Origin of the sequence: Chthonobacter albigriseus (assembly GCF_013839445.1) — a bacterium.
Lineage (GTDB): Bacteria > Pseudomonadota > Alphaproteobacteria > Rhizobiales > Pleomorphomonadaceae > Chthonobacter > Chthonobacter albigriseus.
Genome location: NZ_JACDIT010000001.1, coordinates 1,501,703 through 1,559,373, shown reverse-complemented (window position 1 = coordinate 1,559,373; position 57,671 = coordinate 1,501,703). Strand labels below are relative to the sequence as shown.

47 protein-coding genes (2 of these 47 running past the window's edge) are annotated in these 57,671 nt (G+C 67.5%); 34 read left to right on the top strand and 13 right to left on the bottom strand.

Annotation, left to right across the window (positions count from 1 at the left end; translation table 11 throughout):
- The 4 genes in view from malQ to HZ321_RS07030 are tightly spaced (at most 4 nt apart) and all read left to right on the top strand, a layout consistent with a single transcriptional unit that may run on beyond the window.
- Positions 1-1,752, top strand: the 3' portion of a protein-coding gene (gene malQ, locus HZ321_RS07045) for a 4-alpha-glucanotransferase (protein ID WP_181701470.1). The gene continues 396 nt to the left of window position 1, outside the view; 1,752 of the gene's 2,148 nt are visible here — the last part of the coding sequence; the start codon falls outside the window, past its left edge; the stop codon is at positions 1,750-1,752.
- Positions 1,749-2,822: a type III polyketide synthase gene (locus tag HZ321_RS07040; protein ID WP_181701469.1), complete on the top strand. Its 1,074-nt coding sequence runs from the start codon at positions 1,749-1,751 to the stop codon at positions 2,820-2,822. The genes malQ and HZ321_RS07040 overlap by 4 nt, the downstream gene beginning before the upstream one ends.
- A 4-nt stretch (positions 2,823-2,826) precedes the next feature.
- On the top strand, positions 2,827-3,549 hold the full coding sequence (locus tag HZ321_RS07035; RefSeq protein WP_181701468.1) for a methyltransferase domain-containing protein: 723 nt from the start codon (positions 2,827-2,829) through the stop codon (positions 3,547-3,549).
- Positions 3,546-4,646, top strand: coding sequence for an NAD(P)/FAD-dependent oxidoreductase (locus HZ321_RS07030; protein ID WP_181701467.1), 1,101 nt, complete (start codon positions 3,546-3,548; stop codon positions 4,644-4,646). Before HZ321_RS07035 ends, HZ321_RS07030 begins: the two co-directional genes overlap by 4 nt.
- On the opposite strand, the gene HZ321_RS07025 is transcribed toward HZ321_RS07030, so the two are convergent.
- Positions 4,647-5,414 (bottom strand): SDR family NAD(P)-dependent oxidoreductase, encoded by a 768-nt coding sequence (locus HZ321_RS07025; RefSeq protein ID WP_206682731.1) that lies wholly within the window; start codon positions 5,412-5,414, stop codon positions 4,647-4,649.
- A gap of 212 nt (positions 5,415-5,626) precedes the next feature.
- Here HZ321_RS07025 and HZ321_RS07020 point away from each other — a divergent pair, with 212 nt between their 5' ends.
- The 5 genes from HZ321_RS07020 (at position 5,627) to pyc (ending at position 15,194) form a co-directional block, all read left to right on the top strand.
- Positions 5,627-6,412, top strand: coding sequence for a DeoR/GlpR family DNA-binding transcription regulator (locus tag HZ321_RS07020; RefSeq protein WP_181701466.1), 786 nt, complete (start codon positions 5,627-5,629; stop codon positions 6,410-6,412).
- Positions 6,413-6,964: 552 nt separating this feature from the next.
- The gene (locus HZ321_RS07015; protein ID WP_181701465.1) at positions 6,965-8,539 is read left to right on the top strand and encodes an OpgD/OpgG family glucan biosynthesis protein; all 1,575 of its coding nucleotides are present in this window, start codon (positions 6,965-6,967) and stop codon (positions 8,537-8,539) included.
- Entirely contained in the window at positions 8,527-10,707 is a 2,181-nt protein-coding gene (mdoH, locus tag HZ321_RS07010) for a glucans biosynthesis glucosyltransferase MdoH (RefSeq protein WP_181701464.1), read from the top strand. The genes HZ321_RS07015 and mdoH overlap by 13 nt, the downstream gene beginning before the upstream one ends.
- 203 nt (positions 10,708-10,910) lie before the next feature.
- Positions 10,911-11,552, top strand: a complete 642-nt coding sequence (locus tag HZ321_RS07005; protein ID WP_181701463.1) for an autoinducer binding domain-containing protein — start codon at positions 10,911-10,913, stop codon at positions 11,550-11,552.
- A 201-nt stretch (positions 11,553-11,753) separates the two neighbouring features.
- On the top strand, positions 11,754-15,194 hold the full coding sequence (gene pyc / locus HZ321_RS07000; RefSeq protein WP_181701462.1) for a pyruvate carboxylase: 3,441 nt from the start codon (positions 11,754-11,756) through the stop codon (positions 15,192-15,194).
- 22 nt (positions 15,195-15,216) lie between these two features.
- On the opposite strand, the gene HZ321_RS06995 is transcribed toward pyc, so the two are convergent.
- On the bottom strand, positions 15,217-15,717 hold the full coding sequence (locus HZ321_RS06995; protein ID WP_181701461.1) for an SRPBCC family protein: 501 nt from the start codon (positions 15,715-15,717) through the stop codon (positions 15,217-15,219).
- A 212-nt stretch (positions 15,718-15,929) separates the two neighbouring features.
- Between HZ321_RS06995 and HZ321_RS06990 the strand changes: the two genes are divergently transcribed.
- Both HZ321_RS06990 and HZ321_RS06985 read left to right on the top strand, forming a co-directional pair.
- A complete protein-coding gene (locus HZ321_RS06990) occupies positions 15,930-16,913 on the top strand; it encodes an NAD(P)/FAD-dependent oxidoreductase (protein ID WP_181701460.1) in 984 nt (327 codons plus the stop codon).
- Between the two features lie 64 nt (positions 16,914-16,977).
- Complete coding sequence (locus HZ321_RS06985; RefSeq protein WP_181701459.1) at positions 16,978-17,748, top strand: alpha/beta fold hydrolase; 771 nt, start codon at positions 16,978-16,980, stop codon at positions 17,746-17,748.
- Positions 17,749-17,860: 112 nt separating this feature from the next.
- Here HZ321_RS06985 and HZ321_RS06980 read toward each other — a convergent pair whose 3' ends face one another.
- Positions 17,861-21,418: an AsmA family protein gene (locus tag HZ321_RS06980; RefSeq protein WP_181701458.1), complete on the bottom strand. Its 3,558-nt coding sequence runs from the start codon at positions 21,416-21,418 to the stop codon at positions 17,861-17,863.
- 189 nt (positions 21,419-21,607) lie between these two features.
- Here HZ321_RS06980 and HZ321_RS06975 point away from each other — a divergent pair, with 189 nt between their 5' ends.
- Positions 21,608-22,105, top strand: coding sequence for a pyridoxamine 5'-phosphate oxidase family protein (locus HZ321_RS06975; RefSeq protein ID WP_181701457.1), 498 nt, complete (start codon positions 21,608-21,610; stop codon positions 22,103-22,105).
- Between the two features lie 144 nt (positions 22,106-22,249).
- On the opposite strand, the gene HZ321_RS06970 is transcribed toward HZ321_RS06975, so the two are convergent.
- Positions 22,250-24,256: a protein meaA gene (locus HZ321_RS06970; protein WP_206682730.1), complete on the bottom strand. Its 2,007-nt coding sequence runs from the start codon at positions 24,254-24,256 to the stop codon at positions 22,250-22,252.
- Positions 24,257-24,755: 499 nt separating this feature from the next.
- Here HZ321_RS06970 and ccrA point away from each other — a divergent pair, with 499 nt between their 5' ends.
- Positions 24,756-26,036 (top strand): crotonyl-CoA carboxylase/reductase, encoded by a 1,281-nt coding sequence (gene ccrA, locus HZ321_RS06965; protein ID WP_181701455.1) that lies wholly within the window; start codon positions 24,756-24,758, stop codon positions 26,034-26,036.
- Positions 26,037-26,096: 60 nt separating this feature from the next.
- Here the strand turns inward: ccrA and HZ321_RS06960 are convergent, their stop codons facing one another.
- The 3 genes from HZ321_RS06960 to HZ321_RS06950 all read right to left on the bottom strand — a co-directional run bounded on the left by HZ321_RS06960 (position 26,097) and on the right by HZ321_RS06950 (position 28,463).
- Positions 26,097-26,888, bottom strand: coding sequence for a M15 family metallopeptidase (locus HZ321_RS06960; RefSeq protein WP_181701454.1), 792 nt, complete (start codon positions 26,886-26,888; stop codon positions 26,097-26,099).
- A gap of 121 nt (positions 26,889-27,009) precedes the next feature.
- The gene (locus tag HZ321_RS06955) at positions 27,010-27,468 is read right to left on the bottom strand and encodes a hypothetical protein (protein ID WP_244635608.1); all 459 of its coding nucleotides are present in this window, start codon (positions 27,466-27,468) and stop codon (positions 27,010-27,012) included.
- The gene (locus HZ321_RS06950) at positions 27,465-28,463 is read right to left on the bottom strand and encodes a YihY/virulence factor BrkB family protein (protein ID WP_181701453.1); all 999 of its coding nucleotides are present in this window, start codon (positions 28,461-28,463) and stop codon (positions 27,465-27,467) included. The genes HZ321_RS06955 and HZ321_RS06950 overlap by 4 nt, the downstream gene beginning before the upstream one ends.
- 175 nt (positions 28,464-28,638) lie before the next feature.
- On the opposite strand from HZ321_RS06950, the gene HZ321_RS06945 reads away from it, so the two are divergent.
- The 3 genes from HZ321_RS06945 to HZ321_RS06935 all read left to right on the top strand — a co-directional run bounded on the left by HZ321_RS06945 (position 28,639) and on the right by HZ321_RS06935 (position 31,905).
- Positions 28,639-30,315: an acyl-CoA dehydrogenase family protein gene (locus tag HZ321_RS06945; RefSeq protein ID WP_181701452.1), complete on the top strand. Its 1,677-nt coding sequence runs from the start codon at positions 28,639-28,641 to the stop codon at positions 30,313-30,315.
- A 111-nt stretch (positions 30,316-30,426) separates the two neighbouring features.
- Positions 30,427-31,251 carry an inositol monophosphatase family protein gene (locus HZ321_RS06940; RefSeq protein ID WP_181701451.1) on the top strand — a complete coding sequence of 275 codons (825 nt, stop codon included), beginning with the start codon at positions 30,427-30,429 and terminating at the stop codon, positions 31,249-31,251.
- A gap of 102 nt (positions 31,252-31,353) precedes the next feature.
- Entirely contained in the window at positions 31,354-31,905 is a 552-nt protein-coding gene (locus tag HZ321_RS06935) for a TspO/MBR family protein (RefSeq protein ID WP_181701450.1), read from the top strand.
- Here the strand turns inward: HZ321_RS06935 and HZ321_RS06930 are convergent.
- The 4 genes from HZ321_RS06930 to HZ321_RS06915 form a co-directional block, all read right to left on the bottom strand.
- Positions 31,902-34,133, bottom strand: a complete 2,232-nt coding sequence (locus tag HZ321_RS06930) for a heavy metal translocating P-type ATPase (protein WP_181701449.1) — start codon at positions 34,131-34,133, stop codon at positions 31,902-31,904. The two genes, HZ321_RS06935 and HZ321_RS06930, sit on opposite strands and share 4 nt — an antisense overlap.
- Positions 34,134-34,426: 293 nt before the next feature.
- Positions 34,427-35,227: a creatininase family protein gene (locus tag HZ321_RS06925; RefSeq protein WP_181701448.1), complete on the bottom strand. Its 801-nt coding sequence runs from the start codon at positions 35,225-35,227 to the stop codon at positions 34,427-34,429.
- Positions 35,228-35,253: 26 nt separating this feature from the next.
- Positions 35,254-36,597 carry an 8-oxoguanine deaminase gene (locus HZ321_RS06920; RefSeq protein ID WP_181701447.1) on the bottom strand — a complete coding sequence of 448 codons (1,344 nt, stop codon included), beginning with the start codon at positions 36,595-36,597 and terminating at the stop codon, positions 35,254-35,256.
- A 35-nt stretch (positions 36,598-36,632) separates the two neighbouring features.
- Positions 36,633-37,025: a RidA family protein gene (locus HZ321_RS06915; protein ID WP_181701446.1), complete on the bottom strand. Its 393-nt coding sequence runs from the start codon at positions 37,023-37,025 to the stop codon at positions 36,633-36,635.
- Positions 37,026-37,305: 280 nt separating this feature from the next.
- Here HZ321_RS06915 and HZ321_RS06910 point away from each other — a divergent pair, with 280 nt between their 5' ends.
- From HZ321_RS06910 to HZ321_RS06880, 7 genes are all read left to right on the top strand, one after another.
- Entirely contained in the window at positions 37,306-38,322 is a 1,017-nt protein-coding gene (locus tag HZ321_RS06910; RefSeq protein WP_181701445.1) for an ABC transporter substrate-binding protein, read from the top strand.
- Positions 38,323-38,416: 94 nt separating this feature from the next.
- Complete coding sequence (locus HZ321_RS06905; protein WP_181701444.1) at positions 38,417-39,241, top strand: ABC transporter ATP-binding protein; 825 nt, start codon at positions 38,417-38,419, stop codon at positions 39,239-39,241.
- Positions 39,238-40,092 (top strand): ABC transporter permease, encoded by an 855-nt coding sequence (locus HZ321_RS06900; RefSeq protein WP_181701443.1) that lies wholly within the window; start codon positions 39,238-39,240, stop codon positions 40,090-40,092. The genes HZ321_RS06905 and HZ321_RS06900 overlap by 4 nt, the downstream gene beginning before the upstream one ends.
- Positions 40,093-40,096: 4 nt before the next feature.
- Entirely contained in the window at positions 40,097-41,461 is a 1,365-nt protein-coding gene (locus HZ321_RS06895; protein WP_181701442.1) for a cytosine deaminase, read from the top strand.
- Complete coding sequence (locus HZ321_RS06890; RefSeq protein WP_181701441.1) at positions 41,458-42,879, top strand: FAD-binding oxidoreductase; 1,422 nt, start codon at positions 41,458-41,460, stop codon at positions 42,877-42,879. Before HZ321_RS06895 ends, HZ321_RS06890 begins: the two co-directional genes overlap by 4 nt.
- A gap of 46 nt (positions 42,880-42,925) precedes the next feature.
- Positions 42,926-43,504: an NAD(P)H-dependent oxidoreductase gene (locus HZ321_RS06885; RefSeq protein ID WP_181701440.1), complete on the top strand. Its 579-nt coding sequence runs from the start codon at positions 42,926-42,928 to the stop codon at positions 43,502-43,504.
- 28 nt (positions 43,505-43,532) lie between these two features.
- On the top strand, positions 43,533-44,123 hold the full coding sequence (locus HZ321_RS06880; protein WP_181701439.1) for an NAD(P)H-dependent oxidoreductase: 591 nt from the start codon (positions 43,533-43,535) through the stop codon (positions 44,121-44,123).
- A gap of 10 nt (positions 44,124-44,133) precedes the next feature.
- On the opposite strand, the gene HZ321_RS06875 is transcribed toward HZ321_RS06880, so the two are convergent.
- Both HZ321_RS06875 and HZ321_RS06870 read right to left on the bottom strand, forming a co-directional pair.
- Positions 44,134-45,156 (bottom strand): ROK family protein, encoded by a 1,023-nt coding sequence (locus tag HZ321_RS06875; protein WP_181701438.1) that lies wholly within the window; start codon positions 45,154-45,156, stop codon positions 44,134-44,136.
- Between the two features lie 31 nt (positions 45,157-45,187).
- Positions 45,188-45,598 (bottom strand): methylglyoxal synthase, encoded by a 411-nt coding sequence (locus tag HZ321_RS06870; RefSeq protein ID WP_181701437.1) that lies wholly within the window; start codon positions 45,596-45,598, stop codon positions 45,188-45,190.
- A gap of 328 nt (positions 45,599-45,926) precedes the next feature.
- Here HZ321_RS06870 and HZ321_RS06865 point away from each other — a divergent pair, with 328 nt between their 5' ends.
- The 11 genes from HZ321_RS06865 to HZ321_RS06815 all read left to right on the top strand — a co-directional run.
- On the top strand, positions 45,927-46,922 hold the full coding sequence (locus HZ321_RS06865) for a BMP family lipoprotein (protein WP_425305376.1): 996 nt from the start codon (positions 45,927-45,929) through the stop codon (positions 46,920-46,922).
- A gap of 322 nt (positions 46,923-47,244) precedes the next feature.
- On the top strand, positions 47,245-48,762 hold the full coding sequence (locus tag HZ321_RS06860; protein ID WP_181701436.1) for an ABC transporter ATP-binding protein: 1,518 nt from the start codon (positions 47,245-47,247) through the stop codon (positions 48,760-48,762).
- Between the two features lie 7 nt (positions 48,763-48,769).
- Positions 48,770-49,897: an ABC transporter permease gene (locus HZ321_RS06855; RefSeq protein ID WP_181701435.1), complete on the top strand. Its 1,128-nt coding sequence runs from the start codon at positions 48,770-48,772 to the stop codon at positions 49,895-49,897.
- A 12-nt stretch (positions 49,898-49,909) separates the two neighbouring features.
- Positions 49,910-50,890, top strand: a complete 981-nt coding sequence (locus tag HZ321_RS06850; RefSeq protein WP_181701434.1) for an ABC transporter permease — start codon at positions 49,910-49,912, stop codon at positions 50,888-50,890.
- A gap of 11 nt (positions 50,891-50,901) precedes the next feature.
- Positions 50,902-51,324 carry a cytidine deaminase gene (gene cdd / locus HZ321_RS06845; protein WP_181701433.1) on the top strand — a complete coding sequence of 141 codons (423 nt, stop codon included), beginning with the start codon at positions 50,902-50,904 and terminating at the stop codon, positions 51,322-51,324.
- Complete coding sequence (locus HZ321_RS06840) at positions 51,321-52,121, top strand: purine-nucleoside phosphorylase (RefSeq protein WP_181701432.1); 801 nt, start codon at positions 51,321-51,323, stop codon at positions 52,119-52,121. The genes cdd and HZ321_RS06840 overlap by 4 nt, the downstream gene beginning before the upstream one ends.
- 38 nt (positions 52,122-52,159) lie before the next feature.
- Positions 52,160-53,473, top strand: a complete 1,314-nt coding sequence (gene deoA / locus HZ321_RS06835; protein WP_181701431.1) for a thymidine phosphorylase — start codon at positions 52,160-52,162, stop codon at positions 53,471-53,473.
- Positions 53,470-54,717 (top strand): phosphopentomutase, encoded by a 1,248-nt coding sequence (locus tag HZ321_RS06830; RefSeq protein ID WP_181701430.1) that lies wholly within the window; start codon positions 53,470-53,472, stop codon positions 54,715-54,717. Before deoA ends, HZ321_RS06830 begins: the two co-directional genes overlap by 4 nt.
- Positions 54,718-54,731: 14 nt before the next feature.
- On the top strand, positions 54,732-55,733 hold the full coding sequence (locus HZ321_RS06825; RefSeq protein ID WP_181701429.1) for an adenosine deaminase: 1,002 nt from the start codon (positions 54,732-54,734) through the stop codon (positions 55,731-55,733).
- Positions 55,734-55,794: 61 nt separating this feature from the next.
- Positions 55,795-57,057 (top strand): GTP cyclohydrolase II, encoded by a 1,263-nt coding sequence (locus tag HZ321_RS06820; RefSeq protein ID WP_181701428.1) that lies wholly within the window; start codon positions 55,795-55,797, stop codon positions 57,055-57,057.
- Positions 57,058-57,141: 84 nt separating this feature from the next.
- Positions 57,142-57,671, top strand: the start of a protein-coding gene (locus HZ321_RS06815; protein WP_181701427.1) for a URC4/urg3 family protein. Its footprint extends 703 nt past the window's final position; 530 of the gene's 1,233 nt are visible here — the first part of the coding sequence; its start codon is at positions 57,142-57,144; its stop codon lies off the right edge, out of view.

Here is a 57,671-nt window from a genome sequence, read left to right as displayed (position 1 = left end):
GAACTGCCGTTCGGCTATCATCGCCTGCGGCTGGAGGACCCGGCCGCGGAGACGGCCCTGATCGTCGCCCCGCGCGGCTGCTGGCTACCCGACGGCTTCCTCGACGGACGGCAGCTCTGGGGCGTGTCCGTCCAGCTCTACCTTCTCCAATCCGCGCGAAACTGGGGCATCGGCGACTTCGCCGACCTCGCCGTGCTGGCCGAGGCCTTCGGCGAAGCAGGCGCGGCCGTGATCGGCCTCAACCCGCTGCACGCGCTGTTTCCGGACACCCCGGAGGAGGCGAGCCCCTATTCGCCGGCGAGCCGGCTGCTCCTCAACGTGCTGTCGATCGCCGTCGACCTGGTGCCGGAGGCCCGGCGTATTCCGGAGCTGCAGGGCTACCTTTCGTCGGACGCCTTCCAGGAGTCGCTGTCGGCGGCGCGGGCCAGCCGGCTGGTCGACTACACCGCAGTCACCCGGCTGAAGATGCAGGCGCTTCGCGCGCTCTACGACGGCTTCCAGCCGGTGGCGAGCGAAGAGCGCCGCGCTGCGTTCCGCACCTTCCGGGAAAAACGGGGCAAGCGGTTCGAGACCTCGTGCCTGTTCCTGGCCCTGCGGGCGCATTTCGCCGACAGCCTCGGCACGAGCGACTGGCACCAGTGGCCGGACGCCTTCCGTCGGCCAGACAGCGACGCGGTGCACGACTTCGCCCGCAGTCACGCCGACGCGGTGGGCTTCCAGGTGTTTCTGCAATGGCTCGCCGACGAGCAGCTCGCCGAAGCCGCGCGCGCGGCACGGGAAGCGGGCATGGAGATCGGCCTCTACCGGGACCTTGCCGTGGGGGCCGACCTTTCCGGCGCGGAGACCTGGGCGAACGCCGGCGCGGTGCTTGACGGCGTGGAGGTTGGCGCGCCGCCGGACCTCTTCAATCCGGCCGGCCAGTCCTGGGGGCTGCCGCCGTTCGACCCGGGCAAACTGCGCGCGGAGGGGTACCGCAGCTTCATCGAGCTCGTCAGGGCCAACATGCGGCACGCGGGCGGGCTGCGGATCGACCATGTGATGGGGCTTTCGCGCCTCTACTGCATCCCGAAGGGCGGCGACGGAACCGGCGCCTACCTTGGCTATCCCATGGAGGACCTGATCGGGATCCTGGCGCTGGAAAGCCGGCGCAAGCGCTGCCTGGTGGTCGGCGAGGATCTCGGCACGGTGCCGCCCGGCTTCCGCGAGCGCATGCGGGAAGCCAACATCCTTTCCTATCGCGTGCTCTATTTCGAGAAGGACGAAGTCGGCAAAGGATTCGCTTCGCCGGATTCCTACCCGCGTCGCTCGCTGGCAGTCGCGTCCAGCCATGACTTGGCGACCTTGCGCGGCTGGTACGCGGACCGCGACGTCAGCCGCAAGCAGGAGCTCGGGCTCTATCCGGCGGAGGGCGAGGCGGAGCGCCAGCACGCTCTCCGTGACGACGACCGTGCCGCCCTGCTCGACGCCTTGCGCGCCAACGGGTTCCTGCCCGGGGAGGGCGAACCGACGGACCAGGCGTTTGTGGACGCCGCGCACGCCTTCCTCAACAACAGCGCGTCCGGCATCGCCGTCGCGCAGCTCGACGATCTGACCGGGGAGCTCGATCAAGTGAACGTGCCCGCCACGCGGCTGGAATATCCCAACTGGCGGCGCAAATACTCGAAGACGCTGGAGGCGTTCATCGCCGACGGTACCGTCAGCCGTGCGGGGCGGCTGTTTTCCGCCCGCAGCACGAGGACCAAGCGACCATGACGGATGCCTATGTCAACCGGATCGGGACCGCGGTTCCGGCCAACGACGTCCACGAAACCTTCGTTGCCTTTGCCGAGAGCCTGATCACCACCAACCGCGAGCGCGCACTGTTCCGGCGCATGGTGGAGCGCGGGCAGATCGATCACCGCTGGTCGGCGCTGACCCCCAACCCGAGGCCTCGTCCGGGCGCTTCCGTCGATGACGCCGGCTTCTACACGCCTGGCGCCTTCCCCTCGACCGGCGATCGGATGAAGACCTACGAGACCCACGCCCCCGCGCTGACGCTCGACGCGGTAGCCGCACTTGAACTGGATGCGGCGGACGTTGCCGCCGTCAGCCACCTCGTCGTCATCACCTGTACGGGATTCATGGCGCCGGGCCTCGACCTCATGCTGGTCGACAAGCTCGGCCTGCGGCCGGACGTGGAGCGGACGGTCGTCGGTTTCATGGGCTGCTACGCCGCCATGAACGGACTGAAGCTCGCCCGCCACATCGTCCGCTCGGAGCCGTCGGCCAAGGTGCTCGTCGTCTCGGTCGAGCTCTGCACGCTGCACCTGCAGGAGACCGGATCGCTGGAGCAGATCCTGTCTTTCCTGGTGTTCGGCGACGGGGCGGCGGCCGCGCTGGTCAGCGCCGAGCCTGTCGGCATGGCGCTCGACCGGTTCGAAACCGTTCTTGTCAGCGAGGATCCCGAGCTGATCACCTGGACCATCCGAGACCAGGGCTTCGACATGGTGCTCTCCGGCAAGGTTCCGGGCGCCCTCCGCGGTGCGCTGGAAGGCCGCCGCCAGGCCCTGTTTCAGGCCGCGGACGGCGAGCCGGTGTCGCTGTTCGCCATCCATCCGGGCGGGCGCTCGGTGCTCGACGCGGTGGAGGCGGCGCTGCAGCTGCCGGCGCAGGCCCTCTCGGCCTCTCGCGAGGTGCTGCGCGCCTTCGGCAACATGTCGTCGGCGACCATCCTCTTCGTGCTCGACCGGCTGATGCGCCGCGGCGACGCGGGCAAGGGCATGGCGATGGCTTTCGGGCCCGGGCTCACCGCCGAGACGCTGGCCTTCACGCTGAAGGCCTGACGTCATGGCCGCCTTCTCAGCCGACAGCCGCTCCACCGAAGCGGAATGGATGGACACCGAGGCGGTCCCCTTCGAGGACTTCCTCGCCTGCCTGGAGGACCTTGCCCGGGTGAACCGGCTGTCGCTCGGCTACCGCCCGACGCTCGGGTTCCTGGAGCGTCTCCGCCGGACCGGGCGGCTGCCCTCCGGCAGGCCGCTGCGGATCCTCGACGCCGGCAGCGGCTACGGCGACACGCTCCGGGCCGTCGCCGGCTGGGCCTCCCGTCGCAGCGTCGCGGTGGAGCTTTCCGGCGTCGACATCAATCCGTGGTCGACGCGAGCCGCCCGCGAGGCGACCCCGGCGGACTGGCCCGTCCGCTACCACACGGCAGACATCTTCAGCCACGTCCCGACCGATCCGCCGGACCTCGTCATCAGCGCGCTCTTCACCCACCACCTCTTCGGCGCGGATCTCGTTCGATTCATCGCCTGGAGCGAGGAGACGGCGCGGCTCGGCTGGTTCGTCAACGATCTTCACCGCGACCCGGTGTCGTTCCACGGGTTCCAGCTGATCACGTCCGTCGGCCGCTGGCACCGCTTCGTGCGCCACGACGGGCCGGTGTCGATCGCCCGCGGGTTCCGCAAGGCGGACTGGCTCGGCGTTCTCGCTGCCGCCGACATCGATCCACGGTCCGTCTCGCTGTCGTGGTGGCTGCCCTACCGTCTCTGCGTCGGACGGGTGAAATGAGCCCGGACGTCTTCATCGCCGGCGGCGGGCCGGCCGGCTCGGCCGCGGCCATCCTCCTCGCCCGGGCGGGGGTCCGCGTCACGTTGGCGGAAAAGCGGCGGGAGGCGCACCACAAGGTCTGCGGCGAGTTCGTCAGCGGCGAGGCGGTGGAGACGGCGCGCGATCTCGGTCTCGACCTTTCGGCTCTGGGTGCCGTTCCGATCCAGGTTGTCGCCTATGCGACCCCGTCCGGCGGCGTTGTCCGCCGGACATTGCCGTTTCCGGCCGTCAGCCTGTCGCGGCTGGTGCTCGACGAGGCCCTGCTCGGCGCGGCCGAGGCGGCGGGCGCGCGGGTGCTTCGCGGCGTGTCGGTCCAGGGCTTCGATCTCGATCCCGACGGCGGCACGACCGTCCGGCTCGACGGCGACGGCCCCGTCCAAGTCCCGGCCTTCTTCGCGGCGACCGGCAAGCACGACCTGCGTGGTCACGCACGGCCGGAGGGCCGCCAGGGCGATCTCGTCGGCCTCAAGATGCTCTATCGGCGGGCCGTCGCTCCAAGCGATCCGGTCGTCACCATCGTTCCTTTCCGCGACGGCTATGCCGGACTGCAGCCGGTTGGGCAGGATGCGGTGAACCTTTGCCTGCTCGTCTCCCGCCGCCGCTTCGCGGACCACGGCGGCCGCTTCGACGACCTGGTGCGCAGCCTCGTGGCGGAGGCGCCGGAGATCGCCCGCCAGCTCGACGGCGCCGAGCCTCTCCTGGACAAGGCGCTCGCCGTCACGCGCATCCCCTACGGCTACGTGCGCCGGGTTACGGAGGGGCCGTGGTGGCTCGGTGATCAGGCCGCCGTCATCCCGTCGTTTGCCGGCGACGGCATTGCGATCGCGCTGGAGAGCGCCCGGCAGGCGGTGGACACGCTTCTCTCCGGTGGAACCGCAGCAGGCTACCAGCGCCGCTTCGCCTCGACTGTGTCGCGTCAGGTCGGCGCTGCGACGGTCCTGTCGCAGCTGATGGTGCGGCCGTCGTGGCAGCGGCCCTCCGCGCTGCTGGCGGCCGTCCCGGGCGTGCTGGCGGGCATCGGCCTGCTCACGCGGGTGCGGCTTCCGACCGGCGCCTGATCAGCTCCAGCCGGCGTCGACGGTGAACTCCTGGGCGGTGCAGGCCACGGACGCGTCGGAAGCGAGGAAGAGCGCCATGTCGGCGATGGCGGTCGGCTGGATGTGGATCTTCAGGCACTGGCCGGCCAGCATCTCCTTCTCCGCTTCAGCCGTCAGCCAGAGCGCCTTCTGCCGTTCGGTCATCACCCAGCCGGGCAGGATCGTGTTGACCCGGATGCCGTGGATGCCGAAGTCGCGGGCGAGACCTCGCGTCAGGCCGTGCACTGCCGCCTTGGCCGTGGTGTAGGCCGGCATGCCGCCGTTGCCGAGCTTCCAGGAGATCGAGCCGAAGTTGACGATCGAGCCCTGGCCCAGGCGCTGCATCATCGGCAGCACGGCCTGGGCGGTGAAGAACATCGGCCGCTGGTTGATCGCCATGCGGTCGTCCCAGTAGTCCGGGGTGACGCTCTCAACCGTGTGGCGCTGGTCGTTGGCGGCGTTGTTGAGCAGCACGGAGATGTCGCCGAAGATCCGTCCGGCCTCCGCGACCGCGGCCTGCAGGGCGGCTACGTCGCGGATGTCGCAGGGAACGAACAGCGGCCGGCGGCCGTGCTCGATTTCCATCCGGTCGGCGAGGGCACGGCTTTCAGTCTCGGCAATGTCGACGAACGCCACGTTCGCGCCCTGCTTGACGAAAGCCTCCGTCAGCGCCGCGCCGATGCCGCTGCCGCCCCCGGTGACGAATACCGAACGTTCTTTAAGGTCGGGGTAGATGGCAGGCATATGCATGGGTCGTCATCCGCAGTCCGGCACGGGCCAGCTTCCCGCGCGCCATTCCCTGGATCGTTCAGACCGATGCGGAATGCAAGCGGCAACAGCAGGCGAGGCATCAACCGGCCGTGCCGGTCCGAAACGGTCGCCGGCGGGGCTGGCGTGACGGCGGGGCGGACGGGGTGCTATACCTCCGGTCTCGCCAACGTCCCCAGCCCGAATCGCTCTTCATGCTGCTCGCGCGTCAGCACTCCATTCTCGATCTCGCCAAACAGATCGGCCGCGTCACGGTGGAGGACCTTGCGGTCCGCTTCGACGTCACGCCGCAGACGATCCGCAAGGATCTGAACGAGCTCTGCGAGCAGCGGCTGCTGGCCCGTGTGCACGGCGGCGCGATCATCGCCTCCAGCGTGGAGAACGTCGGCTACGACGCGCGGCGGCAGATCGCCTCGCGGGAAAAGGCGGCGATCGGGCGGGCGGCGGCAGCGCTGATCCCGAACGACGCGTCGCTGTTCATCAACATCGGCACCACCACAGAGGCCGTCGCGCAGGCGCTCCTGCAGCACAGCGGGCTGATGGTGATCACCAACAACATCAACGTCGCCAACATCATGCGGCCCTACCCGCAGATCGAGGTGGTGATCGCCGGCGGCGTGGTGCGGCGCTCCGACGGAGGTATCGTGGGCGAGGCTGCCGCCGACTTCATCCGCCAGTTCAAGGTGGACTTCGCCATCGTCGGCACGTCGGCGATCGACGAGGACGGGTCGCTGCTCGACTACGACTTCCGCGAGGTGAAAGTGGCGCAGGCGATCATGGCCAACGCCCGGCAGGTGATCCTCGTGTCCGACAGCACCAAGTTCGACCGTACCGCGCCGGTGCGGATCGGCACCATCGACCAGGTCGACAGCTTCGTCACCGACCACTGCCCGAGCGAACGGGTGCGCGCGCTCTGCGCGGGAGCCGAGGTGCGGCTGATCGAGGCGCTGCCCGCCGAAGCGGAACCTGCGGAAGACTGACGCCGGCGGCGATGGGAAAACGCCGCGCCTCGGTGGCCGATCACGGAACCGGCCGGCGGTTCGCACGTTCAGCGATGGTGTTCAAGGAAAATCGTCCGGCCGGACGAACCGCCGGGACGCCGGCGGGGGTCTGCGTGCACCGCCGCGGTGCAGCAAAGAGTGGTCGCCAAAGCGGGGTCGGCTATTTCGTTCGGCCGCGGACTTCGATATGATTTCAAGCGGATACTGTCATCGTTTCGCCGCAACACGCCGCTTTCCTCGCGTAACCGAACAAGACTGCGCCGGACGTTCCGATCGCCAAGCCCAGGAGAACACAGTCTCTTGCGCCAGATCGGCCGGAAATCCGGGTCGCCGCAGCGCTTGGCCACGATCGCGCGGACAACAGGGTAAACGGTGGACGCGTGGCTTTCGCGGCGGAGGATTTATCCCGCGTCGCACAACTGTCGAGTGGCCGACGGTCGGCGAAGGGTCCTCTGCGGCGTCAGGCCCGAGGAGATTTCGCCGCCGCCGGACGTGGCGTACGAGTCGTCGAGTGGAGCCGCAGCAGACCCTATGTCCGGATCGATCGAGGCCAGCCGCCGAGACGTGCTGAAGACCGCAGCCAGCGCCCTTGCTTCCGTCCTCCTTGCGAGCGGGGTGGCCCCGGGCATCGCGGCCGCGGCCGTCCAGTCCTCGTTCGCCGTCAGCGGGCGGTTCACCCGCTCGAGCGTGGCGGAAATCGCGCGGGGGCTGGCCAAGCAGCCGTTCCAGCCGCTCGACACGTCGCTGCCGGAGGTGCTCGACCAACTCACCTACGACCAGTACCGCGATATCCGCTTCAACACGGACAAGTCGGTGTGGGCCAACACCGGGCTGCCGTTCCAGATGCAGATGTTCCACCGCGGGTTCTACTACAAGGACCCGGTGGAGGTGGCGATTGTGGAGAACGGCGAGGCGCGACACCTGGCCTACAGCCCCGAGATGTTCACGATGGGGCCGCTGGTGCCGCAGCCGGTGCCGACGGAGGACATCGGCTTCTCCGGCATCCGCCTGCACGGGCCGATCAACCGGCCGGACTACTTCGACGAGGTCGTCGTGTTCCAGGGGGCGAGCTACTTCCGCTCGCTGGGCAAGGGACAGATCTACGGCCTCTCGGCGCGGGGGCTCGCCATCAAGACCGGCGATCCGGAGGGCGAGGAGTTTCCGCTGTTCCGGGCGTTCTGGGTGGAGACGCCGGTCGCCGGGTCGGAGACCTGCGTGATCCACGCCCTACTGGACAGCCCGTCCGTCACCGGGGCCTACCGCTTCACCGTGCGGCCGGGCATGCCGACGCTGATGGACGTGGAGGCGCAGCTTTTCCCGCGCGTCGACCTGGAGAAGGTGGGCCTGGCGCCGGGCACCTCGATGTTCTTCTTTTCCTCCAACGACCGGGAGAACGTCGACGACTTCCGCCCGGAGGTGCACGATTCCGACGGGCTGCTGATGGTGACGGGGCGCGGCGAGCGCTTGTGGCGCCCGCTCGCCAACCCGACCGACCTGCAGATCTCGGCCTTCGTCGACCAGAGCCCGCGCGGGTTCGGCCTGATCCAGCGCGACCGCGACTTCAAGAGCTACGAGGATCTGGAAGCCGGCTACGAACGGCGGCCCAGCCTGTGGGTCGAGCCCGTCGGCGACTGGGGCGCCGGGGCAGTGACGCTGGTGGAGATCCCGACCAACTCGGAGATCCACGACAACATCGTCGTCTACTGGGCCCCGAAGGACAAGATCCCGGCCGGCTCGGAGTATTTCTTCGCCTACCGGCTGGCCTGGGGCAACGACCCGGCGATGGCGCTCGGCTCCAGCACGGTGGCGGCTACCCGTTCCGGCCGCGCCTCGATCGGCGGCCCGACGCCGGTGCGGCTGTTCGTGATCGACTACGTCTTCCCGGAGGGCGTCGACCGCTCGAAGATCGGCGCGCCCAAGGCCACCGTTAACGCCTCCAAGGGCGCGGTGCGCAACGTGATCATCCATGACAATCCCAGTATCGGCGGCCTGCGGATGTCCTTCGAACTCGACCCGCAGAACGAGACGCTGATCGAATTGCGCGCCACCCTCACCTTCGAGACCGGCGCCCCTGCCGAGACGTGGGTGTACCGATGGACCGCCTGATCGCCTTTCCGGCGGAGCAGGCGGAGACGCCGGTCCCGGTCGCCCCCGGCATGCCCCCGGAAAACCCGGGCGCGATGCCGGCGCAGCGGCTCGACGTGTTCGACCGTCGCGCCCGGCGCAAGCTGGTCGATCCGGCATCGCGGTCGAGCCGCCTGCGACGCTTCACGGTGATGGGCGGGTCGCTGGCGTTGATCGCCTATGCGGTCTACGAGATGTACAACGTGCTGGCGATCGGCGAACTGACGCCGATCGAGGCCGTCGTCCTGGTGCTGTTCACGGTCACCTTCTCCTGGATCGCGATCTCCTTCATCGCCTCGATCGCCGGCTTCGTGACGCTGGTCTCCCGGCGCCTGGGTCGGCCGGCCGAAGTCGCCACCGCCCCGCTCGCCCGCCGGACGGCGATGCTGATGCCGACCTACAACGAGGATCCGGACCGGATCTTCGCTGCGATCGAAGCGATGGCTGTCGCGGTGGAAGAGCGCGGGCAGGGCCACGCCTTCGACTGGTTCGTGCTCGCCGACACCACCGATCCGCACATCGCCCTGGCCGAGGAGACGGCGCTCCTGGCGGTGCGGCAGCGGCTGGGCGACCGGGCGCGCATCTTTTACCGGCGCCGGCGCAACAACGTCGCCAAGAAGGCCGGGAACGTCGCCGATTTCTGCCGCCGCTGGGGCAAGAGCTACGACCATCTGCTGGTGCTCGACGCCGACAGCCTGATGGACGCGGAAACCATCATCGAACTTGCGCGGCGGATGGAAGCCGATCCGGACGCCGGGCTGATCCAGACCATCCCGATGCTGGTCAACGGCACCACCGTGGTGGCGCGCCTGCAGCAGTTCGCCGGGCGGGTCTACGGACCGATCGTCGGCACGGGGCTCTCCTGGTGGGTGCAGCGGGAGGGCAACTTCTGGGGCCACAACGCGATTATCCGCACCGAGGCCTTCATGTCGGCGGCCGGCCTGCCGGACCTGCCGGGGAAACCGCCGTTCGGCGGGCACATTCTCAGCCATGATTTCGTCGAGGCGGCCCTGATCCGCCGTGCCGGCTGGACGGTGATCATCGCGGACGATCTCAACGGCTCCTTCGAGGAAAGCCCGCCGTCGCTGATCGACCTTGCCATCCGCGACCGGCGGTGGTGTCAGGGCAACCTGCAGCATTCCAAAGTGCTCGGCGGCAAGGGCCTGCACTGGGTCAGCCGGATGCACCTGCTCACGGGCATCATGTCCTATGCGGCCTCACCGCTGTGGCTGCTGCTGATCCTGTCCGGTCTGGCGCTTTCGCTGCAGGCGCACTTCATCCGGCCCGAGTATTTCAGCGACGAATTCCAGCTGTTTCCCAGCTGGCCGCGGATCGACGCGGAGCGCGCGCTCGCGCTGTTCGGGCTCACCATGGTCGTGCTGTTCGGGCCGAAGATCATGGGTCTGGTCGCCTTCATGCTGGATACCAAGGCGCGCAAGGCGTCCGGCGGCGTCGTCGGCCTGATCTTCAGCTTCCTGTTCGAAGTGGTGGTGTCCGCGCTGATCGCGCCGATCATGATGCTGATCCAGACCGGCGCGATCATGGAGATCCTGATGCGCCGCGACGCTGGTTGGAAGCCGCAGCGGCGCGATGACGGCGGCCTGCCGCTGCGCGATCTCGTCCATCGGCACCGCTGGCACGTGATCTCCGGCCTGGCGCTCGCCCTGGCTGCAACGGCCGACAGCTGGGTGCTGCTCGCCTGGCTGTCTCCGGCTGTCACCGGGCTGCTCCTCGCCGTGCCGATCTCGGCGCTGACCGGATCCGCGTCGGTCGGGCGCGCAGTCCGCCGGCTCGGTTTGCTCCGGACCCCGGAGGAGACCAACCCGCCTCCGATCCGGACCGCCATGTCGCCCATCCGCACGGCGCTGCAGGCGGCGCTCGACCGCACCCCGGATCTGGTTCGTGTCGCCACCGACCCGGCTTGGCGGCGGCAGCATCTCGCTTTGGTTGATCGCCTTTCGGATCGGCCGCGCGGCAAGGTCGACCCTGTTGCCGCGCTCGTCGCCGCCAAGATTTCCGAAGCGGAGACGGTGGAGGAGGCGATCTCCTTCCTGGACGTCAAGGAACGGTCGACGCTTGTCGCGACCCCGCGGCTCGTCGAGGCGATCGCCCGGCTGCCGATGCGGCGCGCCGATCAGGCGGCCGAATAGGCCGCTCCCTCCACGGTCGCCAGACTACCGGAATTAGGGCGCGAACCCGTTTGCAATCTTTCGGTCAATTATGTCATTTAAATTGTACTTAATACTGATGGTTAAAGGGAACCGCGACGGCCGCGCGGTGGGTCTGGATGGCTCGGACCTCTTCACTCCTGGACTGCATTCGCCGCCTTGAAGCCGCCTCCTGCAAAGAGGGGGTGAAACGGGCGCTGCGGCATGCCGCGCGCCATCTCGGCTTCACCGCCTACGCGCTCGCCGATTTCGCCGCTGAGCGGAAGGTGGTTTTCCTGCTCAACGAGTTTCCGCACAGCTACGTCGAAATCTACCGGCAACGCCGCTACATCGAGCACGATCCGATCGTGCAGCGGGCCCGTCGATGCTGGCGTCCGTTCACCTGGAGCGCCACCGCGGACGACCCGTCCAGTCCGCGCGCCGGCGAAGTGCTCGGCGAAGCGGCGCAGCATGGGCTGGCCGACGGTATCTGCGTGCCGGTGCAGTGCTTCAACGGAAGGCGCGCCTTTCTCACCCTGGCCGGGCCGTCCGCGGCGGTTTCCGAGCATGACCTTTGGCTGTTCCAACTGATCGCCCTGCACGCGCGCAACCGGCTCAGCGATGTCGAAGCGGAGCGGTTGCAGGCTGACGGGACCAAGCTGTCGGGGCGTGAAGCCGATTGCCTACGATGGGCGGCAGAAGGCAAGACCAGCTGGGAGATCGCCCAGATCCTTGCGATTTCGCAGCACACGGCCGACTGGTATCTCAACACGGCGGCCCGCAAGCTGAAAGCCACGAACCGCATCCAGGCGGTCGCCGAGGCCTTCCGGCGCGGCATCATCAATTGAGCTTCTTCAGGATGCCCCTGGCGCAATGCAGGCATGCATTTCCTGCATTCCGATGCCGGATTCCGGGGCCTTGGGCCGCTGCCGGCGCCAGCCGACCTGCGGATCTGTCGCGTTCCGCGCCATGCCGTCTTTCCGTGCAGGCGTCCGATCGTGTAAACGATCTAAACCGATCCAGACCGACATCCCAAAGGGGGCATCAGGGTGCCGATCACAAAGCTGCTCGTCGCAAACCGGTCGGAAATCGCCATTCGCGTTTTCCGGGCCGCCAACGAACTCGGACTGAAGACCGTCGCGGTCTTCGCCGAGGAGGACAAGCTGGCCCTGCACCGTTTCAAGGCCGACGAGGCCTACCAGATCGGTCGGGGGCTGGGCCCGATCGAGGCGTATCTCTCCATTCCGGAGGTTATCCGGGTTGCCAAGGAGAGCGGGGCCGACGCGATCCATCCGGGCTACGGCCTTCTGTCGGAGAGCCCCGAGTTCGCCGAGGCTTGCGCGGACGCCGGAATCATCTTCATCGGCCCCTCGCCGGAGACGATGCGCCAACTCGGCAACAAGGTGGCCGCCCGCAACCTGGCGATCTCCGCCGGTGTCCCGGTGATGCCGGCGACCGACCCGCTGCCGGACGACGTGGCGACGATCAAGGCCGAAGCCAAGCGGATCGGCTATCCGGTGATGCTGAAGGCATCCTGGGGCGGCGGCGGGCGCGGCATGCGCGTCATCCGTGACGAGGCGACGCTGCTGAAGGAGGTCACCACGGCCAAGCGCGAGGCCAAGGCGGCCTTCGGCAAGGACGAGGTCTATCTGGAGAAGCTGGTCGAGCGAGCCCGGCATGTCGAGGTGCAGATCCTCGGCGACCAGCACGGCACCATCGTGCACCTGTTCGAGCGGGACTGTTCGGTGCAGCGGCGGCACCAGAAGGTGGTGGAGCGGGCGCCCGCGCCCTATCTCAACGACGCCCAGCGGGCCGAACTCACCGACTATGCCGTCAAGATCGGCCACGCCACGCATTACTACGGCGCCGGCACTGTCGAGTTCCTGATGGATTCCGACACGGGCGCCTTCTACTTCATCGAGGTGAACCCGCGCATCCAGGTCGAGCATACCGTCACCGAGGAGGTGACCGGCATCGACATCGTCAAGGCGCAGATCCACATCCTGGAAGGCGCCAGGATCGGCACCCCCGCGTCGGGCGTCCCGCCGCAGGAAAGCATCAGCCTCAACGGCCATGCCCTGCAGTGCCGCATCACCACCGAAGATCCGGAACAGAACTTCATCCCGGACTACGGCCGCATCACCGCCTACCGCGGTGCGACCGGCTTCGGCATCCGGCTCGACGGCGGCACCGCCTACGCCGGCGCGGTGATCACGCGCTTCTACGATCCGCTGCTTGAGAAGCTGACGGCCTGGGCGCCGTCGCCGGAGGAGGCGATCCACCGGATGCAGCGGGCGCTCCGCGAGTTCCGCATCCGCGGCGTCGCCACCAACTTGACGTTCCTTGAGAACATCATCGGCCATCCGAAATTCCAGTCGAACCGCTACACCACGCGCTTCATCGACGAGACGCCGGAGCTGTTCGCCTCCGTGAAGCGGCGCGACCGGGCGACCAAGCTGCTCACCTACATCGCCGACGTCACCGTCAACGGCCATCCGGAGACGCGCAAGCGGGCGCGGCCGAAGGCCGACGTGCGTCCGGTGGTGCCGCCGTTCAAGGGCTCGATCCAGCCGGGCACGCGCGATCTCCTGAAGGCGCGGGGGCCGAAGGCGCTCGCCACCTGGATGCGCGAGCAGAGCCGGGTGCTGGTCACCGACACCACCATGCGCGACGGACACCAGTCGCTGCTCGCCACCCGGATGCGCACCTACGACGTGGCGGAGATCGCCGAGGCCTACGCGCGGGCGCTGCCGGGGCTGTTCTCGCTGGAGTGCTGGGGCGGCGCGACCTTCGACGTCGCCATGCGCTTCCTCACCGAGGATCCGTGGGAGCGGCTGGCGCTGATCCGGGACAAGGCGCCGAACATCCTGCTGCAGATGCTTTTGCGCGGCTCCAACGGCGTCGGCTACACCAACTATCCCGACAACGTCGTCCGCTACTTCGTCGCCCAGGCGGCGGCGAACGGCGTGGACGTGTTCCGCGTGTTCGACTGCCTGAATTGGGTGGAGAACATGCGCGTCGCCATGGACGCGGTGCTCGACGCGGACAAGGTCTGCGAGGCGGCGATCTGCTATACGGGCGACATCCTCGATCCTGCCCGGTCGAAGTACGACTTGAAGTACTACGTCGCGCTCGCCAAGGAGCTGGAGCGGGCCGGTGCGCATGTGATCGGCATCAAGGACATGGCGGGGCTCCTGAAGCCCAACGCCGCACGGGTGCTGTTCCGGGCGCTGCGGGACGCGACGGACCTCCCGCTTCACTTCCACACGCACGACACCTCCGGCATTGCAGCGGCCAGCGTGCTTGCCGCGGTGGAGGAAGGCGTCGACGCGATCGACGCGGCGATGGACGCCTTCTCCGGCAACACCTCTCAGCCCTGCCTCGGCTCGATCGTGGCGGCACTTGAGGGCGGCGCGCGCGACACCGGGCTGGACCAGGCAGCGATCCGGCGGATCTCGTTCTACTGGGAAGCCGTCCGGCAGAAGTACGCGGCCTTCGAGAGCGACCTCAAGGGCCCGGCGTCGGAGGTCTATCTCCACGAGATGCCCGGCGGGCAGTTCACCAACCTCAAGGAGCAGGCCCGCTCACTGGGGCTGGAGACGCGCTGGCACGAGGTCGCGCAGATGTATGCGGACGTGAACCGCATGTTCGGCGACATCGTCAAGGTCACCCCGTCGTCCAAGGTGGTGGGCGACATGGCGCTGGTGATGGTGTCGTCGGGTCTGACGCCGGAGGACGTGCTCGATCCGGCCAAGGACGTCGCCTTCCCGGAAAGCGTCGTGCAGATGTTCAAGGGCGACCTCGGCCAGCCGCCCGGCGGGTGGCCGTTCGACCTTCAGCGCAAGATCCTGAAGGGCGAGGACCCGATCACCGTACGGCCGGGCTCGCTGCTGCCGCCGGCGGACCTCGACGCGGTGCGGGCCGAACTCGCCGCCAAGCTCGGCGAAGCGCCGAGCGACCAGGATCTCGCCTCCTACCTGATGTACCCCAAGGTGTTCTCCGACTACGCCAAGGCGCGCGACACCTACGGCCCGACCTCGGCGCTGCCGACCTCGGTCTACTTCTACGGCATGGCGCAGGGCGACGACCTGTCGGTCGAGCTGGAAAAGGGCAAGGCGCTGATGATCGTCTGCCAGGCGATCGGCGAGGCCGACGAGGACGGCATGGTGCGCGTCTTCTTCGAGCTGAACGGCCAGCCGCGGATGGTCAAGGTGCCCGATCGCAGCCGCGCCGCGTCCGGCCGCACGACCCGCCGCAAGGCCGAGGAGGGCAACCCGAACCACGTGGCCGCGCCGATGCCGGGCGTCGTCTCCACCCTCGCGGTGAAGGCGGGCCAGACCGTCAAGGCCGGCGACGTGCTCCTTTCCATCGAGGCGATGAAGATGGAGACGTCGATCCACGCCGAGCGCGACGGCACGATCGCCGATGTGGCCGTCAGCGCCGGCGCGCAGATCGACGCCAAGGACCTCCTGGTGGTCTATGCTGCGTGAGCCGAGGCGGTGAAGCCGGGGGTCAGCCTTCGACCTTCGGCTCCACGCCGAGCTTGGAGAAGATGCCGTCGACGCCGCGCTTAAAGAAGGCCTCGACCGGGATCTTGGCGTCGGCATCCGTGGTGCCGGCCTTCGGCTCGAAGGTGCCGACCCACTTGACGCCGGCGCCGCCCTCGTCGTCTGGCTTGGTGGAGAGCTTGGCCATCATCCACTGGATCGGCCAGGGGCTTTCCACCGTGCTGATCACGTAGGTCAGCGTCGAGGGGTCGTAGGCATCGAGCTTGTCGACGATCACCCCGCCGTCCTTCAGGGTGACGGTGCGGGCCGGCTTGCCGTCGCGCTCGCCCATCACGCAGGTGGCGACATCCGGATGCCAGGTCGCGATGGCGCAGAAGTCGCCGATGACCTCCCAGGCCTTGAGCGCATCGGCGCTCTGGGATTCCGCGCGATACTTGGCCCCGGCCGCCGCCGCGGGGGCGGACATGGCAACAACGAGCATCCCCGACACAACGAGCCATTTCATGACCGGTCTTCCCTCCCACCCCTGTTGGTTTCACCAGGATGGCAGAACCACCGGGGGTGCGCCGAGTGAATTATTCTTCATGTCGCAGCGGGGCCGTGGGCCGCGCCCGATCCGGTCCGGAAAACACTCGCAACGGTTCTCCCGTCGCCTATAGTGCGCCGGAACCGGCGGAGCCCGTCCGTCGTTGTCGAGCGTTCTTGCGAGGAGCTTCCATGTCCGACACCGACCTGCATCCGCTCGATGGCCTCCGGGTCGCGGTGGTGGGCGCCGGCATCGCCGGGCTCACCGCGGCGCGCAAGCTGGCCAAGGCGGGCGCGGAGGTCAGCGTCTTCGACAAGAGCCGCGGCCTCGGCGGGCGGCTCGCCACCCGGCGCACCGAGGGCGGGCCGGCGGACCACGGGGCGCAGTACTTCACCGCCCGCGAACCAGCCTTCAAGGCGTGGGTGGCGCGGGCCAAGCTGATCGGCGCGGCGGCCCCCTGGGTGCCGCGCGGCAAGGACGGCGAGGAGGAGTGGCTGGTCGGCATGCCCGGCATGAGCGGCCTCGTCACCGCCCTCGTCGACGGCTTCACGGTGGCGCAGGAGCGCACGGTCACCGCCATCCACGAGATCGAGGGCCGCTTCACCCTCTCGTTCGCCGACGGCGCCGAGGCGGCCGGCTTCGACCGGGTGGTGGTGGCGGTCCCGGCGCCGCAGGCTGCAGGCCTGCTCGGCGCCTACGGGGCGCCATTCGATCGGATCGGGCTCGCCGCGATGGCGCCCTGCTGGACGCTGATCGCCGCCTTGTCCGCGCCGATCGATCCGGGCTTCGACGTGGTGCGCGACCAGGGCGCGCTGCAGTGGGTCGCCCGCAGCGCCTCCAAGCCCGGGCGCGAGGGCGAGACCTGGATCGCCCAGGCCAATCCGCAGTGGTCGGCCGAGCACCTGGAGGACGACCCGGAGAGTGTCCGCGCAGCCCTTGTCCCCATGCTGGAGGCCGCCGTCGGCCCGCTGCCCGCGCGCCTCTACGAAGCGGTTCACCGTTGGCGCTACGCCCTCGTCGACAAGGCCGTCGGCGAGACTTTCCTGCTCTCCCCGGACGGGCGGATCGGAGCCGCCGGCGACTGGCTGATCGCACCCCGCGTGGAGGCCGCCTGGACATCCGGCGACGGTCTCGCCGAGGCGATGGTCGCCAAGGCCGCAGCCTCCGCCGGCTGAGACCTCAACCGATGCGGCGGCCGGTCGGCACCGTCATGGCCGGCGCAAGGGGCGACTTCTCCACATGACCGACATCCTTCCCTACACCACCCGTGGCGAGGCGGACGGCCGCCCGCCGATCGTGCTGCTGCACGGCTTTGCCGGCGATGCGCTCGGCTGGACCAACGTGCAGCTGGCGCTGGCCCGCCGCCGTCGCTCGATCGCCTTCGACCTGCCGGGCCACGGCCGCGCCTTCGACTGGCCGGAAGCCGGTCACGCTGGGGTCGCCGCCAAGGCGGTGACGGAGAGCCTCGACGGGCTCGGCCTTCCCCGGATCCATCTGGTCGGGCACTCCATGGGCGGCGCGGTCGCCAGCCTGATCGCCTTGCGCACCCCGCAGCGGCTCGCCAGCCTGACGCTGGTCGCCCCAGGCGGCTTCGGCACCGAGATCAACCACCGGATCCTCCGCCGATTCGCAGTGGCGCGGTCGGAGGCGGAGATCGCCCCGCTGCTGGAGCAGTTCTTCGGCTTCGAGCACGCGCCGCCGCGCCGCATGGCCGCGCAGATCGCCGCGGACCGGCAAACGCCCGGCAAGGTGGAGCTGCTGGCCGCCATCGCGGAGGCGATCCTCGACGGCCCCAAGCAGCGCACCGTCGACCGCCGCGCACTCGGCGACCTCGACATCCCCGTCAAGGTGATCTGGGGCACCCAGGACCGGATCCTGCCCACCCGCCAGGCGCACGGCCTGCCCGGCCTGATCGCCACCCACGTCTTCGACGGCGTCGGTCACATGCCCCACCTGGAAATCCACCGCGAGGTCGCGCGCCTGATCGGCGATCAGATCGCTGCCGAGTAGCGGCGCGCCGACGTCGGAGACCGCATGTCCCCACGCACCCTCCCGCCGTCATGGTCCGCGCAGGCGGACCACCCACGATTTCGGCCCGTATCGGCCTTGGCTTTGCCCGCGGCTACTGCTGCGGCAGGAGCTGCTGGACGCCCTGTTGGATCAGGAGCTCCATCGGGTCCTGCGGTTCGACGGGCTCGCCAGGGAGCGGTTCGAGGCCCGGATCGGCCAGCGGACCCGGCTCGTCGGGGAGCGGTTCGAGGGAAGGCTCTGCCGGTGGTCCCAGCGCGTCGGGCAGGGGGCCAGCCGCGACGGGGGGCTCCTCCACCGGGTCCACGTCAGGCGGGGGCAAGGCGACGGGCGCGTCGTCCAGCGCGGGGCGCGCCATCGGCAGCGGGGCGGGATCCGGGAGCGCCGGGCCTGGTTCGTCGATCGGTCCGCCGATGCCGGGATCGACCGGCGTGCCGAGGCTCGGCTGGGCATCCGGCTCGGGCGCCTGCAGACCGGGCGCAACCGGTTCGCCTGGCAGGGCTTGCCCGGGAAGGTCCGAAAGCGGCTGCGGTTCGATACCGGGATCGTCCAGGCCGGGGGGCTGCCCGGCCGGCCGGCGGCCACCCAGGACACCCTCCAGGATCTGGTTCAGCGGGTCGGCTTCACCCTGGCCAGGGCCGGCTTCGCCAGCCCCGCCGCCGCCGATCGCAGCTCCGAGGCCGGGCGCGAGGCCCTCGAGCACGGCGCCGAGGTCGCCGCCTTCCCGCCCGATCCGGCCGAAGGCGCCGCCCAGCTTGCGCAGCTTGTCGTAGGCGGCCTTCGGATCCTCCAGGATGCCGGCGATGTCAGGGTAGATCCGCGGCGCGTCCCAGCTTCCCTCGATGATGACGGGCACCTCGAAGCTCACCTCCCCGGTCCCGTCCGGGGCGGCCAGCGTGGGCACCACGCGGTAGCCGATCTGCCGGTTCGGCACGTCGATGCGGCCGGCGCCGGTGGCACGCACATAGGGGCCGTCGAGCCGGAGGTCGTCGTTCGTCACCTGCCCGTTCTGGATCGCAAAGGTGGCGGTCAGTGCGTGGAAAGCCGTCTTGGCCTCCGGGTTCTGGCCGAAGCCGGTGACCACGTTGAGCGCGGCTGACTGGAGCAGGCTGGTGATGTCGATGCCGCGGAGCGCGCCGTCGCGGAAGGCGACCGAGGCCTTTCCGTTCAGCCCTTGCGCCAGCGCCCGTTCGGACCCGCCGGCTGCCGTCAGGTCGATCTCCATCGCTGCCTTGCCTTCGATGCGGGTGAAGCCCGCCGCGCCGGAAAGCAGCGGGAGGGCGGACACGTCCGCCAGCCGGAAGCTCGCGGCCAACGCCGGCACCTCGCCGGCTCCGTCCAAGGTCACGCGTCCGGCGCCCTCGCCGTCGTAGAGGCCCATCCGCGGCAGGTCCACGGTCAGCTTGCCTCCCTCGTTGACGACGGTAAGGCGCGCCGGTCCCGCCTCGACACCGCCGAAGAGCACGCGGTTTGCGCCGATCGCGACGTCGGCGTCGAAGCCGCGCAGGCCGGAAATGTCCAGCGGTTCCTCGCTCCAGCCACGCCGCGGGGCCGGTCCCCCGCCGGCGTTCCCGCCGCTGGACGGGGCGTCGGGTGCGCCGGCTCCGCTGGCGCCGCCGATCAGCGAGCCTAGGTCCACGGCGTCGCCCTCCAGGCGCGCGGTGATCTTCGGCCGGCCGGCGAGCGCGACCGCCACGTCACCGGCCAGATGCGTTTCGGCGAGGGTGAAGTCGGCGTTGGAGAAGCGGACCGCGTCCCGCGCCACGTCCAGGGTGCCGAAGATCGCGACCTTGCCGGGCGGCAGGTCGCCGGCCGAGCGGCCGAGCACCGCCAGCGCCGCGCCCAGCGACGGCGAGTCCAGGCCGAAGCCGCCGGAGACCATTCCCCGCGCAGGGTCGACCGTGCCGTCGAAGGAGAGCGCCAGCCGCTTGGAGGCGGCCTTGGCGGTAAGGGCGAAATCGCCGCCGGCGATCAGCCGGCGCGGATCCACAGTGACGTCCAGCGTGAAGGGCTCCTTGCGAAAGGCAGCCGATCCGGTCAGCCGCACCGGTGAGTTCAGCGACTTGAAGGCCGCCTCGACCTCCAGGTTCGTGAGCCGGTCGGCCGCCGGGTCGCCGAAGGCGTCGGAGAGACCGAGGCCGCTGACGACGCCCTTGCGGAGCGCCACCGAACCGGCCGCGCCCAGGCTCGCCCTCAGGGCGTCCGGGGTTTCGCCGACCGCTGCGAAGGCCACGTCGGCGGACAGGACGCCGGTCACCGGAAGCGCGGCGCCGCGGAGGGCGGCCAGCGCCTTCAGGTCGAAGCCGCCTGCCTTCACCCGACCGTCGACCCGGACGCCGGCCTTATCGGGCTTCACGCCGAGCCGCAGGTCGGCCGATCCGCCGACGACGGTCATCGGGCCGATCGCGGCATCGAGCGTTCCGTCCTTGACTACGGCTATCAGCGTCGCATTGGTCAGCGGGCCGATGTCCGCGAGCGCCGATCCGGTGATCTCGCCCACCTTCAGTTCGACGCCGCCGTCGAAGCGGGAGAGGGGCGAGAGGTCGATCGCGCGTTTCCCGCCGACGGCTTCTCCCGAGGCCGGTCCACCGGCCGGAGCATCCGGCGCCGGCTCCGCGCGCGCGGCGTTCAGCCGATCGAGGTCGAGGCGATCGACGGCGAGGCGGAGGTCGACCCGCGGCTTGGCGCCGGCGAAGGCGAGGGCCAGTTCGCCCTTGCCCGTCATTCCGTCGAGCGTGAGGTCCAGGCCTGTCGCCTCCAGGCGATCGGCCGCGGCATGCACGGCCGTCTGGAGCTTCAGGTCGGTAAAGGGCGGGCGGCCGCCTGCGCCAAACGCGGAGGCAAGGCCCCTCAGGTCCTTGCTGGCGATACCGGCAATCCCGTCGAAACTCTTCGCCGAGAGGTCGAGCGAACCTTCGAGGCTGAGGAAACTCAGGGCGGAGGTGAGGTCGAGCAGGATGTTCGCCCGACGGCTGTCGATCAGACTCGACGGGGAAGCGACCTCCAATGTCAGGGTCTGGGGCAAGCCGCGGGCTGTGAAGCCGCCTTCGATCCGAACCGGCGCGGACAGATCGGAAATCGCGGTTTCGAAGCTGATGTCTTCGACCCGTTCCTCGGCGCCCGTCCGGTCGTCCGCCCAGGAAAAGCTTCCCTCGCTGACGGTCAGGCGACGAACGGCGAGTGAAAACCCGGCGGCTTCGCCGGTGCCCGACGATGGGTCGACAGCAACCCCTTCAGCCGGCTCAGCATCGAGCGGAACGGTTTCTTCGCCGGATTCGGATCTGGTCCAGCTCGGCTGACCGTCCTGGTCGAGCGCGAGGTCGACGGTCGGGCCGATCACGTCCAGGCCGGTGATGTCGATCTGACGATTGAGGAGCGGGGTGAGCGCAAGGCCGAACCGGATCTCGCGGACTCGGGCGAACTCCGTCGCGTCTTTCAGAGCCAGCCCGACATCCTGGGCCTCCAGGGCGAGCGAGGGAAACAGCGCCAGCGAAACTGGGCCGTCGAGAGACACCGTGAGCCCGGTCGCGGCCTCCACTTCGCGGACGATGCGGTCGCGGATCCAGTCGGAGGCGATCAGCGACGGCAGTAGCAGGACGGCCCCGATCGCAGCCAGCAGTAGGAGCCCCAAGGCGGTCAGTAGCCGTCGCATGCCGTTCCCCCCGCGTCGCGGCGTCTGTCGCGATTCGCCCGGTGATTATGGCGTCGAAAGCGGCGGATTGTCGGCTCCGGTCGCGCTCGGGCAGAAAGCTCTCCCGCGGCCCGCTCGCCGCTCCGTGAAGGAACCTCCCGCCCTCTCCCGGCGTCTTCCCTTCGACGAAACGATGGAGGAGCACGTTCCATGGACGCCAAGACCGACGCGGAAGCCAAGGCCAAGATCTGGTCGATGATCAAGGAAGTGAAGGTGGCGATGATGGTCACCCACGCCGGTGCGGACCGGATGCACGCCCGTCCGATGGTGGCGACAAGCCAGGAGTTTGACGGGGCGTTGTGGTTCTTCACCGACAAGCGGTCGCACAAGACCGACGAGATCGAGGAGAACCCGCGCGTCCTGCTCGCCTACTCGGACTGGGACAGCCAGACCTATGTCGCCATCGACGGCACGGCCGAGATCTATGAGGACCGGGCCAAGATCGACGAGTACTGGCAGGAGAGCATGCGCACCTGGTTTCCGGAGGGCAAGGACGACCCCAACGTCGCCCTGCTCCGGGTGGAGGCGGACGGCGCCGCCTATTGGGATGCGCCCTCCAGCGCCATGATCCACGCCTATGGCTACGTCAAGGCGCTGGTCACCGGCGAACGACCGAAGGCGGGGGACGTCGGTCGCGTCACCTTCTGAAAGGGACGTGCTCCCCGTGTTCGGGGAGGGGGAGGCTGGCTCGCGCTGTGAGCCACCTCTCCGGGCGCTTGAAACGACTACGTAGCGGGGGCGACGCCCGAAAAAGGCGACTACACCGCACCGGAAAAGCTATCCGATAAATCGTCAGGCGGCCTTGCGGCTGCCGGCTTCGACGATCCGCACGATGTCGGCCATGATGTCGGTGAGCTGGAAGTCCTTCGGCGTATAAACGGCTGCGACGCCCATGGCGCGCAGGGTTTCCGCGTCGTCCGGCGGGATGATTCCGCCTACGACCACAGGAACATCGTCCAATCCATTGTCGCGCATCCGGGTCATGATTTCGCGAACGAGCGGAACATGGCTGCCGGAGAGAATGGACAGGCCGACTACGTGCACGGATTCTTCAAGCGCGGCGTTGACGATTTCGGCGGGCGTGAGGCGGATGCCTTCGTAGACGACTTCCATACCGCAGTCGCGGGCGCGGACCGCAATCTGCTCGGCGCCGTTGGAATGACCGTCCAGTCCGGGCTTGCCGACCAGGAATTTCACCCGTCTTCCCAACAGGTTAGACACTTCATCGACGCGCGCGCGGACGGTTTCGATCTCGCCGGCCGAGGCGGAAGCGGCGGCGCCGACCCCGGTCGGAGCGCGATATTCCCCGAACACCTCCCGCAGGGTCCGGCCCCATTCTCCGGTCGTTACTCCCGCCTTGGCAGCGGCGATCGAGGGCTCCATGATGTTGCGGCCCTCAGACGCCGCTTTCTTCAGTTCTTCCAATGCTTTAGCTACGACCTTGGCGTCGCGGGCGGAGCGCCAGGCCTGCACCGCCTCGACCGCTTCCGCCTCCACATGCTCGGGAACGGTGAGGATTCCGCCGTCTGCTCCAGCGGCCAGGGGGGACGGTTCGGTTTCGGTGAACTTGTTGACGCCGACGACGATCTGCTCGCCACTTTCGATGCCAGCCAGGCGGCGGGTGTTGCTCTCCACCAGGGCGCGCTTCATGTAGCCGGATTCCACGGCGGCGATCGCGCCGCCCATCGCGTGGATGCGCTCAAGCTCTTGTTTTGCTTCGGCTTTCAGCGCCTCGACCTTGGCCGTCATGACGGTCGAGCCGTCGAAGATGTCGCCGTATTCCAGGAGATCGGTTTCGAAGGCCATGATCTGCTGCATGCGCAGCGACCACTGCTGGTCCCACGGGCGGGGCAGGCCGAGCGCCTCGTTCCAGGCCGGCAGCTGGACCGCGCGGGCGCGGGCATTCTTTGAAAGAACGACGGCCAGCATCTCGATCAGGATGCGGGAAACGTTGTTCTCCGGCTGCGGCTCGGTCAGGCCGAGCGAATTGACCTGGACGCCGTAGCGGAAGCGGCGGAGCTTGGGGTCCTCCACGCCATAGCGGCTCTCCAGGATCTCGTCCCAGAGCTCGGTAAAGGCCCGCATCTTGGCGATCTCGGTGATGAAGCGCATCCCGGCGTTGACGAAAAACGAAATCCGGGCAACCGCTTGCGGGAACTCGGCGGGCGGGATTGCGCCGGAGGCCTTCATCCCGTCGAGGATGGTGCAGGCGGTGGCGAGCGCGAAGGCGAGCTCCTGGACGGGCGTCGCGCCGGCTTCCTGCAGGTGGTAGGAGCAGACGTTCATCGGGTTCCACTTCGGCATCGCCGTATAGGTCCAGGCGATGATGTCGGTGGTCAGCCGGATCGACGGCGCGGGAGCGAAAACATAGGTCCCGCGCGACAGGTATTCCTTGATGATGTCGTTCTGGGTGGTGCCGTTGAGCTTGGTCCGGTCGGCACCCTGCTCGTCGGCGACCGCCACATAAAGCGCCAGCAGCCAGGCCGCGGTGGCGTTGATCGTCATGGAGGTGTTCATCCGCTCCAGCGGGATGTCGCTGAAGAGGCGGCGCATGTCGCCGAGATGGGCGATCGGAACGCCGACCTTGCCGACCTCGCCGCGAGCCAGGACGTCGTCCGGGTCGTAGCCGGTCTGGGTCGGCAGGTCGAAGGCGACCGACAGGCCGGTCTGGCCCTTGGCCAGATTGGACCTGTAGAGCGCGTTGGAAGCGGCCGCGGTGGAATGGCCGGCGTAGGTGCGGATGATCCAGGGCTGGTCCCGCTTCACGCCCCCGGCGCTCTTGTCCGAAGTCTCGGCCATGTCAGGCGATCTCCACGCGTTTGGAGCGCGCCGGTCTCCTCCCCGAACGCGCGCACGAACCTCTCCCGCCATGACGCTGGCGCGAGACGCAGTTGCAGCGAACCTAAGCCTTTCCGGCCGGAGGCGGGAACCACGCCAAAAGTCGCGGCAGCGAAAGTCGAATGAGACAGGTACCGGCTGCCGGCCCGCGGAAATCCGCGCTTCCGGCCGTCACCGCAAGCTTGCCTGAAGGCTGTTTTCGAAAAAAGTGACGGGCGAATGCTGGGATTGTCGTTCATCACCTGACGACGATCGACCTTGGACGCGGCATGCGACGAATTGGTGGGGTCAACCGCCCGTGGAATACCAACAAAGTCCTATTGGTGAGACGGGAGCCCTCGCCGAATAATCGCCGCACTGCAGCATCAGGCGACCTGAACGAGTCAGGTCAATCGATTAGATGGGTCACGGCGGCCAAAAAGAAGCCGCCGGAAGAACCAGAGGAAAGGATGCCGAAGCGATGAGCGCGGTTCAGCAGACGACAAGCGGGCCGGTCCTCAAGGACCTTTACGACGTTGGAGAGATCCCGCCGCTCGGGCATGTGCCGGCGAAGATGTGGGCCTGGGCCATCCGCAAGGAAAGGCACGGCCCGCCGGACACGGCCATGCAGCTCGAGGTCGTTCCGACCTGGGAGATCGACAGCAACGAGGTGCTGGTGCTCGTGATGGCCGCGGGCGTCAACTACAACGGCGTCTGGGCGTCCCTCGGCAAGCCGATCTCGCCATTCGACGGGCACAAGCAGCCCTACCACATCGCCGGGTCCGACGCGTCGGGCATCGTCTGGGCGGTCGGCTCCAAGGTGACCCGCTGGAAGGTCGGCGACGAGGTCGTGGTGCACTGCAACCAGGACGAGGGCGACGACGAGGAGTGCAACGGCGGCGATCCGATGCTGTCGCCGACCCAACGGATCTGGGGCTACGAGACCCACGACGGGTCCTTCGCCCAGTTCTGCCGAGTGCAGAGCCGCCAGCTGCTGCCGCGTCCCAAGCACCTGACGTGGGAGGAGGCGGCGTCCTATACGCTGACGCTCGCCACCGCGTACCGGATGCTCTACGGCCATGCGCCGCACACGCTGAAGCCGGGGCAGAACGTGCTTGTCTGGGGCGCCTCCGGCGGCCTCGGGGTGTTCGCGGTGCAGATCTGCGCGGCGGCGGGCGCCAACGCGATCGGCGTCATCTCCGACGAGAGCAAGCGCGATTACGTGATGAGCCTCGGCGCCAAGGGCGTGATCAACCGCAAGGACTTCAAGTGCTGGGGCCAGCTGCCGAAGGTGGGCTCGCCGGAATACGACGAGTGGTTCTCCGAAGCGCGCAAGTTCGGCAAGGCGATCTGGGACATCACCGGCAAGGGCAACAACGTCGACATGGTGTTCGAGCACCCGGGCGAGGCGACCTTCCCGGTCTCGTGCTTCGTGGTGAAGCGCGGCGGCATGGTGGTGTTCTGCGCCGGCACCTCCGGCTTCAACATCACCTTCGACGCCCGCTACGTCTGGATGCACCAGAAGCGCATCCAGGGCTCTCACTTCGCTCACCTGAAGCAGGCCAGCGAGGCCAACCGCTTCGTGCTCGATCGCCGCGTCGACCCGTGCATGTCGGAGGTGTTCGCCTGGGACCAGATCCCGGCCGCGCACATGAAGATGTGGCGGAACGAGCATGCGCCCGGCAACATGGCCGTGCTGGTGAGCGCCCCGAAGACCGGGCTGGTGTCGTTCGAGGACGTGCTGGAAGCGAGCGCGCGCTAAACCGGCAATCGCGACGATCGTGACATCCGGCCCCGAGGACGGGGCCGGATCCGTCCGGTTTCAGAGATCAAGGCGGGCCAGCTCGAAGTGCATGCCGTCCTCGTAGGGCGGCGAGAAATAGCCACCCCAGGCGAAACCGTGGCGCTCCAAGATCGGCACGAGGTCTCGCACCGAGCCTTTGGCGCCGAGCGGCGCCGGCTGGACGCCGTAGCCGTTCCATTGGGCGTTGAGGTCGATGGCGATACCCCAGGAATGGGAACTCAGCCCGCGGTCCGGATCCCATCCCTTGTGGCGGGGCACGAAAGTTCCGGCACAGGAGAGGATCAGGTTTTCCAGCCCCGCGGCTTCAATGTCCTGAAACGCCGCCATCAACGAGGCGACGGCCTTGGCGTGGACTTGGACGGCAGGGAAACCGACAGGTTCCAGAATCGGGGTGCGGAGCTTGATGAGGTTGGCAGAGGCCCAACCGTCCAGGATCCGGATCGCGCCTCTGCGAGCGCCGGGTGCCCACCGGAAATCTCCGAAAACGCGCTTCAGGTCGTTATCCCCAAGCGGCAGAATGCTCCCGTCCGGACGGCGGCGGACCATCTTGCCGGGCGTCCCAGAGGCGGAAGACGGGTCCAACTCGTCCAGTCGGCAAGCACCGGACCAGAAGTAGCAGTCCGCTTCACCGGCATACCAAGTGTCGTTGCCGCCGACGCGCTGGCCCGGGCCGATGCCTAGCACGCGCAAGCGCGCTCCGCTCTCCACGGTGCGGCCAACAGGGGCGGTGGTCAGCGGCGCGCCGGTGCGGATGTTGAGGCGGGCCGTCGTCGTCGCCCAGCCCGTATGGGGCGTGAATCCCTGCTGCATGACGCTCCATCCGACGTCGCTCGTCCGTCAGGGCTGACGGATGAGCGACACGGTACGGCGGCCGCGGCGAGCGGGAATAAATCTCGGCCTGGATCGATCGGGCTCTTCAGGTTTCCGGCGATCAGACTTCTTCGGAGAGCTGGTCGATCTCGATCAGGAACAGGATCGAGCTGCCGTCGTCTTCGAACTCGCCGAATTCCGCGTCCTCGGCTGACGATTCGACCGGCTCTTCGCCATCCTCTTCATCCTCGAGGTCCTCGTCATCGAAGTCGTCGTCGTCGAGCGCCGCCTCTTCGAAGTAGTCGATCTCGTTCTCGTTAGCGGGTCGGACGGTGAAGGCGGAGGTTCCGTTCCAGACCGGATTGCCACCGCTGGTGAATTCCTTCAGGTCCTGCTTGAAACCGGCACTGGCAAACAGCTCGCGCGCCTCGTTCTCATCCGCATCGGTGACCGCGACGGGCGTGCCGTCGATTTCGAGTGTGAACATCGTGAGCTCCTGATCTTGCCTCTTGCCAAACGCGCGAGAGGCCGATCGGCTCCCCCGGTCGCCGTGGATCGACTGTCCGCCGTGCGTTGTCAACCGTTGTCGCCGGGGATGACGGGCAGGCCGTCCGCGGGCGGGCGGCGGCGGCGCACAGGAGCGTTCAGCCAACGATCGACGAAGCCGAGGCCTGTCGGGGGCAGTCCGTGGACCACTTCCCCCGGGGCGTCGGCCGCATCGGTCATCTGCTCGGCCATCGCCCGCTTGGCGCGCATCTCGATCCGAGCGGCGTTCAGCGAAGCGCCGAACAGGAGGATTGCTGCGATCAGGTAGAGAAAGACGAGCGCCGTCATGACGCCAGCCAAACCGGCGTAGGTGGAGGCGTAGTTGGCGAAATTGGAGAGGTAGGTGGCAAAGCCGATGGCGCCCAGGAGCCACGCGGACAGGGTGAGGCCGACGCCGGGGAGCACGTCCTTCAGCTGGCGGTGGCCGGAGGGGAGCCAGAGGTGGGCGATGAGAAGCGCGCCGCCGAGGATGGTGAGGGTCACGGAATAGCGCACGACGTCGAAGGAGCGTTCGAATTCGTGAAGGAGAGGCGCGTAGTTGGCGGCCGTCGACCAGATGACCGGCATCAGGACGACCAGGAACGCAAGGGTCAGCAGGACGATCGTCCCCACCACGACGAAAAGCATGCTTTCCAGGCGCAGGAGGATGGTCGAGCGGTTCTCCGTGCAGCCATAGGCGCGGTTGAGGCCGACGCGCAGCGCCTCGACGCCGCTGGAGGCGAACCAGATGGCCAGCGCGACGCCGATGGTGAGAAGGTCGCCGCGCGGAATGAGGAGGACGCTCTTGACCTCCCGGGCGATCGGGCCGGCGATGGTGGCCGGAACGGCGTTGAAGATGAGCTCGACGACGGTGTTGGACAGGTCGGTCAGGTCGAAGAAGGCGGCGACGGCGGTCAGGAAGATCAGGAACGGGAACATCGCCATCAGCGACGTCAAGGCGACATGGCTGGCAATCGCCCAGCCGTCGGTGCGATTGAACTGGTCGATCGCGTACCATAGGGTTGCGATGGACCGTCGCAGCCTCTTCATTTGGTGCGTTCCGCTCTATTTAGGTCCATTGCGTCGGCTCCGGGATTGCTTCGCGTTCAACTTTAGTCGCTTCAGTGTTTCTTTCGGTCACCCTTACGAAAGATGCATTGAGCCATCGCGGGTTTTCACGGAGTTTCTGCACCGCCGAAAAGCCTTCCAGGGAGACTTCCGTTCCATGAGCGCTGCCGCCGATATCAGCACGTCCATCGCCGAAGCGCACCTCCGGCTCGCCGATGCCATTCCCGCCGTCGACGATCTCATGAAGATTGCGACTTCCGCCGTCGCCGGCAAGGTGACCGTCGGCGGAAAGATCTCGGGCGAGGCGCTGGAGCGCGAGCAGCATGCGGCGCACGGCCTCGCCTGGCTCGCCACCTACGTGGAGAGCCTGCGCCAGCTGCACTCCTACGCGGAGCGGCTTTCGGGCGAAGGACGCTATGGGGCGACCGAGCGGCTGCTGGTGGAGATCGGTGCGGGCGAATACCTGGCGCAGATCTTCGGCGGCATCCCGATGAACCAGAGCGAGTTCGTGCGGCTGGCCGATCTCGGCGTCGATGCGCGGTCGATCGCCAAGGCCCGCACGGCGGCGGTGGAGAGCCTGATCGAGACCGGCACCCGGCCGGCGCTCCGGGCCGCGCTGGTGGAATCGATGAAGACGAAGACGCCGGCGGAGATCGTCGGCGACAGCGGGCTGGATGAGACGCTGGAGGCGTTCCGCTCGGAGATGCGCCGGTTCGCGGAGGAGGAGGTGCTTCCGCATGCGCACGAGTGGCACCTGAAAAACGACTACATCCCGCTGGAGGTGATCGGCAAGCTGGCCGAACTCGGCGTGTTCGGGCTGACCATTCCGGAGGACTTCGGCGGGCTCGGGCTCGGCAAGGAGAGCATGTGCGTGGTGTCGGAGGAGTTGTCGCGCGCCTACATCGGCGTCGGCTCTCTCGGCACGCGCTCGGAAATCGCGGCTGAGCTGATCATCTGCGGCGGCACCGACGAGCAAAAGGCGGAGTGGCTGCCGAAGATCGCGTCCGGCGAAGTGCTGCCGACGGCGGTGTTCACGGAACCGAACACCGGCTCGGACCTCGGCTCGCTGCGTACCCGAGCGGTGAAGGACGGCGATGTCTACAAGATCACCGGCAACAAGACCTGGATCACGCACCCGGTGCGCGCGGACGTGATGACGGTGCTTGCCCGCACCAACCCGGAGACGAGCGACTACCGCGGCCTTTCGATGTTCCTGGCGCCCAAGCCGCGCGGAACGGACGCCGAGCCCTTCCCGGCCAAGGGGATGTCGGGCGGCGAGATCGAGGTGCTCGGCTACCGCGGCATGAAGGAATACGAGATCGCCTTCGACGGCTTCGAGGTGCCGGCCGGCAATCTCTTGGGCGGCGTCGAAGGCCAGGGCTTCAAGCAGCTGATGCAGACCTTCGAGAGTGCCCGCATCCAGACGGCGGCGCGGGCCGTGGGCGTGGCGCAGTCGGCGTTCGACATCGGGCTGCAGTACGCGCAGGACCGTGTCCAGTTCGGCAAGGCGCTGATCAACTTCCCGCGCGTCGCCGACAAGCTGGCGATCATGGCGGTGGAGATCAACATCGCCCGCCAGCTGACCTATTTCTCCGCGCGCCAGAAGGACCAGGACAAGCGCTGCGATCTGGAAGCCGGCATGGCCAAGCTGCTGGGGGCGCGCGTCGCGTGGGCAGCGGCGGACAACGCGCTGCAGATCCACGGCGGCAATGGTTTCGCGCTGGAGTATGCCATCAGCCGCGTGCTCTGCGACGCCCGCATCCTCAACATCTTCGAGGGCGCTGCGGAGATCCAGGCGCAAGTAATCGCCCGGCGGCTGCTCGACGGGCGGTGAGCCTGCCACCCTTATCGCGATCGATCCAGTGGTGACGGCGGGGCGTGTGACGTCGCGCCGTCATCGGCTTCGTGGTAAGCCGGCCCGGACCTCTCCATCCGGGACCGCACCATGCCGTTTTCCTCCGAAGAACTTGCCGACCTGATCACGATCCTGCGCGACGCGGCCAAGGCCGAGGTGCTGCCGCGCTTCGCCCGGCTCGGCGCGGACGACGTCAAGGCGAAGAGCCATGCGTCGGACCTGGTGACGATCGCGGACGAGGCGGCGGAGCGCTTCATCGAGGCACGGGTGAAGGCGCGCTACGGCGACGTTCTGTTCGTAGGCGAGGAGATCTTCGAGCGGGACAAGTCGATCGTCGACCGGCTTGCGACGGCGGAACGGGCGATCGTGATCGATCCGATCGATGGCACGTTCAACTACGCCAACGGCATCCCGGCCTTCGCGATGATCGCGGCGGTGGTGGAGGGCGGCGAGACGGTCGCCGGCGTGCTCTACGATCCGATCCGGGACGACTGGACCTCGGCGATCCGGGGCGGCGGCTCCTTTCTGGAGGGGCCGAACCAGCCCCGGCGGGCGGTCCGCGTTGCCATGCCCGCTCCGCTCGGCGAGATGCACGGCGCCGTGTCCTGGTCCTACACGGAGGAGCCGGAGCGCAGCCGCATCCTCGCCGGAATGGGCCGGTTCTGGGGCACCTATCAGTATCGCTGCGGCGGCCAGGAGATGAAGATGATCGTGGAGGGCGGCGGGCACTTCGCGCTCTACGGCAAGCTGTCGCCCTGGGATTTTGCGGCGAGCGCGCTGATCCACCGGGAGGCGGGCGGCTATTCGGCACGGTTCGACGGCAGCCCCTATCGGCCGGAACATCGTACGGGCGGGCTGATCCTGGCGCCGGACGAGGCGAGCTGGCATCTCATCCGGGAGACGCTGCTCGGCTGACCGGCCCGTCGCGATCGAGCGCCGGACGGCGGCGTGAGCCGAGGGAGCTTTCAGCGAGCTTCAGCGTTGACTTGGAAAGGGATCAGAAAAGGAACCTTGCGCATGTCCGCAACCCAGTCCTCTCCGCGGGGCAGCCTCCCGAGCGAACCGCCGGCGATGCGGCCGCGGCCGTTTGCGCCGCTCGCGCTCGTTCTCTGCCTGGCACTCTGTTTCGCTGCCGCGGGGATCGGCGGGGCGGTGACGACGCCGGAGATCGACGGCTGGTACCGGACGTTGGCCAAGCCCTCGTTCAGTCCGCCCGACTGGGTGTTCGGGCCGGTCTGGACGGTGCTCTATGCGATCATGGGCGTCGTGCTCTGGCAGATCTGGCGCACGCGGGCTCCCACGCCTGACTCGCAGGCCGCCCGGTCGCGGGCGCTGCTCGCCTTCATCGTTCAGTTGATGCTGAACGTCTCGTGGTCGCTGGTGTTCTTCGGCCTCCATGCGCCGACGGCGGCGCTTGTCGTGATCGTCCTGCTCTGGGCGGCGATCGTCTGGACGATCCTCGCCGCGCGTCCGGTGATCGGCGGCTTTGCCTACGCCTTGCTCCCGTATCTGGCGTGGGTCAGCTTCGCCACGGCGCTCAACGCTGCGATTGTGATGCTCAACGGCTAATCAAGCGTCCGGAGTTGCGGTTTCCAACGGGTGAGGAGCCCGGCGTTTGTGACGACCGACACCGACGAGAGCGCCATGGCCGCACCGGCCAGCGCCGGCGTGAGCAGCCCGAAGGCGGCGAGCGGGATGCCGATCACGTTGTAGGCGAAGGCCCAGAAGAGGTTCTGGCGGATCTTGGCGCGGGTGGCCCGCGCGATGTCGAGCGCCGCCGCGACGAGGCGTGGATCCGGCCGCATCAGAGTCACGGAGGCGGTCTCCATCGCGACGTCCGTGCCGGTTCCCATCGCAATGCCCACATCCGCCGCAGCCAGCGCCGGTGCGTCATTGATGCCGTCTCCGACCATGGCGACGACCTTGCCCGCCTTCTGCAGCGCCTGCACCTCGGACGCCTTGTCCTCGGGGCGGACGGGGCCGCGCCAGCCGGACAGCGACAACTCGGAAGCGACCGCTGCGGCGACCCCGGCATTGTCGCCGGTCAGCATCCGGCTCTCGATGCCGCGTTCGCGGAGATCGGCCACGGCTTGCCGGGCTTCCGGACGCACGGGATCGGCAAGGCCGAGAACCCCGATCACGTGATCTCCCTGCGCGACGAAGACGGCGGTCCGGGCTGCGGCCTCGAACTGTCGATGCGCACCGGCCAAAGGACCGGGCTCGATGCCGAGTTCGGAGAGCAGGGCCGCGTTGCCGACGGCGACGCGTCGCCCTTCGACAGTGGCCAGAACACCGCGGGCGGTAAGGGAGCGGAACCCAGTTGCGCGCGGCATGTCGATCGCGCGCGCTGCGGCGGCCTCCGTCACGGCCTTGGCGAGAGGGTGCTCGCTGAAGTGCTGGACGGCGGCGGCGGCGGCCAGAACGGTTTCCTCGGTCTGCCCGGATGCCGCAGCGATGGAGACGAGTGCGGGGCGGCCTGCTGTCAACGTGCCGGTCTTGTCGAAGATCACCGCGTCGACCGCGACGGCGCGCTCCAGCGTATCGATGTCCTTGATTAGGATGCCGGCCCTGGCCGCCGCGCCTGTGCCGGCGACGAGGGCGGTCGGTGTCGCCAGCCCGAGCGCGCAGGGACAGGCGATCACCAGCACCGACACCGCCGCCACGAGTGCGGTTTCAAGGCCGGCGCCGGCAATCAGCCAGCCGACGAGAACGACGACGGCGATGCCGAGGACGACGGGGACGAAGATCGCGCTGATGCGGTCCACGAGCATCTGGATCGGCGCCTTGCCGCTCTGGGCGCTTTCCACCAGCCGCGTTATGCGGGCAAGGGCGGTATCCTCGCCGGTGGCCGATACGCGCAGCACCAGCGCTCCCTCGCCGTTGATCGAGCCGGCGATCACGGCGTCGCCGGGATGCTTGACCACCGGAACGCTTTCGCCAGTAACCAGGCTTTCGTCGGCATGGCCTTCGCCGGTCTCCACGCGGCCGTCGACCGGAATGCGCTCGCCCGGCCGAACGAGAACGAGATCGCCCGCTGCGACAGCCTCGATCGCAACGGTCTCCTCGACGCCGTCGCGAAGGCGCGTCGCCTTGTCGGGGCGCAGCGCCATCAGGGCGCGTACGGCGGCCGTGGTGCCGGCCTTGGCGCGTTCCTCCAGCAGCTTGCCGAGGAGGACCAGGGTCAAGACCGTGGCGGAAGCCTCGAAATAGAGGTGACCGGCCGCGTGGTGTCCGCGGGCGATCACCATCCAGGCCGAGAAGGCCCAAGCCGCCGTGGTGCCGAGGGCGACGAGCACGTCCATGTTGGCAGAACCGCCGCGGAGCGCCTTGGTCGCGCCCCTGTAGAAGCGCGCGCCGGCGACTGCCTGGACCACGGAGGCGAGGGCGAACTCCAACCAGGGCGACATCCAGTGACCGCCACCGGTTGCCATCGCCACCATCTGGCCAAGAAAGGGGGCGGTCAGCAGGGCGGATACCGTAAAGATCGCGAGCGTGCTTCGGTAGGCCGCCCGTCGCGCAACCTCTTCCGCCTCGCGCTGCCGGCGGCGTTCCGCCGGGTCGGAGGCCCGGGGCGTCGCCTCATATCCCGCCCGGTCCACGGCCTCGACAACGACGCTGTCATCCGTTCCGGGATCCAACAACACGTCGGCTCGCTCCAGGGCCAGGTTCACGGTTGCTCCTGCAACGCCAGGCGTCTTTGCAAGCACCGTTTCGATCCGCGCTGCGCAGGCGGCGCAGGTCATTCCACGCACGTCGAACACGTGGGGCCGTTGCTGCTGGAGGGGGAGAGAGTTCATGGTGTTTTTCCTTCGGGCCGATCCACGGACCTCTGAACGCGGAACGGTGATGGCGCTTCCAGCAGCTGGAAGGTCAAGCCATTCTTCTCACGTTTCCGTGATCCCTACGCCCATTCTTATGTTCTTCCTATGTTCCCATAGCTCTTGGACTAACGATTGGCGGGGCTTGTTCTTCCAACAGGGATTGGAAAAGCATTAAGTTTTCGAAATGTGTGAGCCGAACTCGTACGATCTTTGATCACTCGGTAAATTTACTAGCCGTCACGAGTTTCATTGATCGTATAATTTATGGCTCAGTCGGACAAGGAACTCATCCGGAAGCGTTCGACGTCGTGGAGAAGATCGACAAATCCCTGTGCGGCATGATCCAGGGATTGGCGCCCTTTCTCCGCAGTTGCGGCTGCAGCATTTCCGACCACCCCATGCGGGTTCAGGTCTCCCGCTTTCCAGCCGTACTGGATCGCTCCATGGACCCGCAGATGCTTCATCGTCTCGATCATGGTGTGCTGGGTAGAACGAAAATCCTCTGCGTGATCCATTCGCACGAGGTCAGGCCTCAGGTGGAGCATCAGCGAGGTTTCAACGTCGCCGCCGTGGATGCCGTAGACGAACTCCTCGGCCGGGAAGACGCCCTCCGGCTGGCCGAAACGGGCCCAGGACGTGGCGACGACGAGCATCCCGTATCGAATGCGGAGTTCGCGCGCGACGATGTCCATGATCGGCACGTTGCCGCCGTGGGAGGTGACGATCACCAGCTTGCGCACGCCGGCCCGGGCAATGGAGTCGCCGATCTCCAGCCAGACCTTCGTGACGGTCTCCCAATCCAGCGTGAGGGTGCCCGGTGCCGAAATGTGCTCGTTGGACTTGGCGACCGCCTGGACCGGCAGAACGGTGAACGGCAGGTCGGCCGGGGCCAGTTCGATGACCCGGCGGACCTGGCCCTCGGCCACGCAGGTATCGGTGAACACGGGCAGGTGAGGGCCGTGTTGCTCGATCGCAGCGACGGGCAGGACGGCAATCCAGGAGGACGTGTCGGCGTCGCGAAAATCGACGGTCGTCATCTCGTGCCAGTAGCGGCGGGGCAGGGCAGGCATGGTGTCCTTCTCGGTCGAGCCGCGGATCAGAGCGGCTCCAGGAATCGCCGCGCGGCCTGCCCATGTTCATAGCGCAGTCGGGCGACGTCGACACCTGTCGGCATGCCGTCGACGACCTTCCAGTCGCCCTTCACCATGACGCGGTCGGCCCGGTGGGCGCCGCAGAGAACCAGCGCGGCCAGCGGGTCACCGGCGCCGGAGAAGCGGAGTTCGTCGAGGGTGTAGAGGGCCAGGTCCGCCTGCTTGCCGACCGCAATGGTGCCGATGTCGGAGCGACGCAGACACTTGGCCGAGCCTTCGGTTGCCCAGCGGAAGACGTCGAAGTGGGTGACGGAGGCGGCGTCGTAGGTCAGACGGTTGATCATCAACGCGTGCCGGACACCCTCGATGAGGTTGGAATTATCGTTGGAGGCCGAGCCGTCCACGCCGAGGCCGACCTTGCCCCCGGCCGCTTCCAGTTCCTTGGTCCGGCACTGACCGGAGGCGAGGACCATGTTGGAGGTCGGGCAGTGACAGACCCCGACGCCGTGACGGCCGAGGCGACCGACCTCCTCGTCGTTGAAGTGGATGCCGTGGGCGAGCCAGGTGCGGTCGGTGAGCCAGCCGCAGTCCTCGATGTAGTCGACGGTGGTGCAGTTGAAGCGCTCGCGGCAGTAGGCCACCTCGTCGCGCGTCTCGGCGAGGTGGGTGTGGAGGGCGCAGTCGAAGCGTTCGGCGAGGGCGGCGGTCTCCACCATCAGCGCCTTGGTGACGTTGAAGGGCGCGCAGGGCGCGAGCGCCACCTGCAGCATCGAGCCTTCGGACGCGTCGTGGTAGCGGCCGAGGACGCGCTCGCAGTCGGCAAGGATGGTGTCCTTGTCCTGCACGGCGCCCGCGATGGCGTTGCCGCCGTCCTCCACGGTCATGTTCAGGGAGCCGCGGGTCAAGGTCATCCGCATGCCGAGAGCCGTGGCCTCCTCGGCCTGAATGTCCATGGCATCGTCGAGGCCGGGCGGGAACAGGTACTGGTGGTCCGACACCGTGGTGCAGCCGGACATCAGGAGCTCGGTCAGGCTGAGACGGGTGGCGAGCCTCAGGTTGTCCGGATTGACGTTCCTGGCCCAGATCGGAAACAGCGCTTCCAGCCAGGGAAACAGCTCCTTGTTGATCGCCTTGGGGTGAGCGCGCGTCAGTGTCTGGAACATGTGGTGATGGGTGTTCACCAGACCCGGGATGACCACGTGCCGGGAGGCATCGAAGACGGAGTCGACCGGCGACGTGGGGGCGGTTCCGGAGGCGAGGCATTCGACGATCCGGCCGTCCTCGACGACGATGCCGCCGCCGGCTCCGTCGGCGAGGATGGCGAGAGGGTCCTTGATCCAGAGACGCATGGTGGCTTTCTCGCTGGGAGGAGACGGGTCGACGGTCAGGCAGGAATGCGAGCGGCCGTGGCTTCGACCTCGACCAGGAATTCGGGGCGGGTGAAGCCGCCGACGATGACGAGCGTGGAGGCCGGAAGCGGGGCGCCGACATAGCGGTCGCGTACGGCCATGTAGGCTTGAAAATCCTCGCGCCGGGTGACGAAGGCGTTGAGGCGGATGACGTCGGCGAAGGTCATGCCGGCTTCAGCCAGGATGGCGCCGATCGAGCGGAAGCAGATCTCCGCCTGCGCCTCGACCCCGTCGGGGATTGTGTCGTTCGGATGGATGCCGAGCTGCCCCGAGGTCACGACGATCTCGGCTCCCGGCGGCACGCGCAGGCCGTGGCTGTAGCGGCCGAAGGGAGGCCTGATTCCGGTCGGGTTAAGGCTTTCGGCCATGCTTTCCGGCTGTTGGCGAAGAGGGTCAGATCGGCCCACCCTAGGGCAGCCTCGCCATTGGGCACAAGCTCAAGAAGATGTCAGGAAAAGTCGTGTCGCGGCATGCGATTGCCGCTTTTAGCGGCATGCGATCCAGACTAGCATCCCGGTCCGTAGAGAGGGCGTCGGGTTCGATACGTCGGCACCGACGTATGTCAGGTGGCATGCGTCTTGCCACCGGCTGCCGGACCTAAACCACAGCACCGCTTTCGCAATCGCGGGCACGTTCGCAGAGGGGCTCATGACCAAGACCGTTCCCATTCTTGCCGCAGCCGCGTTTGCCGCCATCGGCGTGCAGCCGGCCATCGCCCTTGATGAAGTCTCGTTCGGCACCAACTGGCTCGCCCAGGCGGAGCACGGCGGCTACTACCAGGCCGTCGCGGACGGCACCTACGAAAAGTTCGGCCTCAAGGTGACGATCCGCCAGGGTGGCCCGCAGGCCGCCAACCGCTCGCTGCTGGTGGCCGGCCAGATCGAGTTCTACATGGGCGGCAACATGCTGGAGTCCTTCGATGCGGTGAAGCAGCGCATCCCGACTGTTACTGTGGCCGCGATCTTCCAGAAGGATCCGCAGATCCTGATGGCGCATCCCGACCAGGGTATCGAAACCTTCGCGGATCTCGCCAAGCTGCCGACGATCTTCCTCGGCAAGGACCTGTTCATCAGCGGGTTCCAGTGGATGAAGTCGGCCTATCCCGGGTTCAAGGACGAGCAGTACAAGCCCTATACCTTCAACCCGGCGCCGTTCATCGCGGATCCGCAGTCGGCGCAGCAGGGCTACCTCACCTCGGAGCCGTTCGAAGTCGAGCGGCAGGCGGGCTGGAAGCCGAAGATCTTCCTGCTGGCCGACGAGGGCTTCGACACCTATTCGACCACGATCGAAGCGCAGCAGAAGCTCGTCGACGAGAACCCCGATCTCGTGCAGCGCTTCGTCGATGCGACCGCGATCGGCTGGTACACCTATCTCTACGGCGACAACAAGGCTGCCAACGACCTGATCAAGACCGACAATCCGGAGATGACCGACGAGCAGATCGCCTTCTCGATCGCCAAGATGAAGGAATACGGCATCGTGGAGTCCGGCGCGGCGCTGGAGAAGGGTATCGGCTGCATGACGGACGAGCAGCACAAGTCGTTCTTCGACAAGATGGTGGCGTCCAAGGTGGTGGAGGCCGGCGTGGATGTCTCGAAGGCCTACACGCTGAAGTTCGTCTGCAAGGGCGTCGGACTGGACGTAAAGAAGGCGCTGGGCGGCTGACGATCTGGCGAGACCAGCGGGGCGCGGCCTGGACGGCCGGGCCCCGTGTCCATGCGTAACGGAAGGGCGGCCAGGGCCGCCGAGGTAATCATCGATGTCGTCCAGTGCGAACACGGCCACGGCGGACACCCTCCCGACGTCGCCGACGGTGGTGCGCCTTGCGGGCGTGAACAAGACCTTCTCAAACGGGACCCTGGCGCTCTCCGGCCTGGATCTCGACGTGCACGAGGGCGAGTTCCTGAGCCTGCTCGGCCCATCCGGGTGCGGCAAGTCCACGGCGCTCAGGATCATCGCAGGGCTGGGTCAGCCGTCCTCCGGGTCGATCGAGTGGCCGCGGACGATGCATGATGCGACAGGCAGTCCGGAACGGTCGATCGGCTTCGTGTTCCAGGAGCCGACGCTCATGCCCTGGGCGGACGTGTTCCACAACGTCTGGCTGCCGCTTCGACTGAAAGGGCAGTCGAAGGCCTCGGTCCGCGCCAGCGTGATGGAGGCGCTCGATCTGGTCGGGCTCGCGAGCTTCGCGAAGGCCTACCCGCGCGAACTCTCCGGCGGCATGAAGATGCGGGTGTCGATCGCGCGCGCGCTGGTCACCCGGCCGCAGCTGCTCCTGATGGACGAGCCGTTCGCGGCGCTGGACGAGATCACGCGATTCAAGCTCAACAACGACATCCTGCGGCTGAAGGCGCAGCTCGGGTGGACGGTGGTGTTCGTGACCCACTCGGTCTACGAGAGCGTCTACCTGTCCAGCCGGATCGTGGTCATGGCTGCCCGGCCGGGGCGGGTGGTGCGGACGGTGACGGTGGACGGGCCGACGGTCCGCGACGAGGATTTCCGGACGTCGGACACCTACAACGCGACCTGCCGGACGGTTTCGGAGGCGCTGCACTCCGCGATGGGTGCGGGAGACCACCTTTGAGCACGCCATCATCGACGCCCGACACCGGAGGCACGCCGTCGGACCCGCCCTATGACCGCGCGCGGCGCCGGGAACTCATCCTGCGGGTGGCGGTGCCCCTCGTGATCCTGGTCGCCGTGCTGCTGCTGTGGGACTGGTACGTGCGGGCCTACGACGTGAAGCCCTACATCCTGCCCGGACCTGGGCTGGTGGCGAGCACCCTGGTCAAGGACTGGGGCACCCTGTCCAGCGCCCTCGTCGTGACCGTCCGCATCACCTTTACGGCCTTGTTCCTGGCCGTGGTCGGCGGGTCGCTGCTGGCGATCCTGATGACGCAATCGAAAATCTTCGAGCTGGCGCTGTTTCCCTACGCGGTGATCCTGCAGGTGACGCCGATCGTCGCGATCGCGCCGCTGATCATCATCTATGCGCCGAGCACCCAGTCGGCGGTGCTGCTCTGCGCCTTCATCGTCACGTTTTTTCCGATCCTGTCCAACACGGTGGCGGGGCTGAAGTCGGTCGACCACAACCTCCTCAACCTGTTCGAGCTCTATGGCGCCAGCCGCTGGCAGACGCTGTTTCTGCTCAAGATTCCGGCCGCGCAGCCCTATTTCTTCGCCGGCCTTCGCATCGGCGGAGGACTGGCCCTGATCGCGGCGGTGGTGGCGGAGTTCGCAGCCGGATCCGCAGGGGCAGGCTCGGGGCTCGCCTTTCGAATCCTGGAGAGCCAGTACCGGCTCAACATATCGCGACTGTTCGCCGGCCTGATCATGCTGTCGGCAACGGGCGTGGTGATCTATTGGCTGGCGAGCCTCGTCTCCTACCTGGCGCTGCGCCGGTGGCACGAGAGCGCGCTCAACCGGGAGAATTGAGGACATGGCCGATGTATCGGGCCTGCTTGAGCGCATCGCAGGTTCGCACCAGCGCTATCTGATCGCTAACGCCACCGTTCCGGTGGCGCTGGTCGACGGCGCGCCGCTCTCGGGAGACGTCGACGGTCTGGCGCGGGTGGATATCCTGGTCGAAGCCGGGCGGGTTGCGAGCGTCACCTCGGCCGGGGGCGCAGACGAAGGGGCCGACCGGCTGGAACTCGACCGCGGCATGGTGCTGCCGCTGTTCGTCGACATGCACACACACCTGGACAAGGGGCACATCTGGCCGCGGCGGCGAAATCCCGACGGACGCTTCATGAGCGCCCTGCTCTCGGTGAAGGCCGATCGCGAGGCGGCATGGACGGCGGAGGACGTCCGGCGACGAATGGATTTCTCCCTTCGCACCGCCTACGCGCACGGCACCCGAGCGATCCGCACGCACCTCGACAGCATCCCGCCGCAGCACGAAATCTCCTGGCCGGTGTTCCGCGAGACACGGGATGCCTGGGCCGGGCGCATCGACCTGCAGGCCGTTTCCCTGGTCGGGCCGGACACGATGATGGAGCCCGCCACGCTCGACGTGCTCGCCCGGACGGTCAAGGCGGCCGGCGGCAGCCTGGGCGGTGCGATCGGCACCTTCCCGACCGCCCGGGAGGCGGTGTTCAACGTGGTGCGGGCGGCGCAGCGGCATGGGCTCGACATCGATCTGCACCTCGACGAGACCGAGGATCCGAACTCGACGTCCCTCCGTTTTCTGGCGGAAGCCATCATCGAACTCGGCTTCGAAGGGCGGGCGATCGCCGGCCACTGCTGCTCACTCGCCCGGCAGGGTCCTGAGGCGATCGACTGGACGCTCGATCTCGTAGCCAGGGCGGGCATCGCGATCGTCAGCCTGCCGATGTGCAACATGTTCCTGCAGGATCGTCACCTGGCACTGGACGACGAAGCCACGGAGGGACCGCGGCGGACGCCGCGCTGGCGCGGGGTGACGCTGATCCACGAGATGAAGGCACGCGGGATCCCGGTGGCGGTCGCGTCCGACAACACGCGCGACCCGTTCTACGCCTACGGCGACCTCGACGGCCTGGAGGTGCTGCGGGAGGCGGTGCGAATCCTCCATTTCGATCACCCCATCGGGGACTGGCCGGGCGTGATGACGCGCTTTGCGGCCGACATCATCGGGCTGCCCGCGCGCGGCCGGATCGCGCCCGGCCTCCCGGCCGATCTCGCCCTGTTTCGTGGCCGGACCTGGACCGAGCTGTTCTCGCGTCCGCAGTCCGATCGGGTGATCCTCCGGGACGGCGCGGCCAGCAAGGCCGAGCCGCCCGACTACCGCGAACTCGACGACCTCTTCGGAGCCGAAGCATGACGACCGCCATCGAAGCCTTGAAGCGTGACCTCGAAGGGCTCTCCATCGAGGACAACCCGGCGATCGTGCGGCAGAAGAGCCGGGACTTCTACTGGTACTCGCCGATCCTGAAGCGTCAGCTCGACCACGTCACGGCGGACCTGATCGTGATGCCGAAAAGCGAGGCGGAGGTGGTGCGGGTGGTCAAGGCGGCCTTCGCCCACGGGGTGCCGATCACCACGCGCGGCGCCGGCACGGGAAATTACGGGCAGGCGATGCCGCTGTCCGGTGGAATCGTGCTGTCGCTCCTGGAGCTCGACAAGGTGAAGTCGATCAGACCCGGTGTGGTCGTCGCGGAAGCCGGCGCCATCCTGGAGAAGATCGACGGGGAGACCAAAACGCATTCGGGCCAGGAACTCCGGCTGCATCCGTCCACCTACCGCACGGCGACCATCGGAGGCTTCATCGCGGGCGGTTCGGGCGGAGTCGGATCGATCCGCTGGGGCGGGTTGCGCGACCTCGGCAATGTGATCCGCGTCCGGGTCGTCACCTGCGAGGCGGAGCCGCGGATCCTCGACCTCACCGGCGAGGACATCGCCAAGGTGAGCCACGCCTACGGGACCAACGGAATCATCACCGAGGTGGAGGTGCCGCTGGCGCCCGCCTACGACTGGGTGGACGTGCTCGTCGGCTTTGATGATTTCCTGGACGGAGCCGCCTTTGCGGACGCGCTCGGCAACGAGGACGGGATCCTCCTGAAGAACCTGGCGGTGATCGCGTCGCCGCTGCCGCACGACTATTTCCTGCGGCACCAGAAGTTCATACGCAAGGACCAGTCGGTGGTCGCGATCATGGTCGCACCCTTCGCCGTCGACGCGCTGATGGCCTTCACCGGGCGTTGGCGGAAGGGAAGCGTCCTCTACCGCTCAGACACGGCTTCCGCGGAAGAGCGCAAAGGTCTGCCGCCGGTCTACGAACTTGCCTGGAACCACACCACGCTGCGCGGGCTCCGGGTCGATCCAGGCATCACCTATCTCCAGGTGCTCTATCCCTTCCCGCACCAACTGGAGCGGCTCGCCGCGGTGACGCGGCTGTTCGGTGACGAGGTGCCTGGGCACCTGGAGTTCGTGCGCTTCGATGGCAAGATCACCTGCTTCGGGCTGCCGGTGGTGCGCTACACCACGGACGAGCGGCTGGAAGAGATCATGCGCCTCCACGAAGAAAACGGCTGCCCGATCTTCAACCCTCACCGCTACACGCTGGAGGAGGGCGGCATGAAGCAGACCGATGAGACCCAGCTCTCGTTCAAGCGCGAAGCCGATCCGAAGGGTCTCCTCAACCCCGGCAAGATGATCGCCTGGGAGGATCCGAGCTACGATTACAAGTCGGACAAGGTATTCCTGTTCAAGGGCCTGGAGCAGGCGGGGACGCAGGGATGACGGTCATCGGCGGGGCTATGCGCGCGATGCCGAGGCACGGGGCGGCATGAGAGTTCTCGTCATCCATGCCCACCCGGTCGCGTCGAGCTTCAACGGGGCGCTCCACCGGACGGTGGTGGATGCGCTGCGAGTGGCCGGGCATGCGGTGGACGACTGCGATCTCTATGCCGAAGGTTTCGACCCCGTGCTCAGCGAGGCCGAGCGACTGGCCTACCACGACATTCCCGCCAACCGTGGTCCGGTCCAGAACTACGTCGACAGGGTGATGGCGGCCGAGGCGCTCGTGCTGGTCCATCCGGTGTGGAACTTCGGGTTTCCGGCCATCCTGAAGGGCTTCTTCGACCGTGTGTTCCTGCCGGGCGTGTCCTTCCGCATGGAAGACGGCAAGGTGGTTCCGGCGCTGACGCATGTCCGTCGGATCGTGGCGGTGACGAGCTACGGCGGAACCCGGTGGCGAGCGATGCTGGCGGGCGATCCGCCCCGCCGGCTGGTGACGCGGGTGCTGCGCGTGACGGCCGGCATGGCCCCGGTGACCTATCTCGCCCACTACGACATGAACCGATCGACCGACCAATCCCGCGCGGCCTTCCTCGCCAAGGTGGAGCGGGTCATGAAAACCCTCTGAAGCAGCATCCCGGCGGAGCGCATCTATCTTGAAGGTACTCGTCGTCTATTGCCATCCTTGCGAGGAAAGCTACGTCAGCGCGGTGAAGTCATCCGTGATCTCGGGTCTTCAGGAAGGCGGGCACGAGATCAGGCTGATCGACCTCTATGCGGAAGACTTCCGGCCGCAGATGAATGCGGAGGAACGGCGCCGCTACCACGATCGTGGCGTCAACGTCGAAACGGTGTCGGAGCATGTGGACCGGGTGCTCTGGGCGGAGGGGATCGTCTTCGTCTACCCGACCTGGTGGTATGGTCTGCCGGCGATGCTGAAGGGGTGGATCGATCGGGTCCTGGTGCCGCACGTCGCCTTCACGATGCCCACCGAAGCGCAGGGGATCCGAGGCAAGCTGCGGAACATCCGCCGCATGGCGGTGGTCACGACCTGCGGAGCGTCGTGGCTGCTGTCCAAGTTCGTCGGAGAGCCCGGGCGGCGGACGCTGCTGCGCGGCGTGCGGTCGATCTGCCACCCGCTTTGTCGGACGAGCTATCTCGCCCTCTACAAGATGGACACCGTGAGCGCTGCCGCGCGCGGGGCTTATCTGGAGACGGTGCGGGCGCGGATGCGGAGCCTGCGCTGACGGCGGGCGCTCAGCGGATCCAGTGACGGCCGTCGAGTTGAACTCCAAACCGGGTCGGCGTGCGCGCGAAGCTGACGAGCCCGGCGAGGGCCGGCCGCTCGTGCACGACGATGGCGGTGGCCATCGACTTCATCAGCACCTCGTGCGGCCACTTGTCCTCAAAGGCACGACGGAAACCGCCGTTGTGGAGGACGTGGGCGATCCGGGGCGCGATCCCGCCGGCGAGGTAGACGCCGCCATGAGCCAGGAACGTAAGCGCCAGGCTGCCGGCAACACGACCGAGGTGGACGGCGAAGAGGTCGAGCGTCTCCACGGCCCGGGGATCGCCGGCTTCGGCCGCGGCCGTGATCTCGGCGGGGGAGGCATAGGTGGGCTCGACACCGTCGGTGATGGCGATCGCGCGATAAAGCCTGAGCATGCCGGAGCCGCAGACGATCGTCTCGCCGGACACGCGGTCGCCGTGGCGCTCGATGGCCGGCCAGATGGCCTGGTCCCGGGCGCTGACAGGGGCAAGATCGATGTGGCCGCCTTCGCCGGGGACCGGCACCCAGGTGTGGGAGGCATGCACGAGCCCGGCAGCGCCGAGACCGGTGCCCGGGCCGATTACCACCTTCGTGCCCTCGTCGGGAGGCAAGGCCCCGCCGACGGCGATCAGGTCCTTCGGCTCCAGCGAGGGAAGAGCGAGGGCGAGCGCCTCGAAGTCGTTGAAGAGGATCACGTGGTCGAGGTCGAACCGCTCGATAAGCGCGCGCGGCTCCACCACCCACGGACAGTTGGTGAGGGGTGTCCGCTCCTCCTGGATCGGGCCGGCGACGGCGAAGATCAGCGCCCTCGGGCGGACGGCCGTCCGGGCGATGACGGACTGCTCCAGGGCGTCTTCTACGGTCGCGAAGAGCCGGGTCTCCACCGTGGGGAAGTGGCGGAGCTCGGCATGGGCGTCCGACAGGATGGCGAAGCGCGCGTTGGTCCCGCCGATGTCGGCGAAGAGGACGGGGAAGGGAAGCGCCTGAAGGTCTACGTGCGGCCGGGGCATCGAAGCGTTCTCGTGTTCGCAATCTCGGGCGTCATGGAGCCGACCCGGCGACGGGCGACCCATCGCACAAGCCCGCCTTGATAAGATACTCGGCCGTCCGCCGGTTGAGAGCCATGGGAATGTCGTAGACGACCGCAAGGCGGGTGAGCGCCTTTACATCAACGTCATGAGGCAACGGGGAGAGCGGATCAATAAAGAAGACGAGGCCGTCCAGGCGGTTCTCCGCAATCATTGCGCCGATCTGCTGATCCCCGCCCAGCGGGCCGCTCTTGAAACGGTGGACGGAGAGTTCGGGGAGGGCTTCCTGGATCCGGCCTCCGGTGGTCCCGGTGGCGTAGAGGTCGCAGTGGAGGAAGCGCGCGACGTGAGCGCGTACGAAATCCACCATCTCGTCCTTCATCGCATCGTGCGCAATGAGCGCGAGCGCCGGCCTGCGTGCCATCCTCTCAATCCCTCCCGCCCCGGGGCGACTGGAGCCATTTATTTCGACTGCCGCATGAAACCGGTCCCCCTGCGCCTGCATAGCTCTTTTTTCGGCGCCGACAAAGGGGTGAATACCCGATCGGGCCTGGAGGGAGCGGGAAACAGCGCTCTGAACGGGTGTTTGCATTCCAAGCCGGTGCGATTTTCCCACATGGTAAAAAACCAAGAAAAATCCGGTGCGCGCAAAAAAAATCCGTGCTTAGGTAAGGCCCACGGGACGGCATCGGGCCCACCACGAGAGAACCTCGAACCGTCGCGATCAACCTTCCACAGGGGCGGAGCTTCTCATGCTGAAGAAATTGCTGGTTGCAGCCGTGGCCGTTTCGGTCCTTGCGGCGCCTGCGGTCGCCGCGGACGTCAAGCCGGCTGTCGTCTACGGAACGGGCGGCAAGTTCGACAAGTCTTTCAACGAGGCCGCGTACAACGGCGCCGAAAAGTTCAAGGCCGAGACCGGGATCGAGTATCGCGATTTCGAGCCGACCGGCGACACCCAGGGCGAGCAGGCGCTTCGTAATTTCGCCAGCCGCGGCTTCAACCCGGTGATCGGCGTCTCGTTCGCGTGGACTTCCGCGATCGAGAAGGTCGCGGCCGAGTTCCCGGACACCAAGTTCTACCTGATCGATTCCGTCGTGGAGAAGCCGAACGTCCAGTCGGTGGTGTTCAAGGAGCACGAGGGCTCCTACCTCGTCGGGTTGCTGGCCGGCATGGCCTCCCAGACCGGCAAGGTCGGCTTCGTCGGCGGCATGGACATTCCGCTGATCCGCAAGTTCGCCTGCGGCTACGCGCAAGGGGCCGCTGCCGCCAAAAGCGACATCCAGGTGTTCCAGAACATGACCGGGACGACCGGCGCGGCCTGGAACGATCCCGTCCGCGGCGGTGAACTGGCCAAGAGCCAGATCGACCAGGGCGCCGACGTGATCTACGCGGCTGCGGGCGCTACCGGCCTCGGCGTGCTGCAGACGGCGACCGACAACGGCAAGCTCTCGATCGGCGTCGACAGCAACCAGAACCACCTGCACCCGGGCAAGGTTCTGACCTCCATGATCAAGCGCGTGGATCTGGCGATCTACAACGCGATGATGGACGTCAAGAACGACAAGTTCGCGGGCGGTATCCAGGCGCTCGGCGTGGCCGAGGACGGTGTGGGCTGGGCGCTCGACGACAACAACAAGAGCCTGATCACCGCCGACATGCAGGCGGCCGTGGAGAAGGCCAAGGCCGACATCATCGCCGGCACCGTCAAGGTGCACGACTACATGTCGGACAACAGCTGCCCGAAGTGAGCTGAGAAGAGCCGGTCAAGGGCGTGGCGCGTGGCATCCCGCGACACGCCCTCATACCATCCGGCGAACGGACCCGGTCTCCCGGGGCGAAGTGAACCATCCCCGTGTGGCGCGAGAAGGCGGACCGGCATCGGTGATGCCGAACTCCCTTTAAGGCGTCGCCGGAAATTGCCGTGCCTACGATCCGCTCCGTGGCCGCCGATCATGTCCGCGACCGGGGGGCAGGCTTAGGGCTGGACCTGACCCATGCAGGTCGTCCTGGAGCCGGCTGCCGCATAGCTTTCAACGCATCCCAGTGCCCGCGTTCGATCGGAGCCAACCGTTGTCCCAGTCGACACCCGCCATCGAACTCATCGGCATCGACAAGCGCTTCGGCGCGGTGCATGCCAACAGGAACATCAACCTGACGGTCGCCAAGGGTTCGATCCACGGGATCATCGGGGAGAACGGCGCCGGCAAATCAACCCTGATGTCGATCCTCTACGGCTTCTACCATGCGGACGCGGGGGAGATCCGAGTGGACGGCAAGACGGTCACCATCAAGGACAGTCAGGCGGCCATCGGCGTCGGCATCGGCATGGTCCATCAGCATTTCATGCTGGTGGAGAACTTCACGGTGCTGGAGAACGTGGTGCTCGGCGCCGAGGGTGGGTTGCTGCTCGCCAAGGGCGTCTCGCGGGTTCGCAGCGCACTGAAGCAGCTTTCCGAGGACTACCAACTGGAGGTCGATCCTGACGCGGTGATCGAGGAACTGCCGGTGGGTCTGCAGCAGCGGGTGGAGATCCTCAAGGCGATGGTACGCGGCGCCGAGATCCTGATCCTGGACGAGCCGACAGGCGTGCTGACCCCGGCGGAAGCCGACCACCTGTTCAAGGTGCTGCGGGTGCTTCGCGACCAGGGAAAGACGATCATCCTGATCACCCACAAGCTGCGCGAGATCATGGCAATCACGGACACGGTCTCGGTGATGCGACGCGGCGAGATGGTCGCGACCCGCAAGACCGCGGAAACGACGGTCGAGGAACTGGCGGAACTGATGGTGGGGCGGCGAGTGCTCCTGCATGTGCAGAAGGGCGCCGCCCATCCCGGCGCGGTGGCGCTGTCGGTCAAGAACCTGACGGTTAAGGACAGCCGCGGCGTCACCATGGTCGACAACGTGTCCTTCGACGTGCGCGCCGGAGAGATCGTCGGGATCGCGGGGGTGGCCGGCAACGGGCAATCGGAGCTGCTGGAGGCGATCGCCGGCATCCGCAAGCCGGTGTCAGGGACGATCACCATCAACGGCCAGGAGGTCTCCACGCGCACGGATCCCGGGCTTCTGCGCGACCTTGGGCTCGCGCATATCCCGGAGGACCGGCACCACATGGGGCTGGTGCTGAAGTTCGAGGAGTACGAGAACTCGATCCTCGGCTACCACAAGGACGACAAGTATCTCTCCGGGCCGTTCCTCGACCTCGACGCCATCCAGGAGGATGCGAAGGCCAAGATCGAGAAATACGACATCCGTCCGCCGAATTGCCGGCTGAAGACGGCCAACTTCTCCGGCGGCAACCAGCAGAAGATCGTGGTCGCCCGCGAGATCGAGCGCGATCCCAAAGTCCTGATCATCGGCCAGCCGACGCGCGGCGTGGACATCGGTGCCATCGAGTTCATCCATCGCCGGATCGTGGAGATGCGGGACGCCGGCAAGGCCATCCTGCTGGTCTCTGTCGAGCTCGATGAGATCCGATCCCTGTCCGACCGAATCCTCGTCATGTTTGCCGGGCACGTGGTCGGCGAGAAGACGCCGGATACCGGCGAGCAAACCCTCGGCCTGATGATGGCCGGCATCGCAGCTTGAGGTCTCCATGAGCGCCCAGCCCGGACAGCTGCCACCCTTCGTCAACTACGGCGTGATGCCGCTGCTCAACCTCGTCGTCGCGTTCCTGATCTCCGGCATCGTGGTGTGGTTCATCGGGGAGAGCCCGGCAGAAGCCTTGCGGACGCTGCTGGAAGGGGCGGTCGGAACCGGCGAGGGAATCGGGTTCACGCTCTTCTACGCGACCAACTTCATCTTCACCGGGCTCAGCGTCGCGGTCGCCATCCACTGCGGGCTGTTCAACATCGGATCGGAAGGGCAGGCCTATATCGGCGGTCTCGGGGCGGCGCTTGTGGCGCTCACGCTGGGGGATGTGATGCCCTGGTATGTGACGGCTCCCTTCGCGGTGGTCGGAGCCGCTCTGTTCGGGGCGCTCTGGGCCCTGCTGCCCGCCTATCTGCAGGCTACCCGCGGCAGCCACATCGTGATCACGACGATCATGTTCAACTTCATCGCCGCCGCGCTGATGGTCTACCTGCTCGTCAACGTTCTGCGCGTGCCGACGGCGATGGCGCCGGAAACGCGGATCTTCGCCGAAGGCGGCCAGCTGCCCAAGCTCGGCTGGCTGCTTGCGCTGTTCGGCCTGAAGATCGGTGCCGCGCCGTTCAACGTCTCGTTCCTGATCGCGCTCGCCATGTGCGTTGTGGTCTGGGCGCTGATCTGGCGCACGCGGATCGGCTACGAGATCCGAACGACCGGCATCAACCCGACCGCCGCCACCTACGCCGGGATCAACTACACCCGGATGGTGGTGATCGCGATGCTGTTGTCCGGGGGGCTTGCCGGCATGATGGCACTGAACCCGGTGATGGGTGCCTCGGCGCGCCTGCAGGTCGAATTCGTGGGTGGAGCGGGCTTCGTGGGGATCGCGGTGGCGCTGATGGGGCGCAATCATCCGGTCGGGATCGTGCTCGCAGCGATCCTGTTCGGGGTGCTCTACCAGGGCGGCAACGAGCTGTCGTTCTGGATACCGACCATTTCGCGCGACATGATCGTGGTGATCCAGGGTCTCGTGATCCTGTTCGCCGGAGCGCTGGAATACATGTTCCGCCCGGCGCTGGCCCGGCTGTTTTCACGAACGCCCCGGTCCGGCGAACCGGCCGTTGCGAAGGCCTGAGGGAGTTCTGCCATGACGCTGACGGACTTCCTGCTCCTGCTTCGCGACTCGATCCCCGGCGGCGTGCGGCTGGCGATCCCGCTGATCTTCACAGCGCTCGCCGGGTTGTTCTCCGAGCGGTCCGGCATCTTCGACATCGGGCTGGAGGGCAAGATGCTGGCCTCGGCGTTCGCCGCGGCTTGCGTGGCCTTCGTATCCGGATCGCCCTGGCTCGGACTTGGCGCTGGCATTCTTACGTCGATGCTGATCAGCCTGTTGCACGGGTTCGCCTCGATTACCAACCGGGGCAACCAGATCGTCTCGGGCGTGGCGATCAACTTCATGGCGTCGGGGCTGACCGCCGTCCTCGGCCAGGCGTGGTTCGGGCAGGGCGGGCGCACGCCTCAGCTCGCCAACGAGGCCAGGTTCGAGCCATGGGAGTGGCCCGGACTGGAAGCGATGGACCAGATCCCCGTGCTCGGGTGGATCTACCGATTCATCATCTCGGGGCAGAATTCGCTCACCTACCTGGCGTTCCTGGCTGTACCGATCTCCTGGTGGGTGCTCTACCGGACCCGGTTCGGGCTGCGGCTGCGCGCGGTGGGCGAAAACCCGGCCGCGGTGGACACGGCCGGCATCTCGGTGACGTTCCTGCGCTACCGCGCGGTGCTCTGCGCGGGCTTCCTCTGCGGCTTTGCCGGGGCCTATCTGTCGATCGCGCAGTCGGCCGCCTTCATCAAGGAGATGTCGGCCGGCAAGGGCTATATCGCCTTGGCGGCGCTGATTTTCGCCAAGTGGAAGCCGGTTCCGGTGCTCGGCGCGTGCCTGCTGTTCGGCTATCTCGACAGTGTCGCCATTCGTCTCCAAGGCAAGTCGCTGCCGGGCGTCGGCGAGGTGCCGGTGCAGATCTTCCAGGCGCTGCCCTACATCCTGACGGTCGTGCTGCTGGCCGGCTTCATCGGTGTCGCCAACCCGCCGAAGGCTGGCGGCGTCGCCTATACCAAGGAACGGTGAGGACGGCCGCCATGTCTACCTTCGAGACCCTGTTCGCCGCCGCATCGGCCGCCCGCGAGAAGGCGCACGCGCCCTATTCGCGGTTCCATGTCGGAGCGGCGCTGCTGGACGAGAACGGCGTGGTGCACGCCGGATGCAACATCGAGAACGCCGCCTACCCGGAAGGGTGGTGCGCGGAGACGACTGCGATCGGCCACATGATCATGGGCGGCGGGCGCGCCATCCGGATGGCGGTGGTGGTCGCACCGCGGATCGACTTCGAACGGACCCCGGGCGGCCAGTTCTGTACGCCCTGCGGGGGATGCCGGCAGCGGCTGGCGGAGTTCGCGGCCGCGGACGTTCCGGTCTATGCCTGCGATCCGGAGGGAAGGAACGCGCTTTTCCTGATGCAGGACCTGTTGCCCGCGGGCTTTTCCCTGGAGACCGATCGATGACCGCCGCCGCCGACGTGATCCGGGCCCGCACTGTTGTGCGCCCATCTATCGGCCTCGTGCTCGGCTCGGGGCTCGGCGATTTCGCGGACCGCGTGGAAAAGGCCGAACGCTTTCCCTATTCCACGCTGCCCGGATATCCAGGGGCTACAGTCTCCAGCCACCGGGGCGAGCTCGTCGTGGGCGAGATCGCCGGGGTTGGGGTGATGGTGATGGCCGGGCGGGGCCACTATTACGAGCACGGCGACGCGGCCGTGATGCGGACGCCGATCGAGACCATGGCGGCACTCGGTTGCACGGCGGTGATCCTGACCAATGCGGCCGGCGGGCTGGAGCGGGAGACGCCGCCGGGCAACCTGATGCTGATCACCGACCACATCAATTTTGCCGGGACCAATCCGCTGTTCGGGGAACCGACGGACAAGCGGTTTGTGGGATTGAGCCAGGCCTACGACAGGGGTCTCATGGGCCACTTCCGTGCTGCGGCTGCGGCCGAGCAGGTTCCCCTCGCCGAAGGGGTCTACATGTGGTTCAACGGACCGTCTTTTGAAACGCCCGCCGAGATCCGAGCCGCACGGATCCTCGGGGCCAACGCGGTGGGCATGTCGACGGTGCCGGAAGTGATCCTCGCCCGCTTCTTCGGGCTGAAGGTGGCGGCCGTTTCGACGATCACCAACTACGCTGCGGGGATGAGCAACGTCGAACTCAGCCACGAGGACGTCAAGGAGATGGCGCCGCTCGGTGCGGAGAAACTGATGCGGATCCTGCCGCGCGTGATCTCGGCCTACGGGCGAGGTTGACGCCACGGAGCCGAAGACAACAAACGGGGATAACGCCCATGAGCTTCCTGCCGCAGGAGATCATCCGGCGCAAACGCGACGGGGCGGTGCTGGAGGCGGACGAGATCCGCTTCATGGTGGACGGCCTCACCAAGGGCAGTGTCACCGAAGGCCAGGTGGCGGCGTTCGCCATGGCCGTGTTCTTCGCCAAGATGACCCGCGACGAACGCGTGGCGCTGACGCTCGCGATGCGCGATTCCGGTACGGTGCTCGACTGGTCGCATCTGCCGGGCCCTGCGCTGGACAAACATTCCACCGGCGGGATCGGGGACACGGTTTCGCTGATGCTGGCGCCTGCGGTCGCCTCCTGCGGCGGCTACGTGCCGATGATCTCCGGACGCGGGCTCGGCCATACCGGTGGCACGCTGGACAAGCTCGACGCAGTGCCGGGGTACACCAGCCAGCCGGACAACGCGCTGTTCCGGGAAGTGGTGCGCCAGGTGGGTTGCGCGATCATCGGCCAGACGGCGGATCTCGCTCCGGCCGACAAGCGCGTCTATGCGATCCGGGACGTGACGGGCACGGTGGAGAGCATCGACCTAATCACGGCGTCGATCCTTTCCAAGAAGCTGGCGGCGGGGCTTCACGGGCTGGTGCTCGACGTGAAAACGGGGTCCGGCGCGTTCATGGCGACTCTTGAAGACAGCCGGGGGCTTGCGGAGAGCCTGGTATCCGTTTCCAACGGGGCCGGGCTGCCGACGGTCGGGCTGATCACCGACATGAACGAACCGCTGGGCACGGCTGCCGGCAACGCGCTCGAAATCCGCCTCGCGATCGATTTCCTGACCGGCTCCCGGATCGACCCGCGGCTGATGGACGTCACCGTCGAACTCGGCGCCGAGATGCTTGTGCTCGGCAAGCTCCGGAGCGACCTTGCTGCCGCGCGGTCGGCGATCCGCCAAGCCTTTTCCAGCGGGCGGGCTGCGGAAGTGTTCCAGCGCATGGTGGCCGCCCTCGGCGGTCCGATCGACCTCGTGGGGAAGCCGGAGAAGCATCTGGCGGCCGCGCCGGTCGTCCGCGCCGTCCACCCGGCAACAGCCGGAACCGTTTCAGCAATCGACACGCGGGCGATCGGCGTCGCGGTGGTCGGGCTCGGGGGCGGGCGCACGAGGGCGGCGGATCCGATCGATCCGTCGGTCGGCTTCTCCCTGCTGGCCGGTCTCGGCGAGACGGTGGACGGGGAGCGGCCGCTCGGAATGGTGCATGCCGCGAACGAGGGGGATGCCGAACGGGCAGCCGCGGCGCTGCAGGCCGCCTACCAGCTCGGCGCAGCCGGACACCGCGGACCGGTCGTCATCGAGCGTGTGACATGAGCGGAACTTCGTCCCCCGCACGCCGGGCCATCCTGGTCGTGCTCGACAGTTTCGGCATCGGCGGCGCGCCGGACGCGGATCGCTTCGGCGACGCGGGCGCGGACACGCTCGGCCATATCGCAGAAGCCTGTGCCGTCGGGAAGGCTGATGTGCCGGGGCTGCGGGCCGGGCTGTTGATGCTGCCCAACCTGGACCGGATGGGACTCGGACTTGCGGCCGAAGCCGCAACGGGCCGCCGCCCGCCAGGGCTGGACACCGACGGGGTGACCGGCCGTTATGCCGTCGCCGCCGAGGTCTCGAAGGGCAAGGACACGCCGTCCGGACACTGGGAGATCGCGGGCGTGCCCGTTCCTTTCGAGTGGGGCTACTTCCCGCACACGATCCCGGCGTTCCCGCGCGATCTCGTCGAGGCGTTCGTCCGGGAGAGCCGCGTCCCCGGCATTCTCGGCGAGAAGCATGCATCCGGGACGGAGATCATCGCCGAGTTCGGGGAGGAGCATGTCCGCTCGGGCAAGCCGATCCTCTACACCTCGGCGGATTCGGTGCTGCAGATCGCGGCTCACGAGGAGCATTTTGGGCTGGCGCGGCTCTACGCGGTCTGCGAGATCGCGAGGAAGCTTGTCGATCCACTCGGCATCGGCCGTGTCATCGCGCGGCCCTTCACGGGAGAGACGGCCTCGACCTTCACGCGAACGGCGAACCGGCGGGACTACGCGGTTCCGCCGCCGGAGCCGACACTGTTGACGCGGGTGGAGGCGGCCGGGCATCGGGTGATCGGCGTGGGCAAGATCGGCGACATCTTCGCCCACGTGAACGTCTCCGAGGTGCGCAAGGCCGCCGGCAACGACGCGCTGGTGGACGAGACGCTGAAGGCGATGGACGCGGCAGGAGCCGGAGACCTGATCTTCGTCAACCTGGTCGACTTCGACAGCAGCTACGGGCATCGCCGGGACGTCGCAGGCTATGCGGCGGCGCTGGAGCGGTTCGACGGGCGGCTTCCCGAGATCCTCGGCCGCATGCGCGACGGCGACCTCCTGGTGCTGACCGCCGACCATGGCTGCGATCCGACGTGGCGAGGCACCGATCACACGCGCGAGCGGGTTCCGGTCCTGATGACAGGGGCGGGTGTCGCACCCGGTTTCGCCGGCGTACGTTCCACGTTCGCCGACATCGGCGAGACGATCGCGGACTGGCTCGGCCTTCCTCCCGGCGCGCACGGCACGCCGATGCCACTCACCCGTTGAAGCGAGGCTGATCGATGCCGCACCCGTCCGTGGCGAAGGCCGAACTGCATTGCCATCTGGAGGGCGCGGCGGATCCGGCGTTGGTCCGGCGGATGGGCCGGAAGTACGGACTGGATCTCAGCGGCCTTTTCGCTGCCGACGGCAGCTATGCGTGGACCGACTTCACCAGCTTCATCAAGGCCTACGACGGGGCGGCGGCGGTCTTCCGCAGCTTCGAGGATTTTTCGGAACTTGCGGAAACCTACCTCGCTGCTTCGGCGGCGGAGGGGGTGATCTACACCGAGGTGTTCGTCTCCCCGGACTTCGCGCGGCGTGCCGGGATTTCCTATGCGGACTATCTCGGAGGCGTTTCGGCCGGGATGGACCGGGCGGAGGCCAATTTCGGGATCGTCGGACGGATCATTCCACTCATCGAGCGGCACCACGGTCCCGAAGCGGCCGTGGCGGCGGCGCAGACCGCCGTTGCCAACCTGCTGCCACGGGTGTGCGGTTTCGGCATGGCGGGTGACGAGCGGCTATTCCATCCGCGCGAATTTGCGCCCGCGTTCAAGATCGCAAACGAAGCCGGGCTGCCGCTGACGTCTCATGCCGGCGAGCTCTGCGGGCCGGAGAGTGTTCAGGATACGATCGACAGCATCCCGGTGAAGCGGATCGGGCATGGGGTGCGCTCCATAGAGGATCCCCATCTGGTCCGGCGGTTGGCCGAGGAAGGGATCGTGCTGGAGTGCTGTCCGGGTTCGAACATCGCGCTCGGGGTGTTTCCCGATTTCGCCAGCCATCCCTTCGTGCGGCTCCGCGATGCCGGCGTGAAGGTGACGCTCAACGCCGACGATCCCCCGTTCTTCCGGACAAGCATGGGGCGGGAGTATGCGATCGCACGCGATGCCTTCGGGCTCGGCGAGGACGACCTGTTGGCGGTGACGGCGACCGCGATCGAGGCGGCGTTCTGCGACGAGGCGACGAAGGCGCTGTTGCGATCCCGGGCCGGTCTGCCGCGGGACTTTGCAAGAGACTGAAACTGCGTCATCTTTTCTGTCCGGCCGGTTGCCTGTCCTGCCGGTGCATCGAGAGAAGACCATGGCGCCATCGGACAACCGGCCCGGCCATATCCGTCTCACCTCCCATCCGGGTGCGGGCCTGCCTACGCGCTTTCCGATCGCATGGGGCGAAAGCGATGCGCGACGCCGCGGACCGGTGATCGGCACGGTGTCCCGCGCCGCCGACCGGAATGCGATCGGGACGCACGGGGGCTCCTATTCCCTCTATCGGGCGCTGGCGGTTTCCTCCGGGGCGCTCAACCCGATCCAGCGGCCGGACCTGACGAACACGGCGCCGGTGGTGCCGATCGGACCCCATCCGCAATGGTCCGAGCCCGGCCGGATCGTTTCCCTGGACCCCTTCGGCCACCTGGTCGCCAACCACTTCTCCGACCTGATCGGGGAGGGCGTGGACATCCGCCCGACCATTGCGATCACCAAGGCCAGGCTGACGCTGCACGAATTGCAGGACGCGATGCGGTCAGGTCGAATGCGGGTGGACGGCAGCATCGTTCGGGACGGCGGCGACATCTCCGTCATCAAGGCGGCAATCGATCCGGTCTGGCACCTGCCGGGGATCGCCGCCCGGTTCGGCGTCTCGGAGGAGCGGCTGCGGCGCACCCTCTTCGAGCAGACCGGCGGCATGTATCCGGAACTGGTGACACGGCCGGATCTTTCGGTGTTCCTGCCGCCCATTGGCGGCATGACGCTCTACATCTTCGGCGATCCGTCCGAGCTTGCGGATCCCAAGGGACAGATCACCTGCCGGGTGCACGACGAATGCAATGGGTCGGACGTGTTCGGTTCGGACATCTGCACCTGCCGGCCCTACCTCCTGCATGGGATCGAGGAATGCGTGGCGGCCGCCCAGTCCGGCGGCGTCGGTCTGGTCGTCTACAACAGGAAGGAGGGGCGTGCGCTCGGCGAGGTGACGAAGTTCCTCGTCTACAACGCCCGCAAGCGTCAGGAAGGTGGGGATACCGCAGCGAAGTATTTCGAGCGGACGGAATGCGTCGCCGGCGTCCAGGACGCCCGCTTCCAGGAATTGATGCCGGACGTTCTCCATTGGCTCGGGATCAAGCGCATCGCCCGGTTCATCTCGATGTCCGACATGAAGCACGACGCAATCGTCCGATCGGGCATCGAAATCGGTGAACGGGTGCCGATCCCGGACAATCTCATCCCGGTGGATGCACGCGTGGAGATGGAGGCCAAGAAGGCGGCCGGCTACTATACGCCGGATCCGGCGCCTGCTCCGGAGGTTCTTCTGGACACCCAGGGGCGGCCGTTGGAAGAGTACTGATCCTGCACGGACTCATGCTCCCTGGTCCGCTGCAACGACCGACCGTCCCGTCTCCATGACTGGTGCCTGTGAATGAGTGAAGACATGCCGGACAGCCAAGCCGCCCGAACCCTGCTGTCGGCTGCGGCGGTGCGGGAACGTTCGAACCGCATCCTCAATGCGGGCCTTGAGGGGCGGCTCGCGCACTTCACGGTTCATCCGGAAGCGATTCCCGAGGCGGCCACCTTTGTTCTCGGCGAGATCCGCCGGAACTACCCGTCGCTGGAAATTCCCTTCCATGCGCGCTGGCGCCACTTCGAGGCGGGCGGGATCGACCGTTGGGGTGTCTACGAGGAAGCCGTCGGGTTCGCCGACGTCGGAGCGGCGGGGCGAGCGGCCTATGATCTTGCGATCATCTCAGTGCTCCTGGACGCGGGCGCCGGGGCTTCCTGGCGCTACCACGAGGGCGTGACGGGAGAGACCTACTCCCGGTCGGAGGGGCTGGCGGTGGCGAGCTTCGCGATGATGACGTCCGGTCTCTTCTCCAGCCGCCCGCTCGAACCGTTCCGTGCGGACGCGGCTGCGCTCGCGGCTCTCGGCCGCGACGAACTCCAGAGCGGGTTCCAGGTGAGCGA

What these genes read in the sequence shown, in the direction of transcription:
- HZ321_RS06890 (WP_181701441.1), top strand. Translation starts at nt 41,458, where the DNA reads ATGACGACCGCCATCGAAGCCTTGAAGCGTGACCTCGAAGGGCTCTCC.
- HZ321_RS06980 (WP_181701458.1), bottom strand. Translation starts at nt 21,418, where the DNA reads ATGCGACGGCTACTGACCGCCTTGGGGCTCCTACTGCTGGCTGCGATC.
- HZ321_RS06875 (WP_181701438.1), bottom strand. Translation starts at nt 45,156, where the DNA reads ATGCCCCGGCCGCACGTAGACCTTCAGGCGCTTCCCTTCCCCGTCCTC.
- HZ321_RS06885 (WP_181701440.1), top strand. Translation starts at nt 42,926, where the DNA reads ATGAGAGTTCTCGTCATCCATGCCCACCCGGTCGCGTCGAGCTTCAAC.
- HZ321_RS06945 (WP_181701452.1), top strand. Translation starts at nt 28,639, where the DNA reads ATGAGCGCTGCCGCCGATATCAGCACGTCCATCGCCGAAGCGCACCTC.
- HZ321_RS06820 (WP_181701428.1), top strand. Translation starts at nt 55,795, where the DNA reads ATGGCGCCATCGGACAACCGGCCCGGCCATATCCGTCTCACCTCCCAT.
- ccrA (WP_181701455.1), top strand. Translation starts at nt 24,756, where the DNA reads ATGAGCGCGGTTCAGCAGACGACAAGCGGGCCGGTCCTCAAGGACCTT.
- HZ321_RS06840 (WP_181701432.1), top strand. Translation starts at nt 51,321, where the DNA reads ATGACCGCCGCCGCCGACGTGATCCGGGCCCGCACTGTTGTGCGCCCA.
- HZ321_RS06950 (WP_181701453.1), bottom strand. Translation starts at nt 28,463, where the DNA reads ATGAAGAGGCTGCGACGGTCCATCGCAACCCTATGGTACGCGATCGAC.
- HZ321_RS06960 (WP_181701454.1), bottom strand. Translation starts at nt 26,888, where the DNA reads ATGCAGCAGGGATTCACGCCCCATACGGGCTGGGCGACGACGACGGCC.
- HZ321_RS06985 (WP_181701459.1), top strand. Translation starts at nt 16,978, where the DNA reads ATGACCGACATCCTTCCCTACACCACCCGTGGCGAGGCGGACGGCCGC.
- HZ321_RS07015 (WP_181701465.1), top strand. Translation starts at nt 6,965, where the DNA reads ATGTCCGGATCGATCGAGGCCAGCCGCCGAGACGTGCTGAAGACCGCA.
- HZ321_RS06870 (WP_181701437.1), bottom strand. Translation starts at nt 45,598, where the DNA reads ATGGCACGCAGGCCGGCGCTCGCGCTCATTGCGCACGATGCGATGAAG.
- cdd (WP_181701433.1), top strand. Translation starts at nt 50,902, where the DNA reads ATGTCTACCTTCGAGACCCTGTTCGCCGCCGCATCGGCCGCCCGCGAG.
- HZ321_RS06905 (WP_181701444.1), top strand. Translation starts at nt 38,417, where the DNA reads ATGTCGTCCAGTGCGAACACGGCCACGGCGGACACCCTCCCGACGTCG.
- HZ321_RS06990 (WP_181701460.1), top strand. Translation starts at nt 15,930, where the DNA reads ATGTCCGACACCGACCTGCATCCGCTCGATGGCCTCCGGGTCGCGGTG.
- HZ321_RS06825 (WP_181701429.1), top strand. Translation starts at nt 54,732, where the DNA reads ATGCCGCACCCGTCCGTGGCGAAGGCCGAACTGCATTGCCATCTGGAG.
- HZ321_RS06910 (WP_181701445.1), top strand. Translation starts at nt 37,306, where the DNA reads ATGACCAAGACCGTTCCCATTCTTGCCGCAGCCGCGTTTGCCGCCATC.
- HZ321_RS07020 (WP_181701466.1), top strand. Translation starts at nt 5,627, where the DNA reads ATGCTGCTCGCGCGTCAGCACTCCATTCTCGATCTCGCCAAACAGATC.
- HZ321_RS06925 (WP_181701448.1), bottom strand. Translation starts at nt 35,227, where the DNA reads ATGCCTGCCCTGCCCCGCCGCTACTGGCACGAGATGACGACCGTCGAT.
- HZ321_RS07035 (WP_181701468.1), top strand. Translation starts at nt 2,827, where the DNA reads ATGGCCGCCTTCTCAGCCGACAGCCGCTCCACCGAAGCGGAATGGATG.
- deoA (WP_181701431.1), top strand. Translation starts at nt 52,160, where the DNA reads ATGAGCTTCCTGCCGCAGGAGATCATCCGGCGCAAACGCGACGGGGCG.
- HZ321_RS06975 (WP_181701457.1), top strand. Translation starts at nt 21,608, where the DNA reads ATGGACGCCAAGACCGACGCGGAAGCCAAGGCCAAGATCTGGTCGATG.
- HZ321_RS06935 (WP_181701450.1), top strand. Translation starts at nt 31,354, where the DNA reads ATGTCCGCAACCCAGTCCTCTCCGCGGGGCAGCCTCCCGAGCGAACCG.
- HZ321_RS06830 (WP_181701430.1), top strand. Translation starts at nt 53,470, where the DNA reads ATGAGCGGAACTTCGTCCCCCGCACGCCGGGCCATCCTGGTCGTGCTC.
- HZ321_RS06865 (WP_425305376.1), top strand. Translation starts at nt 45,927, where the DNA reads ATGCTGAAGAAATTGCTGGTTGCAGCCGTGGCCGTTTCGGTCCTTGCG.
- HZ321_RS07030 (WP_181701467.1), top strand. Translation starts at nt 3,546, where the DNA reads ATGAGCCCGGACGTCTTCATCGCCGGCGGCGGGCCGGCCGGCTCGGCC.
- HZ321_RS06915 (WP_181701446.1), bottom strand. Translation starts at nt 37,025, where the DNA reads ATGGCCGAAAGCCTTAACCCGACCGGAATCAGGCCTCCCTTCGGCCGC.
- mdoH (WP_181701464.1), top strand. Translation starts at nt 8,527, where the DNA reads ATGGACCGCCTGATCGCCTTTCCGGCGGAGCAGGCGGAGACGCCGGTC.
- HZ321_RS07040 (WP_181701469.1), top strand. Translation starts at nt 1,749, where the DNA reads ATGACGGATGCCTATGTCAACCGGATCGGGACCGCGGTTCCGGCCAAC.
- HZ321_RS06855 (WP_181701435.1), top strand. Translation starts at nt 48,770, where the DNA reads ATGAGCGCCCAGCCCGGACAGCTGCCACCCTTCGTCAACTACGGCGTG.
- HZ321_RS06940 (WP_181701451.1), top strand. Translation starts at nt 30,427, where the DNA reads ATGCCGTTTTCCTCCGAAGAACTTGCCGACCTGATCACGATCCTGCGC.
- HZ321_RS07025 (WP_206682731.1), bottom strand. Translation starts at nt 5,414, where the DNA reads ATGCATATGCCTGCCATCTACCCCGACCTTAAAGAACGTTCGGTATTC.
- HZ321_RS06970 (WP_206682730.1), bottom strand. Translation starts at nt 24,256, where the DNA reads ATGGCCGAGACTTCGGACAAGAGCGCCGGGGGCGTGAAGCGGGACCAG.
- HZ321_RS06995 (WP_181701461.1), bottom strand. Translation starts at nt 15,717, where the DNA reads ATGAAATGGCTCGTTGTGTCGGGGATGCTCGTTGTTGCCATGTCCGCC.
- HZ321_RS06920 (WP_181701447.1), bottom strand. Translation starts at nt 36,597, where the DNA reads ATGCGTCTCTGGATCAAGGACCCTCTCGCCATCCTCGCCGACGGAGCC.
- HZ321_RS06850 (WP_181701434.1), top strand. Translation starts at nt 49,910, where the DNA reads ATGACGCTGACGGACTTCCTGCTCCTGCTTCGCGACTCGATCCCCGGC.
- HZ321_RS06895 (WP_181701442.1), top strand. Translation starts at nt 40,097, where the DNA reads ATGGCCGATGTATCGGGCCTGCTTGAGCGCATCGCAGGTTCGCACCAG.
- HZ321_RS06930 (WP_181701449.1), bottom strand. Translation starts at nt 34,133, where the DNA reads ATGAACTCTCTCCCCCTCCAGCAGCAACGGCCCCACGTGTTCGACGTG.